This is a genomic window from Streptomyces sp. TAA040 (genome assembly GCF_000424845.1).
Genome location: NZ_AUKR01000006.1, coordinates 169,609 through 226,677, shown reverse-complemented (window position 1 = coordinate 226,677; position 57,069 = coordinate 169,609). Strand labels below are relative to the sequence as shown.

At 73.0% G+C, this 57,069-nt stretch carries 50 protein-coding genes and 2 pseudogenes (2 of these 52 cut by a window edge); 28 read left to right on the top strand and 24 right to left on the bottom strand.

What is annotated here, in order from left to right; translation table 11 throughout:
• Both H300_RS0106735 and H300_RS25355 read left to right on the top strand, forming a co-directional pair.
• Positions 1-135, top strand: partial view of an alanine racemase gene (locus H300_RS0106735; RefSeq protein WP_078515760.1) — the end only. The gene continues 1,260 nt to the left of window position 1, outside the view; the window shows 135 of its 1,395 coding nt (coding positions 1,261-1,395); its start codon lies beyond the left edge, outside the window; it ends in the stop codon at positions 133-135.
• A gap of 136 nt (positions 136-271) precedes the next feature.
• Positions 272-1,903: a D-aminoacylase gene (locus H300_RS25355; protein ID WP_051269595.1), complete on the top strand. Its 1,632-nt coding sequence runs from the start codon at positions 272-274 to the stop codon at positions 1,901-1,903.
• Here the strand turns inward: H300_RS25355 and trhA are convergent.
• The gene (trhA, locus tag H300_RS0106725; RefSeq protein WP_037979345.1) at positions 1,888-2,526 is read right to left on the bottom strand and encodes a PAQR family membrane homeostasis protein TrhA; all 639 of its coding nucleotides are present in this window, start codon (positions 2,524-2,526) and stop codon (positions 1,888-1,890) included. The two genes, H300_RS25355 and trhA, sit on opposite strands and share 16 nt — an antisense overlap.
• A gap of 476 nt (positions 2,527-3,002) precedes the next feature.
• On the opposite strand from trhA, the gene H300_RS0106720 reads away from it, so the two are divergent.
• Complete coding sequence (locus H300_RS0106720) at positions 3,003-4,850, top strand: phosphoenolpyruvate carboxykinase (GTP) (protein ID WP_028426826.1); 1,848 nt, start codon at positions 3,003-3,005, stop codon at positions 4,848-4,850.
• Positions 4,851-5,056: 206 nt separating this feature from the next.
• Here H300_RS0106720 and H300_RS0106715 read toward each other — a convergent pair whose 3' ends face one another.
• The 4 genes from H300_RS0106715 to H300_RS0106700 all read right to left on the bottom strand — a co-directional run bounded on the left by H300_RS0106715 (position 5,057) and on the right by H300_RS0106700 (position 10,018).
• A complete protein-coding gene (locus H300_RS0106715) occupies positions 5,057-5,479 on the bottom strand; it encodes an SCO4983 family protein (protein ID WP_028426825.1) in 423 nt (140 codons plus the stop codon).
• A gap of 166 nt (positions 5,480-5,645) precedes the next feature.
• On the bottom strand, positions 5,646-6,293 hold the full coding sequence (locus tag H300_RS0106710; protein WP_028426824.1) for a TetR/AcrR family transcriptional regulator: 648 nt from the start codon (positions 6,291-6,293) through the stop codon (positions 5,646-5,648).
• A gap of 246 nt (positions 6,294-6,539) precedes the next feature.
• Positions 6,540-7,751, bottom strand: coding sequence for a pyridoxal phosphate-dependent aminotransferase (locus H300_RS0106705; RefSeq protein ID WP_028426823.1), 1,212 nt, complete (start codon positions 7,749-7,751; stop codon positions 6,540-6,542).
• A 179-nt stretch (positions 7,752-7,930) separates the two neighbouring features.
• Entirely contained in the window at positions 7,931-10,018 is a 2,088-nt protein-coding gene (locus H300_RS0106700) for a thioredoxin domain-containing protein (protein WP_028426822.1), read from the bottom strand.
• Positions 10,019-10,164: 146 nt separating this feature from the next.
• On the opposite strand from H300_RS0106700, the gene H300_RS25350 reads away from it, so the two are divergent.
• The 5 genes from H300_RS25350 to H300_RS0106675 all read left to right on the top strand — a co-directional run bounded on the left by H300_RS25350 (position 10,165) and on the right by H300_RS0106675 (position 18,002).
• Complete coding sequence (locus H300_RS25350) at positions 10,165-10,620, top strand: helix-turn-helix transcriptional regulator (protein ID WP_037979288.1); 456 nt, start codon at positions 10,165-10,167, stop codon at positions 10,618-10,620.
• Between the two features lie 9 nt (positions 10,621-10,629).
• Positions 10,630-11,046, top strand: a complete 417-nt coding sequence (locus H300_RS0106690) for a VOC family protein (protein ID WP_028426821.1) — start codon at positions 10,630-10,632, stop codon at positions 11,044-11,046.
• Positions 11,047-11,203: 157 nt separating this feature from the next.
• Positions 11,204-12,004, top strand: a complete 801-nt coding sequence (locus H300_RS0106685) for a VOC family protein (RefSeq protein ID WP_028426820.1) — start codon at positions 11,204-11,206, stop codon at positions 12,002-12,004.
• A 130-nt stretch (positions 12,005-12,134) separates the two neighbouring features.
• Complete coding sequence (locus tag H300_RS0106680) at positions 12,135-14,522, top strand: excinuclease ABC subunit UvrA (RefSeq protein ID WP_028426819.1); 2,388 nt, start codon at positions 12,135-12,137, stop codon at positions 14,520-14,522.
• Positions 14,523-14,663: 141 nt separating this feature from the next.
• Positions 14,664-18,002, top strand: a complete 3,339-nt coding sequence (locus tag H300_RS0106675) for a tetratricopeptide repeat protein (RefSeq protein ID WP_028426818.1) — start codon at positions 14,664-14,666, stop codon at positions 18,000-18,002.
• Positions 18,003-18,145: 143 nt separating this feature from the next.
• On the opposite strand, the gene H300_RS25345 is transcribed toward H300_RS0106675, so the two are convergent.
• Together H300_RS25345 and mca are read right to left on the bottom strand one after the other, a co-directional pair.
• Positions 18,146-18,469 (bottom strand): hypothetical protein, encoded by a 324-nt coding sequence (locus H300_RS25345; RefSeq protein ID WP_078515759.1) that lies wholly within the window; start codon positions 18,467-18,469, stop codon positions 18,146-18,148.
• A 4-nt stretch (positions 18,470-18,473) separates the two neighbouring features.
• Complete coding sequence (mca, locus tag H300_RS0106665; RefSeq protein WP_028426817.1) at positions 18,474-19,346, bottom strand: mycothiol conjugate amidase Mca; 873 nt, start codon at positions 19,344-19,346, stop codon at positions 18,474-18,476.
• A 157-nt stretch (positions 19,347-19,503) separates the two neighbouring features.
• Here mca and H300_RS0106660 point away from each other — a divergent pair, with 157 nt between their 5' ends.
• Both H300_RS0106660 and greA read left to right on the top strand, forming a co-directional pair.
• Positions 19,504-19,923, top strand: a complete 420-nt coding sequence (locus tag H300_RS0106660) for a DUF4307 domain-containing protein (protein WP_028426816.1) — start codon at positions 19,504-19,506, stop codon at positions 19,921-19,923.
• 161 nt (positions 19,924-20,084) lie between these two features.
• The gene (gene greA / locus H300_RS0106655) at positions 20,085-20,582 is read left to right on the top strand and encodes a transcription elongation factor GreA (protein ID WP_028426815.1); all 498 of its coding nucleotides are present in this window, start codon (positions 20,085-20,087) and stop codon (positions 20,580-20,582) included.
• 106 nt (positions 20,583-20,688) lie between these two features.
• On the opposite strand, the gene H300_RS0106650 is transcribed toward greA, so the two are convergent.
• The 3 genes from H300_RS0106650 to ilvA form a co-directional block, all read right to left on the bottom strand.
• Positions 20,689-21,552: an ABC transporter permease gene (locus H300_RS0106650; protein ID WP_051269645.1), complete on the bottom strand. Its 864-nt coding sequence runs from the start codon at positions 21,550-21,552 to the stop codon at positions 20,689-20,691.
• A 2-nt stretch (positions 21,553-21,554) separates the two neighbouring features.
• Positions 21,555-22,646 carry a daunorubicin resistance protein DrrA family ABC transporter ATP-binding protein gene (locus tag H300_RS0106645; RefSeq protein ID WP_028426813.1) on the bottom strand — a complete coding sequence of 364 codons (1,092 nt, stop codon included), beginning with the start codon at positions 22,644-22,646 and terminating at the stop codon, positions 21,555-21,557.
• A 308-nt stretch (positions 22,647-22,954) separates the two neighbouring features.
• The gene (ilvA, locus tag H300_RS25340; protein ID WP_037979286.1) at positions 22,955-24,202 is read right to left on the bottom strand and encodes a threonine ammonia-lyase; all 1,248 of its coding nucleotides are present in this window, start codon (positions 24,200-24,202) and stop codon (positions 22,955-22,957) included.
• A gap of 288 nt (positions 24,203-24,490) precedes the next feature.
• Between ilvA and H300_RS0106635 the strand changes: the two genes are divergently transcribed.
• Positions 24,491-24,994 carry a MarR family transcriptional regulator gene (locus H300_RS0106635; protein WP_199779141.1) on the top strand — a complete coding sequence of 168 codons (504 nt, stop codon included), beginning with the start codon at positions 24,491-24,493 and terminating at the stop codon, positions 24,992-24,994.
• Positions 24,995-25,177: 183 nt separating this feature from the next.
• Here H300_RS0106635 and H300_RS0106630 read toward each other — a convergent pair whose 3' ends face one another.
• Positions 25,178-26,320 carry a cystathionine gamma-synthase gene (locus H300_RS0106630; protein ID WP_028426811.1) on the bottom strand — a complete coding sequence of 381 codons (1,143 nt, stop codon included), beginning with the start codon at positions 26,318-26,320 and terminating at the stop codon, positions 25,178-25,180.
• Between the two features lie 257 nt (positions 26,321-26,577).
• On the opposite strand from H300_RS0106630, the gene H300_RS0106625 reads away from it, so the two are divergent.
• A complete protein-coding gene (locus H300_RS0106625) occupies positions 26,578-27,801 on the top strand; it encodes a hypothetical protein (protein WP_028426810.1) in 1,224 nt (407 codons plus the stop codon).
• Positions 27,802-27,915: 114 nt separating this feature from the next.
• A complete protein-coding gene (gene msrA / locus H300_RS0106620) occupies positions 27,916-28,581 on the top strand; it encodes a peptide-methionine (S)-S-oxide reductase MsrA (RefSeq protein ID WP_028426809.1) in 666 nt (221 codons plus the stop codon).
• Positions 28,582-28,699: 118 nt separating this feature from the next.
• On the opposite strand, the gene H300_RS0106615 is transcribed toward msrA, so the two are convergent.
• Complete coding sequence (locus tag H300_RS0106615; protein ID WP_028426808.1) at positions 28,700-29,077, bottom strand: VOC family protein; 378 nt, start codon at positions 29,075-29,077, stop codon at positions 28,700-28,702.
• Between the two features lie 560 nt (positions 29,078-29,637).
• Between H300_RS0106615 and H300_RS32205 the strand changes: the two genes are divergently transcribed.
• From H300_RS32205 to H300_RS25325, 5 genes are read left to right on the top strand one after another with little or no spacing between them, the layout of a single operon-like run.
• Positions 29,638-29,817, top strand: coding sequence for a hypothetical protein (locus H300_RS32205; protein ID WP_037979284.1), 180 nt, complete (start codon positions 29,638-29,640; stop codon positions 29,815-29,817).
• A gap of 13 nt (positions 29,818-29,830) precedes the next feature.
• Positions 29,831-30,550, top strand: a complete 720-nt coding sequence (locus H300_RS30930) for a hypothetical protein (RefSeq protein WP_028426807.1) — start codon at positions 29,831-29,833, stop codon at positions 30,548-30,550.
• Positions 30,547-31,641, top strand: coding sequence for a DUF6895 family protein (locus tag H300_RS25330; protein WP_158678330.1), 1,095 nt, complete (start codon positions 30,547-30,549; stop codon positions 31,639-31,641). Before H300_RS30930 ends, H300_RS25330 begins: the two co-directional genes overlap by 4 nt.
• The gene (locus H300_RS0106595; RefSeq protein WP_028426806.1) at positions 31,638-32,660 is read left to right on the top strand and encodes a DUF6895 family protein; all 1,023 of its coding nucleotides are present in this window, start codon (positions 31,638-31,640) and stop codon (positions 32,658-32,660) included. Before H300_RS25330 ends, H300_RS0106595 begins: the two co-directional genes overlap by 4 nt.
• Positions 32,657-33,826 carry a serine hydrolase domain-containing protein gene (locus H300_RS25325; RefSeq protein ID WP_486583581.1) on the top strand — a complete coding sequence of 390 codons (1,170 nt, stop codon included), beginning with the start codon at positions 32,657-32,659 and terminating at the stop codon, positions 33,824-33,826. The genes H300_RS0106595 and H300_RS25325 overlap by 4 nt, the downstream gene beginning before the upstream one ends.
• Before the next feature lie 302 nt (positions 33,827-34,128).
• Here the strand turns inward: H300_RS25325 and H300_RS25320 are convergent.
• A pseudogene (locus tag H300_RS25320) lies at positions 34,129-35,775 on the bottom strand (MDR family MFS transporter).
• Positions 35,776-35,884: 109 nt separating this feature from the next.
• Entirely contained in the window at positions 35,885-36,673 is a 789-nt protein-coding gene (locus H300_RS0106580; RefSeq protein WP_028426805.1) for a TetR/AcrR family transcriptional regulator, read from the bottom strand.
• A gap of 170 nt (positions 36,674-36,843) precedes the next feature.
• On the opposite strand from H300_RS0106580, the gene H300_RS0106575 reads away from it, so the two are divergent.
• Positions 36,844-37,386 (top strand): type 1 glutamine amidotransferase domain-containing protein, encoded by a 543-nt coding sequence (locus H300_RS0106575; protein WP_028426804.1) that lies wholly within the window; start codon positions 36,844-36,846, stop codon positions 37,384-37,386.
• A 138-nt stretch (positions 37,387-37,524) separates the two neighbouring features.
• Here the strand turns inward: H300_RS0106575 and H300_RS0106570 are convergent, their stop codons facing one another.
• Positions 37,525-38,784: an Ig-like domain-containing protein gene (locus tag H300_RS0106570; protein ID WP_028426803.1), complete on the bottom strand. Its 1,260-nt coding sequence runs from the start codon at positions 38,782-38,784 to the stop codon at positions 37,525-37,527.
• Between the two features lie 207 nt (positions 38,785-38,991).
• A complete protein-coding gene (locus tag H300_RS0106565; RefSeq protein ID WP_028426802.1) occupies positions 38,992-39,324 on the bottom strand; it encodes a hypothetical protein in 333 nt (110 codons plus the stop codon).
• A 205-nt stretch (positions 39,325-39,529) separates the two neighbouring features.
• Between H300_RS0106565 and H300_RS0106560 the strand changes: the two genes are divergently transcribed.
• Positions 39,530-39,811: an LAETG motif-containing sortase-dependent surface protein gene (locus H300_RS0106560; RefSeq protein ID WP_028426801.1), complete on the top strand. Its 282-nt coding sequence runs from the start codon at positions 39,530-39,532 to the stop codon at positions 39,809-39,811.
• A 142-nt stretch (positions 39,812-39,953) separates the two neighbouring features.
• On the opposite strand, the pseudogene hutH reads toward H300_RS0106560, so the two are convergent.
• The 6 genes and pseudogenes from hutH to H300_RS0106530 form a co-directional block, all read right to left on the bottom strand.
• Positions 39,954-41,424, bottom strand: a pseudogene (gene hutH, locus H300_RS25315) (histidine ammonia-lyase); the annotation flags it as partial.
• Between the two features lie 161 nt (positions 41,425-41,585).
• A complete protein-coding gene (locus tag H300_RS0106550) occupies positions 41,586-42,320 on the bottom strand; it encodes a TniQ family protein (RefSeq protein WP_028426800.1) in 735 nt (244 codons plus the stop codon).
• Positions 42,321-42,561: 241 nt separating this feature from the next.
• A complete protein-coding gene (locus H300_RS0106545; RefSeq protein WP_028426799.1) occupies positions 42,562-43,680 on the bottom strand; it encodes a diguanylate cyclase domain-containing protein in 1,119 nt (372 codons plus the stop codon).
• Positions 43,681-43,836: 156 nt separating this feature from the next.
• Positions 43,837-44,631: an enoyl-CoA hydratase-related protein gene (locus H300_RS0106540; RefSeq protein WP_037979282.1), complete on the bottom strand. Its 795-nt coding sequence runs from the start codon at positions 44,629-44,631 to the stop codon at positions 43,837-43,839.
• Between the two features lie 109 nt (positions 44,632-44,740).
• Positions 44,741-45,817, bottom strand: a complete 1,077-nt coding sequence (locus H300_RS0106535; protein ID WP_028426797.1) for an adenylate/guanylate cyclase domain-containing protein — start codon at positions 45,815-45,817, stop codon at positions 44,741-44,743.
• A gap of 319 nt (positions 45,818-46,136) precedes the next feature.
• Positions 46,137-47,039 (bottom strand): biotin--[acetyl-CoA-carboxylase] ligase, encoded by a 903-nt coding sequence (locus tag H300_RS0106530; protein WP_028426796.1) that lies wholly within the window; start codon positions 47,037-47,039, stop codon positions 46,137-46,139.
• A gap of 359 nt (positions 47,040-47,398) precedes the next feature.
• Here H300_RS0106530 and H300_RS0106525 point away from each other — a divergent pair, with 359 nt between their 5' ends.
• The 5 genes from H300_RS0106525 to H300_RS0106505 all read left to right on the top strand — a co-directional run bounded on the left by H300_RS0106525 (position 47,399) and on the right by H300_RS0106505 (position 52,454).
• Positions 47,399-48,991 carry an acyl-CoA carboxylase subunit beta gene (locus H300_RS0106525; RefSeq protein ID WP_028426795.1) on the top strand — a complete coding sequence of 531 codons (1,593 nt, stop codon included), beginning with the start codon at positions 47,399-47,401 and terminating at the stop codon, positions 48,989-48,991.
• Between the two features lie 29 nt (positions 48,992-49,020).
• Positions 49,021-49,227: an acyl-CoA carboxylase epsilon subunit gene (locus H300_RS0106520; RefSeq protein WP_028426794.1), complete on the top strand. Its 207-nt coding sequence runs from the start codon at positions 49,021-49,023 to the stop codon at positions 49,225-49,227.
• Between the two features lie 162 nt (positions 49,228-49,389).
• The gene (mmpB, locus tag H300_RS32200) at positions 49,390-49,518 is read left to right on the top strand and encodes a morphogenic membrane protein MmpB (RefSeq protein WP_486583580.1); all 129 of its coding nucleotides are present in this window, start codon (positions 49,390-49,392) and stop codon (positions 49,516-49,518) included.
• Between the two features lie 127 nt (positions 49,519-49,645).
• Positions 49,646-50,263, top strand: coding sequence for a Maf family nucleotide pyrophosphatase (locus H300_RS0106510; RefSeq protein ID WP_028426793.1), 618 nt, complete (start codon positions 49,646-49,648; stop codon positions 50,261-50,263).
• 412 nt (positions 50,264-50,675) lie between these two features.
• Complete coding sequence (locus H300_RS0106505; RefSeq protein ID WP_028426792.1) at positions 50,676-52,454, top strand: ATP-binding protein; 1,779 nt, start codon at positions 50,676-50,678, stop codon at positions 52,452-52,454.
• 92 nt (positions 52,455-52,546) lie between these two features.
• Here the strand turns inward: H300_RS0106505 and H300_RS0106500 are convergent, their stop codons facing one another.
• Complete coding sequence (locus tag H300_RS0106500) at positions 52,547-53,482, bottom strand: DeoR/GlpR family DNA-binding transcription regulator (protein ID WP_078515754.1); 936 nt, start codon at positions 53,480-53,482, stop codon at positions 52,547-52,549.
• A 180-nt stretch (positions 53,483-53,662) separates the two neighbouring features.
• Positions 53,663-55,084 (bottom strand): NAD(P)H-quinone dehydrogenase, encoded by a 1,422-nt coding sequence (locus H300_RS0106490; protein WP_028426790.1) that lies wholly within the window; start codon positions 55,082-55,084, stop codon positions 53,663-53,665.
• 123 nt (positions 55,085-55,207) lie between these two features.
• Between H300_RS0106490 and H300_RS0106485 the strand changes: the two genes are divergently transcribed.
• The 3 genes from H300_RS0106485 to H300_RS25310 all read left to right on the top strand — a co-directional run.
• Positions 55,208-55,645: a gamma-glutamylcyclotransferase family protein gene (locus H300_RS0106485; protein ID WP_028426789.1), complete on the top strand. Its 438-nt coding sequence runs from the start codon at positions 55,208-55,210 to the stop codon at positions 55,643-55,645.
• A gap of 137 nt (positions 55,646-55,782) precedes the next feature.
• Entirely contained in the window at positions 55,783-56,595 is an 813-nt protein-coding gene (locus H300_RS0106480) for a purine-nucleoside phosphorylase (protein WP_028426788.1), read from the top strand.
• Positions 56,596-56,689: 94 nt separating this feature from the next.
• Positions 56,690-57,069: the beginning of a phospho-sugar mutase gene (locus H300_RS25310; RefSeq protein WP_051269588.1), read on the top strand. It continues 1,351 nt past the right edge of the window; 380 of the gene's 1,731 nt are visible here — the first part of the coding sequence; the start codon lies at positions 56,690-56,692; its stop codon lies beyond the right edge, outside the window.

Genomic DNA, 57,069 nt, shown 5'->3' with positions numbered 1-57,069 from the left:
GGCGGCGGGCCCGCGGTCGGCGACTGGATCGGGCTCGGCATGTCGCACCCGTGCACCATCTTCGACAAGTGGCAACTGATCCCGGTGACCACCGAGGACGGCAGCGCCGTCGAGTACGTCCGCACGTTCTTCTGACCGGACGGCCGGACGCGCCCGGCAGGGCCCGACGGCCCGGCAGGGCCCGTGCGCGTCCGGACGGGCCGTCCCCGCCCCGACGTCTCCACCCGCCCCCGCTCCCCCCGCGTCCGCACCCCCAGGAGGTTCAGGTTTCATGGACACCGTCATCCGCGGCGCGCTCGTCGTGGACGGGACCGGCGGCCCCTCCCGCCGGGCCGACGTCGCGCTGCACAAGGGCCGGATCGCCGCGATCGTCCCCGAGGGGAGCGGGCCGCGACCCGGCGGACGCGAGGTGCTGGACGCGACCGGACTCGCCCTCGCGCCCGGTTTCGTGGACATGCACGCGCACAGCGACCTGGCGCTGCTCCGCGACCCGGACCACTCGGCGAAGCTGGCCCAGGGGGTGACCCTGGAGGTGATCGGCCAGGACGGCCTCTCCTACGCGCCGGTCGACGACCGGACGCTGGACGAGGTCCGGCGGGCCGTGACCGGTTGGAACGGGGACGGCTCCGACGTCGACTTCGACTGGCGGACGGTGGGCGGGTACCTGGACCGGCTCGACCGGGGCATCGCGGTCAACGCGGCGTACCTGGTGCCGCAGGGCACCGTCCGGATGCTGGCGGTGGGCTGGGAGGACCGGCCCGCGACCGCATCGGAGCGGGAGCGGATGCGGCGCCTGGTCGCCGAGGGCCTCGCGCAGGGCGCGGTGGGCATGTCCTCGGGGCTCACCTACACCCCGGGGATGTACGCGCCGAATTCCGAGCTCACCGAGCTGTGCCGCGTGGTGGCCTCCTACAGCGGCTACTACTGCCCGCACCACCGCTCGTACGGGGCCGGTGCGCTGGAGGCCTACCGGGAGACGGTCGAGCTGTGCCGGGAGGCGGACTGTCCGCTGCACCTGGCGCACGCGACGATGAACTTCGGGGTGAACGCCGGGCGCGCCCCGGAACTGCTCGGGCTGCTGGACGAGGCGCTGGCCGCCGGTGCGGACATCACACTCGACACCTACCCGTACCTGCCGGGCTGCACGACGCTCGCCGCCCTGCTGCCGAGCTGGGCCTCCGCGGGCGGCCCGGAGCGCACCCTGGAGCGGTTGCGCGACCCGCGGGAGTGCGCCCGCATCCGGCACGACCTGGAGGTGGTGGGAGCCGACGGCTGCCACGGCGTACCGATGGACTGGCACACCATCGAGATCTCCGGCACGGGCGACCCGGCGCTCGGCGCCTTCGCCGGGCACCGACTGGAGAGCTTCGAGCAGGCCAGGAGGCTGCTCGTGGAGGACCGGCTGGGGACGACGATCCTCCAGCACGTCGGCCACGAGGAGAACGTGCGCGCCATCATGCGGCACCCGGTGCACACCGGGGGCAGCGACGGCATTCTCCAGGGCGCCAAGCCGCACCCCCGCGCCTACGGCACCTTCCCGCACTACCTGGGCCACTACGTGCGGGAGTCGCGGGTGCTGTCGCTGGAGGAGTGCGTGGCGCACCTGACCGGACGGGCCGCCGCGCGGCTGCGACTGCCGGACCGCGGGCTCGTCCGTGAGGGCCACCGCGCCGACCTGGTTCTGTTCGACCCCGCCACGGTCGCCGCGGGGGCCACCTTCGACCGTCCCAGGACACCGCCCACAGGGATCCCGCACGTCATGGTGGACGGCCGCTTCGCCCTCCGGGACGGTCGGCGCACGGACGTCCTCGCGGGGCGCTCCGTCCGGCGCCGACCCCGCCGGGGGCCGTCGGCGCGCGGCGGCACCTCTTGGGGCCGCCACCGGGGTCAGTCCACGCTGTAGGCGGCCAGCGAGATGCCGACGTAGTGCACGACGAAGGCGGCCAGCGTCAGCGAGTGGAAGACCTCGTGGAAGCCGAACCAGCGCGGCGAGGGGTTGGGGCGCTTGAGTCCGTAGATGACCCCGCCCGCGCTGTAGAGCAGGCCTCCGACGATCACGCAGATCAGGACCGCGAGCCCGCCGGTCCGGAGGAAGTCGGGCAGGAAGAAGACCGCCGCCCAGCCCATCGCGATGTAGCAGGGCGTGTAGAGCCAGCGCGGGGCGCCGACCCAGAACACCCGGAAGGCGATGCCGGCCGCCGCCGCGAGCCACACGCCCCAGAGCAGCGCCTGCCCGCGGGCGCCGTCGAGCAGCAGGATGGTCAGCGGGGTGTAACTGCCCGCGATGATCAGGAAGATGTTCGAGTGGTCCAGCCGCCGGAGGATCCGGTCGGCGCGCGGACCCCACTCGCCGCGGTGGTAGAGCGCGCTGACACCGAACAGCAGGCAGGCGGTGACCGCGTAGATCCCGCAGGCGACCCGGGCTTCCGGCGAACCCGCCAGCGCAGTGAGGGCGATCCCGGCGATGAGGACCGCCGGAAACATGCCCGCGTGCAGCCAGCCCCGCATCCGCGGCTTGCTCGGCATCACCGAGGCGAGCTTGTGGAGCGCGTCGTGGGTGTGCGGGTCACCGGCGGTGTGGGCGTCCGAGTGACCGGGGGCACCGGTCGCGGGTTCAGGCGCAGCGGCAGTCATGTTCACAGCGTACCTACGGCGGCGTAGGCGGAACGGCCGCGTTCCCCGTCGAACCCCCGAGGTGACGCAATCGACTCCGAGGAGGTGGCGATGCTCACCTGCGACCCTCTGGACACATCGGAGCGAAGACGACATGATCAGATGAGCACAGTCGATACCGGATGAGCGTCGCCGCAGCGTCCGGGTCGTGGCCCCCAAGGGGCGTGCTTGAGGCATCCCCAGCTTGATGACTGCTATGACGGACAGAACCGGAAAGCCGGATCTGCGACGATCCGTCGCTTGTGCGGAGAAGGCCTGTGCAGCCGAGTCCGCTCCCGTCCGTCCGGCTCGAACTCCCACGAACCCTCACGAAACCCTCTGGAGCGATTGTGGCGCGCAGTACTGCGGCTCCCACCAGCACGGCCCCGACCCGGCACCAGGAACTCCTCTCCTGGGTCGAGGAGATCACCGCCCTCACCCAACCCGACCGGGTCGTCTGGTGCGACGGCTCGGAGGCCGAGTACGAGCGCCTGTGCGCGGAGCTCGTGGCGAGCGGCACCTTCACCGCGCTCGACCCGGTCAAGCGGCCGAACTCCTACCTCGCCACCTCCGATCCCGGCGACGTCGCACGGGTGGAGACCAGGACCTTCATCTGCTCCGAGCGGGAGGAGGACGCGGGCCCGACGAACCACTGGAAGGCTCCCGCCGAGATGCGCGAGACCTTCACCGGCGAGCAGGGCGTCTTCCGCGGCTCGATGCGCGGCCGGACGATGTACGTGGTCCCGTTCTGCATGGGCCCGCTCGGGTCCCCGCTCTCCGCCCTCGGCGTCGAGATCACCGACTCCGCCTACGTCGCGGTGTCCATGCGGACCATGACACGGACGGGCAGCGCGGTGCTGGACGAGCTGGGCGAGGACGGCTTCTTCGTGAAGGCGGTCCACAGCGTGGGCGCCCCGCTGGAACCCGGCCGGCCGGACGTCCCGTGGCCCTGCAACGAGACCAAGTACATCTCGCACTTCCCGGAGAGCCGCGAGATCTGGTCGTACGGTTCCGGCTACGGCGGCAACGCCCTGCTGGGCAAGAAGTGCTACGCGCTGCGGATCGCCTCGGTGATGGCCAGGGACGAGGGCTGGCTCGCCGAGCACATGCTGATCCTCAAGCTCACCCCGCCGCGCGGCGACGCGGCGGACGTGAAGTACATCGCCGCCGCCTTCCCCTCGGCCTGCGGCAAGACCAACCTCGCCATGCTGGAGCCGACCACCGCGGGCTGGACGGTCGAGACCATCGGCGACGACATCGCGTGGATGCGGTTCGGCGAGGACGGCCGGCTGTACGCCATCAACCCCGAGGCGGGGTTCTTCGGCGTCGCCCCCGGCACCGGCGAGGACACCAACGCCAACGCCATGAAGACGCTGTGGGGCAACACCATCTTCACCAACGTCGCCCTCACCGACGACCGCGACGTGTGGTGGGAGGGCATGACCGAGGCGCCGCCCGCCCACCTCACGGACTGGAAGGGCAACGACTGGACCCCGGAGTCCGGCACCCCGGCCGCGCACCCCAACGCCCGGTTCGCGGTGCCCGCCGCCCAGTGCCCGACGATCGCTCCCGAGTGGGAGGACCCGCGCGGCGTGCCGATCTCGGCGATCCTCTTCGGCGGCCGCCGCGCCACGGCGGTGCCGCTGGTCACCGAGTCCTTCGACTGGCAGCACGGGGTCTTCCTCGGCGCGAACGTCGCCTCCGAGAAGACGGCCGCGGCCGAGGGCCGGGTCGGCGAGCTGCGCCGCGATCCATTCGCCATGCTGCCGTTCTGCGGCTACCACATGGGCGACTACATGGCTCACTGGCTGAAGATCGGCCGACAGGCGGTCGAGAACGGCCACGGCGGGAAACTGCCGCGGATCTACTACGTGAACTGGTTCCGCAAGGACGACCGGGGACACTTCGTCTGGCCCGGGTTCGGCGAGAACAGCCGGGTGCTGAAGTGGATCGTCGGCCGGTTGAACGGTGCGGCCGAGGGCGTGGAGACCCCGATCGGGGTGCTGCCGGCGAAGGGCGCCCTGGACACCGAGGGGCTGAAGCTGAGCGAGGAGGAGAGGGACCTCCTGCTCACCGTGGACCCGGAGGTCTGGCGCGAGGAGGCCGCCCTCATCCCGGAGCACCTCAACACCTTCGGCGACCGCGCCCCGCGGGAGCTGTGGGACGAGCACCGCGCCCTGGTCGAGCGCCTGGGCTGATCACCCCGGGGCCGGTCGCGCGCCCGGCCCCGGGCCCGACCCGACCCTCCCGGAAGCGCGCCGGGGGTCGGACGGCGCCCGACCCCCGGCCCTGCGCCCCTCCCCGGGTGCGGCGGCAGTACGACGGTTGCGGCCGGTGCGACGGCGGCCGACCGTGCGGATCCCCGCGGTCGGCGCGTTCCCCGGCGCACCGGCCGGGGAACGCGTCACAGGCCGAGCGCCTCGGCGTGGGCGGCCATCCGGGCGGCGGCGAGCGCCTTTCCCGACACGTCGCTCCGCGCGGTGGCGACCACGAGGGCGTTCCCCGCGAGGGTGTGCGCCCTGCGGCTCAGCACCTCCACGGCCTCTCGGCGCCCGTCGTCCCCGGTGCGGCCGGTGGGGTCCGCCCGCAGCGGCGAGCGGCCGCCGTTCAGGCGGGTGACCTGGTCGGCCAGTTGCTGGGCGGCGGAGTCGAGGGTGGCGTCCGGGGCGAGCGCGCGCAGCTCGTCGGTCACGGTGAGCAGCGCGGTCAGATGGCCGGCGAGCCGGATGTCCAGCTCCTCCTCCCGGGAACGATGCGGGAAGGAGTCGTCGGAGGCGGTCGACTCGGCCAGGCTGTGGACCGACTTGGTGCGGATCGGTTCGTACATGTGGGCCTCCTGGCGGATACGGGAGACCATCCTAACTTGGACTCTGTCTAAAGTTGTAGCGGGGACGAAACTGACGGGACCTCGACTGCCCGGGCCCGGTCGGCACCGCGCACCCCGAGCCCCCGCCGCACACACGCGGACGGGCGCCCCGCGCGCCGCGGGGCGGTCAGGAGGCCGAGAGGGCCTCCAGCTCGGCCGCGTAGAGCAGCGCGGGATCGAAGCCCATACCGGTGAAGTGACCGGCGAGCTCCAGAGACAGGATCCCGTGCAGCCGGGCCCAGAAGACGAGACCCCGGTGCAGCACGTCGGGTGGAGCGGGGTGACCGGGCGCCCACTGCCGGTGAGCGGCGAGATGCGCGGCGAACTCCGGCTCGGACCCGGCGGGCGGCAGCGTGGCGCAGGCGTCGAGCAGGGTCGCCATGATCTCGGAGGAGATCGCCCTGGTGTCCTCGGGTGCGTGGTAGCCGGGAACGGGCGTGCCGTAGAGGAGGAAGTAGCGGTGCGGGTCGCCCAGGGCCCACGCCCGCAGGGCGTGGGCCAGTCGGGCCGCGTCGGCACCACCCTCGACCGCCGCGCGGATGGCGTCGGCGAGGCTCCGGTACGCCTCCCTGATCAGCTCGGTGATCAGCTCGTCACGGCCGGCGAAATACCGGTAGAGGGCGGGCCCGCTCATGCCCATCTGCTTGGCGATCGCGTTGAGCGAGAGCGCAGACGCCCCGGCCGCGGCGATCTGCTCCCACGCCCGCTCCCTGACCTCCGCCCGCACCTGGTCGCGGTACCGCTCCCGCGGGGTCCGCGCGCCCGGCTCCGCCATGGCGCACCGCCTTTCCGCATCGAGCAGCTACAAGTACAAGATTCGGTGAGAAGGTATCACGCCCGCGGCGGTGGCCCGTCCGAGTACCCCGCGCCGGTGAAGGCGAGCGCTCCCGCACCCGGTGGGGCGGACCGCGAGGGGCGAGTATCGGCACGGACGTCCACCCGCGGGCCTTCGGGAAGGTCGCGGGTGGTCGCCGCGCTAAGGGCCGGGCGCCACCGGTCGGCGAGCGGACGGGCGGGTTGGTCAGGGCTGGCGGTAACCGTCCAGGAAGGTGCCGATCCGCTCGACCGCGTCGGTCAGCTCCTTCGCGGGGGGCAGGGTGACGATCCGGAAGTGGTCCGGCTCCGGCCAGTTGAACCCGGTGCCGTGCACGATCATGATCTGCTCGGCACGCAGCAGGTCCAGCACCATCTGCCGGTCGTCCTTGATCGGGTAGACCTTCGGGTCCAGCCGCGGGAAGGCGTACAGCGCCCCCTTGGGCTTGACGCAACTGACGCCGGGAATCCGGGTCAGCGCCTCGTGGACCGCGTCGCGCTGCTCCACCAGCCGGCCGCCGGGCAGCAGCAGGTCCTTCACCGACTGGTGGCCACCCAGCGCCGTCGCGACGGCGTACTGCGCGGGCATGTTGGCGCACAGCCGCATGTTCGCCAGGATCGTCAGACCCTCTATGTAGCTCGACGCGTGCGACTTCGGGCCGCAGACCGCCAGCCAGCCGCTGCGGTAGCCGGCGACCCGGTACGCCTTGGACAGCCCGTTGAAGGTGAGGACCAGCAGGTCCGGCGCGATCGCGGCGGTCGGGGTGTGCACCGCGTCGTCGTAGAGGATCTTGTCGTAGATCTCGTCCGAGCAGACGATCAGGTTGTGCCGGCGGGCGATCTCGGTCAGCCCGCGCAACATCTCCTCGCTGTACACCGCCCCGGTGGGGTTGTTGGGGTTGATGATGACCAGCGCCCTGGTGCGGTCGGTCACCTTCCGCTCGATGTCGGCGAGGTCGGGCATCCAGTCGGCCTGCTCGTCGCAGCGGTAGTGCACCGCGGTGCCGCCGGAGAGCGAGACGGAAGCCGTCCACAGCGGGAAGTCCGGCGCCGGAACCAGCACCTCGTCTCCGTCGTTGAGGAGCGCCTGCATCGACATCTGAATGACCTCGGAGGCGCCGTTGCCGAGGTAGACGTCCTCCACGGACAGCGGGACGTCCTGGGTCTGGTAGTGCTGCACCACCGCGCGCCGCGCGGCGAGCAGCCCCTTGGCGTCCCCGTAGCCATGGGCGTCGCCCACGTTCCGGAGCATGTCCTCAAGGATCTCCGGCGGGCACTCGAAGCCGAAGGCGGCGGGGTTGCCGGTGTTGAGCTTGAGGATGCGGTGTCCTGCCGCCTCCAGCCGCATTGCCTCCTCGAGCACCGGGCCACGGATCTCGTAGCAGACGTTTGCGAGCTTGGTCGATTGGATCACCTGCATGGCGGTCACGATACGGGCGCCGGGCCCGGAACGCCCGGTGTTTTTCGCCACGTGTCCCCCGGGAGCCGTCCCGGACCCGCGCAACGCCGCCTCCGGGGGCCCGTGCGCGGCAGGCGACATGCCCTGGAGGGAGCGGGGTGACCTCCCGGAGGGGCCCTGCTCGGGGGGGGCGAGGCCGGTCAGCCACCGAGCCGGGCGGCGAGGGCCTCCGGAGCGGTGGTGGGCGCGTCGCAGGTGAAGTGCCGGCAGACGTAGGCCGCCGGCCGGCCGTCCACCAGCGGACGTCCGGCGAGCAGCGGCACGCCCGCCCCGACCGGGTCCGCCGCGCCGACGGCGGGGTCCGCGCCCCCGTGCTCCCGTGGGTCGCCGACGGCGACGGCGGCTCCCGGCGCGGTGCCCAGCAGCGCCGCACGGTGCAGCGCGGCGGTGGCCGGGTCGCCGTCCGGCCCGACGACCGCGACCTCGCGCGGGCCGTCCAGCGACGCCTCGGCGACCGCTAGGCCCCAGCCGATGAACCGCGGCGCCCGGCCTCCGATCACCCGCACGACCCCCAGGGCGCGCTCGGCCGCCTCGCGGTGGCGGCTGCTCCCGGTGTACGACGCGTAGGTCAGCAGGGCTCCGGCCGCAGCCGTCCAGCCGGACGGGGTGGCACCGTCGGTCGGGTCCTGCGGGCGGCGGATCAACCGCTCGGAGTCGTCTGCGGTGTCCCACAGCGTGCCGTCCGAGGCGGTGAAGCGGGTCAGCACGGTGTCCAGCAGCAGGCCGGACATGTCGAGCCAGGGCGTCTCCCCCGTGACGGCGTACAGCGCGAGCAGCCCCTCGGCGGTGCTGGCGTAGTCCTCCAGCACTCCGGGGCCGCTGCCCACCAGGCCGCCGAGCGAGGTACGGGCGATCCGGCCGCCGTCGTCCACGTGCACCCGGAGCAGCAGGTCGGCCGCAGCCGTCGCGGCGTCGACCAGGTCCGGACGTTCGAAGTAGGCCCCGGCCTCGGCCAGCGCGGCAACGGCCAGCCCGTTCCAGGCGGCGACGACCTTGTCGTCCCGGCCCGGGCGCGGCCGCTCCCGGCGGGCCGCCAGCAGCCGGCGGCGCACCGACTCCAGCCGCTCGTCGTCCACAGCGACGTCCGGGTCGACGAGCCGGAGCACCGAGGCGCCCGCCTCGAAGGTGCCCTCCGCGGTCACGCCGTAGCAGTGCGCGGCCCACTCGGCGTCGTCCTCGCCCAGGACCGTCCACAGCTCCTCCGGGGTCCAGGCGTAGTAGGCACCCTCCCGGTGGGTGCCGGCCGTGTCACCGGGGGCGGGGCTGTCGGCGTCCAGGGAGGAGGCGAAGCCGCCCTGCTCCGTGCGCAGCTCGCCGACCATGAAGTCGGCGGTCCGCAGCGCCGTCCGGCGGGCGTCCTCGTCCCCGGTGGCCCGCCAGAGGTGGGCGTACACCCGGCACAGCAGCGCGTTGTCGTACAACATCTTCTCGAAGTGCGGGACCGTCCAGGAGGCGTCGACCGCGTACCGTGCGAAGCCGCCGCCGAGCTGGTCGTGGAGGCCGCCGCGGGCCATGGCCGCGCAGGTGGTCCGCACCATCTCCAGCCCACCCTCGGAGCCGGTGCGGGCGTGGTGGCGCAGCAGGAACTCCAGCGCCATCGGCGGCGGGAACTTCGGCGCCCCGCCGAAACCGCCGTGCACGGCGTCGAACTCCCGGGTCAGGCCGAGCAGCGCGTCCGCCTGGTCCCCGGCCGCCGGGGTCCCGGGGGCACCGTCCCCGCCGTAGTCGATCGAGCGGCCGGCCAGGTCCCGCGCGATCTGCCCGGCGACCTCGTCCACCTCGGTCCGCCGGTCGGCCCAGGCGGCGCGGACACCCTCCAGCACCTGCCGGAAGGACGGCATCCCGTGCCGCGGCTCGGGCGGGAAGTAGGTGCCGAAGTAGAACGGCTCTCCGCCGGGCGTGAGGAAGACCGTCATCGGCCAGCCGCCTTGACCGGTGGCCGCCTGGACCGCCTCCATGTAGACCGAGTCGATGTCGGGCCGCTCCTCGCGGTCCACCTTGACGCTCACGAAGTGCTCGTTGAGGAACGCCGCGGTCTCGTCGTCCTCGAACGACTCGTGCGCCATCACGTGGCACCAGTGGCACGAGCTGTAGCCGACGCTGAGCAGCACCGGCACGTCCCGCCGCCGGGCCTCCTCGAACGCCTCCGGCTCCCAGGGCCGCCAGTGGACCGGGTTGTCGGCGTGCTGGAGCAGGTACGGCGACTGCGAGCCGGCCAGTCGATTCATACCGGCATCGTCGCACGGGGGCAGCTCTTCACCAACACATGAGGAGGCGGGCACGCCCGCCTCCTCAGCCGACCCCTTCGGCCGCACGCGCCGGCGGCGTCGACGTTCCCCAGGAGCCGTCGTCAATGCTGTGGGAAGGTGGTGGCATGAGGCTGGAGGATCTCGTGCGGTTGCGTCGAGCGCGCGACACGATGGACCGTGAGTACGCGGAGCCGCTCGACGTGCCCGCGCTCGCCCGTGTCGCCCTCATGTCGACGGGCCACTTCCACCGCAGCTTTCGCGCCGCCTACGGAGAGACCCCGTACTGCTACCTCATGACGCGCCGGATCGAGCGGGCCAAGGCCCTGCTGCGGCGGGGAGACCTGTCGGTGACCGAGGTCTGCTTCGCGGTGGGCTGCACCTCTCTCGGATCGTTCAGCTCGCGTTTCACCGAGCTCGCCGGTGAGAGCCCGAGCGTCTACCGCGCGCGGCGGCACGACGACGGAGCCGCCATTCCCGCCTGCGTCGCCAGGATTCGCACCCGGCCGGTACGCGACAGAAAGGACGGGGCGCCCCCCGCGGACATCCGGAACGGGCGGGCCGAAACCGCCTCTCCTGCTTAGCATGGGGCCATGAGCATCAGCCTCTCGCAGTGCTTCATCGCCGTCGACGACCACGACACGGCCCTCGCCTTCTACCGCGACGTCCTGGGGTTGGAGGTGCGCAACGACGTCGGCTTCGAGGGCATGCGCTGGGTGACCGTCGGCTCGCCGGATCAGCCCCACGTGGACATCGTCCTGGAGCCGCCGCTGGCGGACCCCAACGGCTCTCCCGCAGACAAGCAGGCCATGGCGGAACTCCTCGCGAAGGGCCAGTTGCGCGGCGTCATCTTCAGCACCGACGACTGCGACGCGACCTTCGAGCGCATCCGCCGCGCAGGCGGCGAGGTCCTCCAGGAACCCGTCGACCAGCCCTACGGCGTCCGCGACTGCGCCTTTCGGGACCCCGCTGGCAACATGCTCCGCTTCAGCCAGTCACGCCCCTCCTGACCCGGGGCTCTCTCAGGCTCCCGTGAGCGCCGGTGAACCGATCAGGATCGGAGAAGCGGCCGCGCCCGGACCCTGTCAGCGTGGGTGTCAGCCGGGACGGCCGCCGGTCCCGGGTGCGCGTGCACGAGCACCCCCACCACCTGCCAGGAGACACCTCATGACGCTTTCCCTCGACGTGATGACCCTCGGTGTTCCCGAGGTGAGCAGCGCGCAGGACTTCTACGGCTCCACCTTCTCCCCGGCCGCCGACGACCACGGCGGCCACGCCGACCTCGACATGCACGGGACCGGCCACGTCGCCCTCTACAGCACGGAGGCGCTCGCCGCGGAGGCGGGCGCCGGCCCGGAACCGGCCGCTTCCGGCTTCCGCGGCTACGTGATGACCTTCATCGTCAGCCGGCCCTCCGAGGTCGAGAACGTGGTGGACGCCGCGGTCTCGGGCGGGGCGAAGGTGCTCAAGCCCGCGAAGAAGTCCCTGTTCGGCGCCTTCTCCGGGGTGTTCCAGGCTCCGGACGGCGCCATCTGGAAGGTGGCGGCGCCCACCAAGAAGGACAAGGGCCCCGTGGCCCGGCCCGCGGTGCCGACCGAGACCGCGGCTCTGCTCGGCGTCTCCGACATGAAGGCCGCCAAGGCCTTCTACGAGGCCCTGGGCATGAAGACCGACAAGGACTACAAGCACTACGTCGACTTCCATCCGAGCGCGGGCACCTGCCGGCTCGGCCTGATGCCCTGGCACACCCTGGCAAAGGACGTGGGCATCGAGGACGACAACGGCGAGGGCTTCCGCGCCGCGGTGCTGCACCACAGGGCCGGGTCGCGCGAGGAGGTCGACGCGACGCTGACGACGGCGGCCGCCAACGGCGGCCGGGTCGCCGTCCCCGCCCGGGAGTCCGAGAGCGGGTACACCGGGCACTTCGCCGACCCCGACGGCTTCCTGTGGAAGGTCACCGCCGGGTGACGTGCGAGCCCTCCGCGCCGGTAGCCCGGCCGGGTGCTCCGGCGGTACGGAGCACCCGGCCGCGGCGATCCGAGACGGCGCACCGACGGAAGAACCCGGGGGCGGGCCCCGCCCCCCAGAGGGAGTCACGATGAGCAAGGCCAAGAAGGCGGACACGCGCGCAACCGCCCCGCACGCCGCCGACAGCCACGACATGATCCGTGTGCAGGGGGCGCGCGAGAACAACCTGCGCGAGGTCGGCATCGAGATCCCGAAACGCCGGCTGACGGCGTTCACCGGGGTCTCGGGTTCGGGCAAGAGCTCGCTGGTGTTCGCGACGATCGCCGCCGAGTCGCAGCGGATGATCAACGAGACGTACAGTGCGTTCGTCCAGGGCTTCATGCCCACGATGGCGCGGCCGGACGTCGACGTCCTCGACGGCCTGACCACCGCGATCATCGTCGACCAGGAGCGGCTGGGCGCCAACCCGCGCTCCACCGTCGGCACTGTCACGGACGCGAACGCGCTGCTGCGCATCCTCTTCAGCCGGCTCGGGGAGCCGCGGATCGGCTCGCCCCAGTCCTTCTCCTTCAACGTCCCCTCGGTCCGGGCCGCCGGCGCGATCACCGTCGAGCGCGGCGGCAAGAAGGCCGAGAAGGTCTCGTACACCCTCACCGGCGGCATGTGCCCGCCCTGCGAGGGCCGGGGCACGGTCTCCGACATCGACCTCGGGCAGCTCTACGACGAGGACAAGTCGCTCACCGAGGGCGCGATCACCGTGCCCGGTTTCAAGGCCGACGGCTGGTCGGTGCGGTTCTACACCGAGTCGGGCTTCCTCGACCCGGACAAGCCGATCCGCAGGTACACCGAGAAGGAGCTCCACGACTTCCTGTACAAGGAGCCGACGAAGGTCAGGATCGCCGGCACCAACATGACCTACGAAGGCCTGGTGCTCCAGGTCAAGAGGTCGTTCCTGGCCAAGGACCGGGAGGCGATGCAGGCGCACATCCGGGCGTTCGTGGACCGGGCGGTCACCTTCACGACCTGCCCGGAGTGCGAGGGCACTCGGCTGAGCGAACCCGCCCGGTCCTCCAGGATCAGGGGAACCGGCATCGCCGACCTGTGCGCGATGCAGATCAGCGATCTCGCCGAGTGGGTGCGGAAGCTGGACGAGCCGTCGATGGGACCGCTGCTCGCCACGCTGCAGCACACCCTGGAGAAGTTCGTGGAGATCGGGCTGGGCTACCTCTCGCTCGACCGGCCGTCGGGCACGCTCTCCGGCGGCGAGGCGCAGCGCACCAAGATGATCCGCCACCTCGGGTCCTCCCTGACCGACGTCACCTACGTCTTCGACGAGCCCACGATCGGGTTGCACCCACACGACATCCAACGCATGAACAACCTGCTGCTGCAGCTGCGGGACAAGGGGAACACCGTGCTCGTCGTCGAGCACAAGCCGGAGGCGATCGCGATCGCCGACCACGTCGTCGATCTCGGCCCCGGCGCGGGCACCCACGGCGGCACCGTCTGCTTCGAGGGCACCGTCGACGGGCTGCGCGGCAGCGACACGCTCACCGGCCGCCATCTGGACGACGCCGCCCGGCTGAAGGACGAGGTGCGCGAGCCGACCGGGAAACTGGAGATCCGGGGGGCGGACACGCACAACCTCCGGGACGTCGACGTCGACATCCCGCTCGGGGTGCTCACCGTCGTGACCGGCGTCGCCGGCTCCGGAAAGAGCTCGCTCGTCCACAGCTCCCTCCCCTCGGGCACGGACGTGGTGTCGGTCGACCAGACGGCGATCCGCGGCTCGCGCCGGAGCAACCCGGCCACGTACACCGGGCTGCTGGAGCCGATCCGCAAGGCCTTCGCGAAGGCCAACGGCGTCAAGCCGGCCCTGTTCAGCTCCAACTCCGAGGGCGCCTGCCCCTCCTGTAAGGGCGCCGGCGTCCTCTACACCGACCTGGGCATGAGGGAAGGGGTCTCGACCACCTGCGAGGAGTGCGAAGGCAAGCGGTTCCAGGCTTCGGTGCTGGAGTACCGCTTCGGCGGCCGCGACATCAGCGAGGTGCTGGCCATGCCGGTCGCCGAGGCCGCGGAGTTCTTCGGCTCCGGCGAGACCCGTGTCCCGGCGGCGCACACCGTCCTGGGGCGGCTGGTGGACGTCGGCCTCGGCTACCTGAGCCTCGGTCAGCCGCTGACGACGCTGTCCGGCGGCGAACGCCAGCGGTTGAAGCTCGCCATGCACATGGGCGAGAAGGGCGGCGTCTACGTGCTCGACGAGCCGACGACCGGCCTGCATCTGGCCGACGTCGAGCAGCTGCTCGGCCTGCTCGACCGGTTGGTGGACGCGGGCAAGTCGGTCCTCGTGATCGCGCACCACCAGGCGGTCATGGCACACGCCGACTGGATCATCGATCTCGGTCCCGGCGCCGGCCACGACGGCGGACGGGTCGTGTTCGAGGGCACCCCCACCCAACTGGTCGCCGATCGCTCCACTCTGACCGCCGAGCACCTCGCGGCGTACATCGGCGCCTGAGCGGCGCTCCGTCACCGGAGGCTGCCGACGCCCCTGTCGCGTGCAGCGGCAGCCACCGGCGCGCGAGGGCCGGTGGCGGGGTGTCGCGGGGGGCGGAGAGCGGGGAGACTGGAGGGTCGAGGGAGCGACCGAGGGGTGTGCATGGCGGCGGGGATCGAACTGCGGGAAGACGACCGGGCCGAGGCCGAACGGCTGGTGGCCCGGGCCGTCGAGGAGGAGGTGCGCCGCTCCGGAGGCGCCACCGACGGCAGCGTGCTGTTCGCGAGGGCCCGGTCCGCCCTCGACGAGATGTCCGTACGAGCGGCGGAGGAGTACGCCGGCTACCGCAGCGCCCTGGACACCGCGGCCCCGGGCCGCCTCGGCGAGCGTTTCACCGCCCGGGCCGTCGGCCCGGCCGTCGGCGGCCTGGCGGCGGCGGTCGTGGCCGTCGCGCTGTTCGACCGGGGCCACGGTTTCGGGGACGCGATGGGCGCGGCCGCGGTGGTCCTGGTGGCCGGAGCCCTCGGAGTGCTCGGGCAGGCGGTCGTCGCGCACCTGTGGACGGCGCAGCGCGGGGCGGGCGTCCAGGAGCAGCCCGGCGGGGTGCAGGCGATGCGGCTGGCGTGGCTGACGGCGCTCGAGGTCCGCGGTATCCGCCCGTACCTGGAGCAGCAGCGGATGACGGCTCCGCGGGTGCCCCGGCCGGCTTCCGGCGGCCGGCGGTCGCAGCCCCGGCTGCGCGGCCGGGACCGCAGCGCTGCGGCCCGCCGACGCAACGTGATGGAGCGTTCGTTCGACCACCTGCCGGCGCCCGGGGACCCGTTCGCCGGCCGCTGCGGCGAGCTGTCCCGCATCTCGCAGTGGGTGCAGCAGGCCAGGGCGAGCACCGAGACGCGTCCGACGGTGGTGGTGCTGCACGGTGCCCCGGGGTCCGGGCGCTCCGCGCTGGCCCTGCACGCGGCCCACGAGCTGCGCGACCAGTTCCGGGGGGCCTGCCTCGTCGACCTGCGCGGCGACACGCAGGAGGGGGCCCCGCTGTCCACGCGGGACGCACTGCTGCACCTCCTCAACCGGCTGGGCGCGCCACGCGAGCAGTTGCTGTTCCGCGGCTCCGGACGGGACGAGGAGCCGCAGGCGCAGAACCAGCGGCGGCTCGTCGAGCTGTACCACCGCCACCTCACCGACCTGCCGGTGACGGTGGTGCTGGACGACGCCACCGATCCCGCCCAGGTGGCGGAGCTGGTTCCCGAGCGTTCGGACAGCCTGGTGCTCGTCACGGCCTCCGGGCCGATGCCGCTGCCCGAGGACCTGCCGGCCTGGGTGCACCAGTTGGAGCTGCGACCGCTGGATCCCTCCGACGCCGAGGAGTTGCTGCGGGCGGCGGCCCAGGACGGCGGGGGCCGGTACGACGCGACCGGCTACGAGCGGCTCGCCGACCTGTGCGGCGGGTTGCCGCTGCCGCTGCGGCTGGCCGGTTCGGCGCTGCGCACCGACCGGTCCGCGGAGGCCGTCGCCGGGCAACTGGCCGGCTACGGGCCGCCGGAGGCACTGGACCCGGTCACCCGGACGCTCTCACTGCGGTACGCCGACCAGGCCGAGCCGGCACGCCGGCTGCTGCGCCGGCTGGCGCTGGCGGGGCGCGCCAGCCTGGGCTCGGCCGCGGCGGCGGCACTGCTGGCCGACGACGAACGCGAGGCCGGGCGCCAGTTGACGGCGCTGGCGGAGGCGGGACTGATCCAGCACGTCCGCGGCGACCGCTACCGGCTGCACGGCCTGGTGCGGCACTTCGCCCGCTCCCGGCTGCTGGACGAGGAACCCGCGGCGGAACGCGGCGCCGCGCAGGAGCGGCTGCTGCGCAGCTACGCGGAGCTGGCCGACACGGTGATCAGGATGGTGGACGGCAAGACCTCCACACGGGCGGGCGGGTTCGGCAGCCACGGCTTCGACTCGCTGGAGGCGGCCCTGCGCTGGCTGGACGACGAGTCGAGCTTCATCACGGCGACGCTGCGGCACGCGGACGAGGGGGTGGACCAGTCCGCCGTCGTGCATCTGCTCGGCGCACTGTGCGACTACTGCCTGCTGCGCGGCGACCTCTACCGGCTGGGCGAGCTGAACGAGCTGACGCGGGCGGTGGACCACGGGCTGCTGAGCCGCTCGGTGCAGTGGCGCACCGGTGTCGCCGCCCGGCAGTTGGGTGAGCTGGACCGGTCGAACACCACCCTGGCCTCGGTCGTCGGGCTGTACCTGGAGGCGGACCAGCCCGCCGGAGCGGCCCGTACCCTGCGGGAGCTGGGCATCACCCTGCACCACCAGGGTCGGCTGCGGGAGGCCGCCGCCAAGCTCGACGAGGCGCTGCACCTCCAGGCGGGCGAGGGGCTCGGCGGCGACCGCGCCTGGACCCTGCACGCGCTGGCCGCCGTCCAGCGCGACCGCGGCCGGGTGGGAAGCGCCCTGGAGCTGCTGCACGAGTCGCTGGCGCTGCACCGGCAGAGCGAGAGCGTCCACGGGCAGGCGTGGGCGCACTACCAGCTCGGCCAGACCCTGCTGCGCACCGGGGACATCGGCGGCGCCGAGTCCGAGCTGCACCAGGCGCGGGAGGACTACCGGCTCACCCAGGACAGGCGGGGGCAGGCCTGGGCGGAGACGCAGCTCGCCCGGGCCCAGCTCTACGCCGGGGAGGCGGAGCCGGCGGTGGAGCGGCTGCTCGGCGCGCTGGCCCGGCACCGGGAGAGCGAGGACGCGCGCGGGGAGGCGTGGACGCTGTACTACCTGGGGCTGGCGCAGGAGGAGGCGGGCGACCGGGACGGCGCGGTGCAGGAGCTGGAGCGTGCCCGGTCCGGCTTCAGCCGGATGCGGGACGTGTACGGGCTGGCCTGCGCCCGGCACCACCTGGCGCGGGTGAGCCGGGACCAGCGCGCGGCCCGCACCGGCTCGCTGCACAACAGCGGCTTCGCGCGGCAGCTGCTCCAGGACGCACGGGCGGATTTCCGGCGCGTCGGCGTCGCGCACGGTGAGGCGTGGTCCTGCCTGGAGCTGGCGGTGATCGACGCGGGCAACGGCCGCGCCGTCTCGGCGCTGGACCTCTCCGACGAGGCGCTGCGGCTGTTCACCGCCGGTTACGCCGACGACGACGCGGGCCCCGGCACCGCGGGTGCGGACGGGCCGGCAGGGGGCGGCGCGGGTGGGAAGAGCACGGACCCGGCGGCCACGGGCCGGCCGGCGGACCGGCGGGGGGCGGACTGGGCGCGCTTCCTGCGCTGCACCCTGCTGCCGATGGCCTCGCCCGGGGGCAGCGTGGTGGGTGCGGCGGTGGCGCAGCAGGAACTGGCCGAGTTGCTGGCCGGGAGCCACGCCGACCGAGACCCGGCGGTGCGGGAGGCGGCCGAGACGTACGCGCTGATGCTGGACCGCGGGGTGGACCCGGAGTCCGGCTGGCAAGCCTGGCAGCTCGGCCTGGTCCCGACCAGGCAGGCGCGGGACGTCCTGGGCACGACTTTCTGACGGCCCCCTGACGGCCTTCCGACGGCTGCCGGGGCCGGGCGGGGCCGGAGTGCGGGGCGGCGGTCCCCTCGGGGCCCGCGGCTTCCGGGACGCGATCCGCCCCGCCCCGGGCCGGGCCCGTGTGGCCCGCCCGGGGCGCGGGTTCAGGCCTTCGGCGAGCCGCCACCCGGTGCCGCCCCCGCGGTGTCCCGGCCCGTGCCGCCGGGCGCGGGCCCGTCCTCCGGCCCGTCCGGCCCGCCCGTTCCGGCGGGCCCGGCGCCGGGCGAGGGCCGGGACGACGCGACGGACTCGTCGAAATCGACCCTGCCCAGCCGCCGGTTCAGCGACTTCATCAGGAACCAGATGACCAGGCCCATCGCGGCGAACACCAGGAATCCGAGGACCCCCGGCGTCACCTTGTTGGCGTCGAACTCGTCCGCGAGCTGGAGCAGCCCGGGGTTCTGCAGCAGGGTCTCCGTCGCACTCATGGCATCAATTGTCGCGGATGCCGGCGAACAGGTCGTCCTCGGGTAGCGAGGTCTCGACGAGCGACTTGGCCAGTTCGTACTCCTCCGTCGGCCAGACCTCCCGTTGGAGGTCCAGCGGGACGCGGAACCAGCCGCCCTCGGGGTCGATCTGGGTGGCGTGCGCGATCAGCGCCTTGTCCCGGATCTCGAAGAAGTCGCCGCAGGGGACGAAGGTGGTCAGGTCGCGGTCCTTGCGCATGAACTCGTCCCAGCGCTTGAGCCACTCCCCGTAGGGGGACTCGACGCCGCGGGAGAGCAGTGCCTCGTGGAGGGCGAGGGTGCGCTGCCGGTTGAAGCCCTGGTTGAAGTAGAGCTTCTGCGGCTGCCAGGCGGGCCCGGCCTCCGGGTAGCGTTCCGGATCCCCGGCGGCGTCGAAGGCGACCGCGCTGATCTTGTACGTCATGATGTGGTCCGGGTGCGGGTAGCCTCCGTTCTCGTCGTAGGTGGTGATCACCTGCGGTTTGAACTCGCGGATCAGCTTCACCAGCGCCCCGGCCGCCTCGTCCACGTCCTGGAGGGCGAAGCAGCCCTCCGGGAGCGGAGGCAGCGGGTCGCCCTCCGGGAGACCGGAGTCGACGAAGCCCAGCCAGGCCTGCTTCACGCCCAGGATCTCGCGGGCCTCGTCCATCTCCTTGCGGCGTACCTCGTGGATGTTCTCCTCGATGTACCTGTCGCCCTGGAGCTTGGGGTTCAGGATGGATCCGCGTTCGCCGCCGGTGCAGGTCGCGACGAGCACGTCCACCCCCTCGGACACGTACTTCGCCATGGTTGCCGCGCCCTTGCTCGACTCGTCGTCGGGGTGCGCGTGCACAGCCATCAGTCGGAGCTGCTCAGTCAAGACTCGATCCTCGTTAACTCGTCACGGCCCCGGTCAATGGGCTTCGCGGGCGGCTTCTATAGTGACCGAAGCGGCACCCGCTTGTATTCCCGGTCCGACGGGAGCCCTCCGCGGCAGCGCGGTGGCGTGGGCCGAGCCGATCCCGAGAGGCACCACGATGACGGACCGCAGTGACCAGCCCCCCGCCGGGCGGTACGGGCGCTCTGTCCGCGACGACGCCCGTACCGACCGGCGTCTGAAGATCCTCGGCGCGGTGCTCGGCGCCGGTTCTCTGGGCCTGATCGTCTGGTTCGGTGTCGCGCACGTCTCGTCCGGCAGCGACGTCAGCGCCGAACTGATCAAGTTTTGGAAGGTGTCCGGGGAAGAGGTCCGGGTCCACCTGGAGGTCCGCAAGGATCCGGACATCACCGGGGTGTGCGCACTGCGGGCGCTGTCGGAGGACAAGGCCGAGGTGGGCCGCGCCGACTACACCTTCCCCCCGGGCGAGAGCCGGATCGACGAGGTCGTCTCCCTGCGGACGACGGCCGAAGCGACCACCGCCGAACTGGTCCGGTGCAACCCGGCCGAGCGCGACTGACGGTCACGGCACCGGCACCGGCACCGGCACCGGCACCAGGAGGCGAATCCTTCTTCCGTTTTCCCGGGGAATTGTTATGGTCGATGTTTCGCCCACCCACACCGGCGCAAACCCTGTGGGTAGGGCGTTGCTTTATATCCGAGTACCTGCAAGGAGCACCTGTGACCCAGACCAGCGACAACGTCACCTGGCTGACCCAGGAGGCGTACGACCAGCTCACGTCGGAGCTGGAGTATCTGTCGGGTCCCGCACGCACCGAGATCGCGAAGAAGATCGAGGCGGCTCGGGAGGAGGGTGACCTGCGCGAGAACGGTGGATATCACGCGGCGAAGGAGGAGCAGGGCAAGCAGGAGCTGCGGATCCGGCAGCTCACCCAGCTCCTGCAACACGCCAAGGTCGGCGAGACCCCGGCGGACGACGGCGTGGTGGAACCGGGGATGGTCGTCACCATCGCCTTCGACGGCGACCCGGACGACACCCTCACCTTCCTGCTGGCGTCGCGGGAGTACGCGAGCTCCGACATCGAGACCTACTCCCCGCAGTCGCCGCTCGGCCAGGGCCTGAACGGCAAGCGGGTCGGGGACGAGGCGGAGTACGAGCTGCCGAACGGCAGCATGGCGGCCGTGAAGGTGCTGGAGGCGAAGCCGTACCAGAGCTGAGCGCCCCGGCCGAGCCGCACGACGGAGTCCCCGGACGATCGGAACGCGATCGTCCGGGGACTCCGTCGTGTCACCGGACGGCGAGCCGTCCGGGGCGGGCGCCCGTTCAGGCGGTCGCCGAGCGGTACTTGCGCACCGCGAGCGTCCGGAAGACGGCGATGATCACCACCGACCAGATCAGCGAGGCCAGCGCCGGGTGCTGCATCGGCAGGGCGTCCGGGAACACGTAGCCCTCCGGCAGGTTGCCGAACAGGTCGCGGGACGCGACCACCGTCGCACTGAACGGGTTCCACTCGGCGACGTGCTGGAGGAACGACGGCATGTTCTCCGAGGGCACGAAGGCCACCGAGATGAACGTCAGCGGGAACAGCCAGATCAGGCCGCCCGACGTGGCGGCCTCCGGGGTGCGGACAGTCAGGCCGATCAGCGCGCCGATCCAGGTGAACGCGTACCCCAGGAGCAGCAGCAGGCCGAACGCGGCCAGTGCCTTGGGGATGCCGTTGTGCGCCCGCCAGCCCACCAGAAGCGCCACCACCGCGAGCACCACCAGGGTCAGCGCGGTCTGCACCGCGTCGGCCAGGGTCCGCCCGGTGAGCACGGCCCCCCGGGACATCGGCAGTGAGCGGAACCGGTCGATGAGGCCCTTGTGCATGTCCTCCGCGATGCCGGCACCTGCGCCGGCGGTGGCGAAGGTGACGGTCTGGGCGAAGATGCCGGCCATCAGGAACTCCCGGTAGGCGGCCGGGTCGAGGCCCGCACCGGGAAGGTTGATCGAGCCGCCGAAGACGTAGCTGAACAACACCACGAACATGATCGGCTGGATCAGTCCGAAGATCACGACCTCGGGGATGCGCAGCATCCGGATGAGGTTGCGTTTCGCCATGACCAGGGAGTCGTTGACGGCCTGCGCCAGTCCGGCGCCCTTGGGGACGACGGCTCGGCGTCCGGCGTCCGGGTTCTCGGTGAGCACGCTCACTTGGTGGTCACCTCCGTGGAACCGGTCGCCTCGTCGGCGCCGTTGGTCGTGCCGTCCTCGGTGCGGCCGGCCTTCCTGCCGCTCTTCTTCGCGCTGTCGCCCGGGGTGCCGCCGTCCTCGGCACCCCGTGCGTCCGCCTCGGCCCGCGCCTCGGCCGCGTGGCCGGTGAGCGAGATGAACACGTCGTCCAGCGTGGGGCGGCGCAGACCGATGTCGTCGATCTCGATGCCCCGGTGGTCGAGGTCGCGGATGACCTCGGCCAGCAGCTTGGCGCCACCGGTCACCGGGACGGTGAGCCGGCGTGTGTGGTGGTCCACCGAGACGGTGCCCTTGCCCGTACTGCGCAGCACCTCCTCGGCGCCGGCGAGGTACTCGCGCTCGTGCACGACGAGTTCCACGCGTTCTCCGCCGGTGCGCTGCTTGAGCTGGTCGGAGGTGCCGCGGGCTATCACCCGGCCGTGGTCGACGACGGCGATGTCGTCGGCCAGCCTGTCGGCCTCCTCCAGGTACTGGGTGGTGAGCAGCAGCGTCGTGCCGCCGCTGACCAGTTCCTGGATGACCTCCCAGAGCGACTGCCGGTTGCGGGGGTCGAGCCCGGTGGTCGGCTCGTCCATGAACATCACCGGCGGGCTCACCACCAGGGCGGCGGCCAGGTCGAGACGTCGGCGCATACCGCCGGAGTAGGTCTTGGCGGCTCGGTCGGCGGCCTCGGTGAGATGGAACCGCTCCAGCAGCTCGCCCGCCCGGCGCTTCGCGTCCCGGGAGGACATCTGGTAGAGCTGCCCGACCATCTGGAGGTTCTCGCGGCCGGTCAGGTACTCGTCCACCGCGGCGAACTGGCCGGAGAGGCCGATGGAGCGGCGGACTTCGTTGGGGTGCTTGAGCACGTCGAGGCCGGCCACGACGGCTTGGCCGCTGTCCGGTTCCAGGAGCGTGGTGAGCACGCGGACGGCGGTCGTCTTGCCGGCCCCGTTGGGGCCGAGCAGTCCGAGCACGGTTCCTTCGGGGACGTCGAGATCGACGCCGTCCAGAGCCCTTACATCGCCGAAGGTCTTCACAAGACCTTCGGCGTAGATGGCGCCTGGCATGAGTGGTCTCCCGATGATGTGGGATGTTCAGGGAAATTCTGCAATGAATCGTATGTTCAACGGATACAACCGGCACCCGAGCCCGGGCACGCCTCGGCGGGAGCCCGGGGGACGGCGAGCGCCCGGTGCGGCGGGAACACCCTACGGTGACGCGATACATCGCGTCACCTGATTTTCCCCACCTCCCCGCGCGACCTCGGCACGCGAGCAGCCGGGCCGCGGCCGACTGCCGTCGGCACGGCCCCTCGTCCGGCCTCCCGGCCCGGCCGACGGAGCACCTCCCCGCGGGAGGCGTCCGCACCACGCGCTCAGCCCACCCTGCCGCCGACCGCTCCGGGGAACGGCTGCACGAGGTACCCCGCAGCCCGCAGGCCGTCGGCCACCTCGACGCAGTGCTCGGGCCCCTTCGTCTCCAGGTGCACCTCCACCTCCGCCTCCGTCAGCCCGAGCCGCGGATCGGTCCGTACGTGGCTGACGTCCAGGACGTTAGCGTCTGCCACCGACAACTCGCCCATGAGCGCCGCCAGGGCGCCCGGGCGGTCGGTCAGCCGGAGCCGCAGCGAGAGGTAGCGGCCGGCCGCCGCCATGCCGTGCCGCAGCGTCCGCTGCATCACCAGCGGATCGACGTTGCCGCCGGAGAGCACGGCCACCACCGGGCCCTCGAACGAGCCGGGGTCCGCCATCAGTGCCGCCACCGAGCTCGCCCCGGCCGGCTCCACCACGAGCTTCGCCCGTTCCAGGCAGAGCAGCAGCGCGCTGGAGAGCTGGTCCTCGGTGACCGTGCGCACCTCGTCCACCAGCTCGTCGACGATCCGGAACGGCACCTCCCCGGGGCACCCCACCTTGATCCCGTCCGCCATCGTCGACACCGAGTCCAGTGCCAGCGGACGTCCCGCGGCCAGCGAGGGCGGGTACGCGGCCGCGCCCTCGGCCTGCACGCCGACCACCCGGACGTCCGGCCGGAGCGCCTTCACCGCGAGGGCGATCCCGGCCACCAGCCCGCCCCCGCCCACGCCCACGACGACGGTGCGCACCTCCGGGCACTGCTCCAGGATCTCCAGGCCCACCGTGCCCTGGCCCGCGACGATGTCCGGATGGTCGAAGGGGTGGATGAAGACCGCACCGGTCTCCTGCGCGTACTCCACGGCCGCCCGCAGCGTCTCGTCCACCACCTGCCCGTGCAGCCGGACCTCCGCCCCGTACTCCCGGGTGGCCGCCAGTTTCGGCAGCGGGGCACCGACCGGCATGAAGACGGTGGACCGCACCCCCAGCAGCGAGGCCGCGAGCGCGACCCCCTGGGCGTGGTTCCCGGCGCTGGCCGCGACCACCCCGCGGGCCCGCTCCTCCGCGGACATCGCCGCGATGCGCACGTACGCCCCGCGGATCTTGAACGAACCGGTGCGCTGGAGGTTCTCGCACTTGAAATGGACCGGGGCGCCGACCAGCTCGGAGAGATGGCGGCTGCCCTCCATCGCCGTCACCCGCGCGACCCCGGCGAGCGCCTTGTGGGCGCCGGCGACGTCGTCGACCGTGAGGGCAGGGGCACTTTCAACCATGTCGCCAGTCTCGCAGCACGCCCCGGAACGCGCCGACCCGGCGCGTCCCCGGCCGCTCACCACGGGGTTTGCCGCCGCGGGCCGGAAGACCCGTCCGGCCGGGCCCGCGGCGTCGGGACAGCGACGGTACGGGACCGCGGCAAGCCGCGTACTCTGTCCTCCACCCTCACCCGCAGTACCCGGATCGCCGTCCCGCCCGTTCCCCGACCGGCCGCTCCGCGCGGCACCCAGGACCGCGTTCCGGACCAGACCCGACGTCGTACCTCCAACGAAGCGAGCACCCCGGCCATGCCCACGCAACCGGACATGACGACTGACATCCCACAGAACCGCCCCGACGCCCCTCTCCTCGACGCCCTGCAGCACCAGGTGGCCCTCTTCGCCCGCCGTGCCGAGCAGACCCGGCTCGGCGGCGTCGGCCAGGCCCGCAACTCCATGGACCGTGCCGCGTACCTCCTGCTCAACCGGCTCGACCAGGACGGCCCGACGGGTGTGAAGGCACTCGCCGCCGGCATGGGGATCGACTCCTCGACGGTGACCAGACAGGTCGCACCGCTCGTCGAGTCAGGCCTGGTGAGCAGGACTTCCCACCCGGAGGACGGCCGTGCGGTCGTCCTCCAACTGTCTGCCAGGGGCGCGAGCCGCCTGGCCCAGGTCCGCGGCTCCCGGCGCGAGTTGATGGCGCTGCTGACCTCCGACTGGTCGCCGGACGAGCGCGACACCTTCTGCGAGCTGCTCACCCGGTTCAACAGCGCGCTCTCCGAGCTGCACGCCCCCGCGCCGCCGCCGTAGCGGCGTCCGCGCGACCGCCCGCACTCCGCTCACGCGCCGCACGTGGGGACGGCGTCCGGTCGTCCGGCCGAGGGGAGCCGGGCCCGGAACGGCCGCGGCGCGGAGGCGGCCCGCCCAGGGCGGCGGCTGCCCACCGCCGGGCGGCGGGGCGCGGCCGGACCCGGCTCCCCGCCGCGCCGGCACTCAGCCCAAGGCCGCCGTGAGGTCCGCCAGCAGGTCGTCCGCGGACTCGATGCCGACCGACAGCCTGACCAGGTCCCCGGGCACCTCCAGGGCGGACCCGGCCACCGAGGCGTGCGTCATCCGGCCGGGGTGCTCGATGAGCGACTCCACACCGCCCAGGGACTCGCCCAGGATGAACAGCTCGGCCCGGTTGCAGACATCGACGGCCGCCTGCTCGCCGCCCGCCACCCGGAACGAGATCATCCCGCCGAAGGCACGCATCTGCTTCGCCGCCACCTCGTGGCCGGGGTGGGTGGAAAGACCCGGGTAGTAGACCTCGGTCACCCGGGGGTGGGCCGCCAGCGCCTCGGCGAGCCGCGTGGCGTTGGCACAGTGCCGGTCCATGCGTACCGCCAGCGTCTTGATGCCGCGCAGCACCAGCCAGGAGTCGAACGGCCCGGCCACGGCTCCCATCGCGTTCTGGTGGAAGGCCAGTTCCTCGCCCAGTGAGGCGTCCGCGGTCACCAGGGCGCCGCCTACCACGTCCGAGTGGCCGCCCATGTACTTGGTCGTCGAGTGCACCACCACGTCCGCGCCCAGTGCCAGCGGCTGCTGGAGGTAGGGGCTGGCGAAGGTGTTGTCGACGACGAGCCGCACCCCGGCCGTCCGCGCGACGTCGGCGAGCCGGGCGATGTCCGAGATGCCGAGCAGCGGATTGCTGGGCGTCTCCACCCAGATCGCCTTCGTCCGGTCCCGCAGCGCGGCGCGGACCGCGTCCGGGTCGGAGGTGTCGGCGACCGACCACTGCACGCCCCAGCGTTCGGCGACCTTGGCGAACAGCCGGAACGTCCCGCCGTACGCGTCGTTCGGGATCACCACGTGGTCGCCGGGGGTGAGCAGCGTGCGCAGCAGGCAGTCCTCCGCCGCGAGCCCCGAGGCGAACGCGATCCCGCGCCGGCCGTCCTCCAGCGCCGCGAGGTTCTCCTCCAGCGCCGTCCTGGTGGGGTTGCCGGAACGGCTGTACTCGTAGCCGCCGCGCAGGCCCCCGACGCCGTCCTGCTTGTAGGTGGAGACCTGGTGGATGGGCGGGACGACTGCGCCGGTGGCAGGGTCCGGCTCCTGCCCGGCGTGGATCGCGAGGGTTTCGAAGTGCTGGTGGCTCATGGGACGAGCCTAAGGGCTGCGCACGCGATCCCGAGTGGATGAGCACACGGCGTCGGATGCTCCGCCTCACGAGGCGGAGCGACGTCCGCACCCGAGTCGAACGGGGACGCTGCGACACCGCGGCGAGGTGCCCCGGCCGGCGCCGTGCGCCGCCGGGAACCGGCCGGACGGCCGGCCCCCGGGTGCCTGTGGACCACCGCCGCAGCGGTTGTCCACAGGGGGACGCAGCCGCCGTCGCCGCGCCGTACCGTGGACCCATGGAGTTCTTGCTGTCCCTCATTCTCGTCGGTGCCGTCCTCGGCTTCTTCGTGGTGCCGCTCGTGCGTCGGCGCAAGGCGATCAAGGACACCGGGTCCGCCATGGCCCGGGCGGACGAACCGCACACCTACGGCTTCGTTCCGGCCGCCGAGCTCGACGTCCGCCTCCCCGGCCCCGACGAGGAGCTGGTGGAGGCGCTCGACGAGACGCAGCGCACCCAGGACTGGCAGCCGGTCGCCCGGCTGCTCGCCCTGACCGGCGACGCCCCCGAGGCCGCCGAGCTGCGCTGGCAGCGGGTGCAGTCGCTGGCCGGTGCCGCCGCCGTCGAGCTGGCCGCCACCCGCAGCGCCGGGACACCGGAGGACACCGCCCCGGCCCGGGGGGACCGCCCGGGCGCCCCCGGGGGCGAGGCGGTCTCCTTCCGCAAGGAGACCGGCGAGCCCGGGAGCGCCGCCGTCCGCGACGCCCGCTGGCTCCGCGACTGGCGCAGCGCCCGCCCGCAGGACCACGGCGGCGCCCAGGTGTACGCCCAGTTCCTGGTCTGGCAGGCACTCGCCGAACCCGGTTCCGCCGACCACCGGATCATCCTGGAGGAGGCGCGGAACGTCGCCCGGGAGGCGGCGGCGCTCAACGAGTCCGACCCCGTCCCCTACATCACCGAACTCTTCATCGCTCGGGCCCTGGGCTACCGCAAGGCGGATTTCGAGGCGCTCTGGCAGGAGGTGACCCGCCGGGCCCGCTCGCACATGGGCGCCCACCTGGCGGCGCTGCCGTACTGGTCGGAGAAATGGCACGGCTCGCGCGCCGAGGCGTACGCCTTCGCCGAGCGGGCGGCGGCCGCCGCGCCGCCCGGCAGCCTGCTGCCGGCCCTCCCGCTCTTCGCGGTCTACGACCACCTGCCGGACGCCGAACTGGTGCGCGGGATGTACCGGAGCAAGGTCGTCGAGGACGCGATCGAGGCCGCCGAGTTCGCCGTCGACAGCGTCGCCGACGACCACCCGGTGCGGGCGCACGTCCTGCATCTGCTGGTCTGCTTCCTGGTGCGCGCCGAACGCTATCCGGAGGCCCTGGAAGCTTTGCAGGTCGTCGACGGTTACGTAGGAGCCGTCCCCTGGGTCGACAGCGGAGACCCGACAACCGAATACGCGGCGTACCGGGCACTCGCGGTGGCGGGCTACGAGAACCAGGGCGGCAACGCGGCGTCCACCGCCCCTCCGCAGTAGCCCGCGTCGGCCGGCGCCGTCGTGCCGCCCGGCGTGCCTCCCGGCGCGCCGGACGCGAGGATGCAGCAGGAGCGTAGTGCCCCGCACACGAACGACCGTCCCGAGGAGACCCGCATGCTGTTCAGCCACCACAAGAAGCAGATCCCCAGCCCCGAGGAAGCCCTCAGGGGACGCCCGGAGCCGCTGTTCGACCTGCCCGAGCGGCACACCGTGCTCGGCAACCCGCTCGCCGGCCCCTACCCCGACCACCTGGAGGCGGCCGACTTCGCGCTGGGCTGCTTCTGGGGCGCCGAGCGCACGTTCTGGGAGCAGGACGGCGTCTGGACCACCCTCGTCGGCTACCAGGGCGGCTACACCGAGAACCCCACCTACGAGGAGGTCTGCTCCGGCCGGACGGGGCACACCGAGGCCGTCCGCGTCGTCTTCGACCCGGAGAAGGTCGCCTACGGCCGTCTGCTGAAGCTCTTCTGGGAGTCCCACGATCCCACCCAGGGCTTCCGCCAGGGCAACGACGTCGGCACCCAGTACCGTTCAGCCGTCTACACCCACTCCCCCGCCCAGGCGAAGGAGGCCGAAACCTCCCGCGACGCCTACCAGCGGATGCTCGCCGCCTCCGGCTACGGGGACATCACCACCGAGATCCTCCCCGCCGAGGACAACCCCTTCCAGCCTGCCGAGGCCGACCACCAGCAGTACCTGGACAAGAACCCCGCGGGCTACTGCGGCATCGGCGGCACGGGCATCTCCTGCCCGGTCGGCGTGGTCCGCGCGGAGAGCTGAGGACGCGCCCGCGTCGGCGGTTCGCTCCGCGGGGGCGGGGCGGCCGCCGTCCGGGGCGAGGAGCGGCCAAGGTGCCCGGCGTCGGTCGGCGGCGCCGCCGACCGGATCCGGGCACCGCTCAGCTCTCGGCGAGGGCGAAGGCGTGGCCCTCGGGGTCGGCGAAGGTACGCAACTCCTGGGAGCCGTCGCCGCCTTCGATGTCGAGGGGCTGGCCGCCGAGGCTGACGATCTCCCGTTCCACCGCGTCCAGGTCCTCGGCGGGGACGTTGAGGCGCATCTCCGCCTGCTGGGCGAGTCCGGTCTGCGGCCAGACCGGGGGGACCATCCCCTCGTTCCGACGGATCATCAGAAGAACGCCGTGCGGACCGACGATGCTCAGGTGCGCGAGGTCCGGCTCCACCCGCGTCTCGCCGCCGAGGAGTTGGCCGTAGAAGTTCGCGAGCTTCTCCGGTTCGGCGGAGTCCAGCACCAGCACGAGCGCCCTGTCGTTGGCCATGTGTCTCTCTCACTTCCCTCACAGAGGGGCCGGCCGGCCCCTCTGTAGTGGTGTACCCGTGACCCCGCGGGACACACCGTGCCAACGGCACTGCCGGGCATGGACTTTGGAGCCCGCAGCGGCACCGGGGGACACCGCTGGGCTCCGCCGCCCCGTACGCGACCCGACACCCGGCAGCCTCCGTCGCGGCACGGTTGCACGGCGACGGGGCAGCGTGACGGTACGGACGCGCCGTCAGGCCCGCCGCGAACGACGGTGGTGGGGCGGCCCGAAGGGCCCGGCTGCCCGCCGTGCGTGCGGCGCGCCGGAGCGGGCGGACCGGCGTGCGCGCGGCGGCGCCGCAGCGAGCAGGCGCGGAGGGGAACCGGGCGAGGCCGGAGGCCCGATGCGTCCGGGCGGCGACCCGCGGGGCGGTTCTCCGCACCGGCCGCACGCCTCCTGGCCCGGACGGTTCAATATTGCAGGAATTCGCTTCCCCAGCGCCCGGTTGCGAGGCAACTGGATGTGCGTTGCACTGGGAAGGTAAGCGAAATCACACTTCCCAACGAGGGGATGGTGTCATGTCTGCTCTTGAGCCCGTGACCCGGGACCTGCGGTCCCTGGAAACCGATGTCGAGGCGGCACTGAATCCGACCGAGGCAGAGGGGACCTACCGCGACTCGCGTGAATGCGCGGCCCTTCTCCTGATCGGTGGCGCACTTCTGCTGTCGCCCCCGACGCCGCGACCGAAGAAGGGATAACGGGGCCCTAGAAATGGAGCAATTGTCGGGCGCAGTGTGCGACCTTGCTTCGGAGGTGGTCTCCGCCCTCACGGGCGGGGACCACCGCTCCGTTGCGACGGGAGCGGGACGGACCGATGGGCAGGACGCCGTGGGCGTCGCTGCCGTACGAGTGCTGGGAGCGGACGTGCTGCTGCCGAGCACCCTCCTGCGGCAGCGGCCGCAGGAGCCGGATCTCCGATTGTTCCGGGAGGCCGTGCGGGCCTTTCCGCCGGGCGAGGGCTCCTCCGTCGTGACGGTCTGGAGCCACTGGGCCATGGAACAGGCGCTGAGCCAGGTGGAACGGCTCGACCAGTCGGCCGGACCGGCCCGGACGGCGGGCGGCCGGGCAGCGGAGCCGGACGCCTCCTGGCTGGAGCGTACGGACTGGCAGGAGCTGACACACCAGCTCGCGGTGCTCGCGGCGCTCGCGGTGCCCACCACCCGGTCCGCGGTGGCCGAGACGGCCGCAGGGCGGCCCGTGGACCTGTCCCGCGGCTTCGTCCGCGCGGTCCGTCGCCGCGACTGGCTGCAGGCGGCCGGCGCGGGCCGCTGGCTGGCCCTCGGTGGTGGCGCGCCGCAGACGCTGGGACTCGACTCCGGGCTCGACTTCGTCGGGCACATGGGCGGCGGGGACCCGCGGGTGGCCCTGCACGTGCAGGCGGCGCGGTTTCTGAGATCACGGGCCCCGGCCCGTGCGGAGGCGGTGAAGTGACGGTGGAATTCCTCGACGCGATGTGCGTGCGTATTGCGGTCGATTCACTGGAATGGACGAGGGAACACCTTTCCCGATTCACCCTTCCCGCCGATGTGCTGGACCCGGGAACGGATCTGAACTGGACGATGAAACCGCTGGGGGAACTCGCGCAGTTGAGTGCGTCCATTCAGGAGAACACACCCGTGGACGATCCGCGCCACCGACTCTCGGCAGAGCTTCTCGAATTCGCCTGGATCCAGACGCGGGAAGGCGGGGTGCTGCTCGACCTCTTCCGGGGTGAGCCGCAGTCGACCTATCCACTGGAAATCTACGCCGCTTTCGCCGGGGCCGGACTCAGGAACGCCACGTTCGAACGGTTCGCGACGGCGCTCTCCCACACGCGCGGTTGGCAGTGGACCGAGCAGGAGCCCAACCGCCGGCTGGGCATCCTCAACGCCGAGCGGCGCTGCGGGATCACCCCGCACGCCGGTTTCGCGACGGCGCTCCACCGGACCTGGCTCGGCGGGATGCCGGAGCCATGGATGTTCGAGCGCACGGTGGGCTACCACCTCACCCACGCGGTCTTCCACGTGACCGACTGGGGCGGCGCGCCGCAGCGGATGCCCGCCGACCTGAGCGACTACCTGCACGCCTGGCTGCCGAGCTGGCTCGACACCTGCCTGGCCGACGAGCAGTGGGATCTGAGCTGCGAGCTGCTCGCGGTGGCGGCGAGCCTGCCGGTGCCGCTCTCAGGCGGGCACACGGGACCGGCGTGGCGGCGGATCGAGCGGGCCCGCGGCGCGGGCGGCTCGCTCTGCGAGGTGGGGGCGCCGCCCTCGGACGCCTCGGCCGACACGGTGTTCGCGGGGTGCTACCACTCCACCCTCGCCTCCGCGTTCGCCGCGACCCTGACGGCCCGCCGGTTGGAGGAGGCCCGCCCGGCCGGGGACGGCCCTCCGGAGACGGAACGGGAGCGGGCCCCCGGGTCCGGCCGGTCCCGGGCGCGCACGGGCGCGGCCCGTACCGAGGCGGGGACGGCGGCCCCCGAAGGCGGCCGTCGCTCCCGGACGGACGTGACGGCCGGAGCACGGACCGGAGGTGCGGTGTGACCGACGGGGACCTGGTGCGCGAGGTGCACGGCGTCGGGGTGCGGGCGGTGGAGTGGCTGCACGCGCGCCGGGAGGGGTTCAGGGCCCACCGGCCGGACGCGTCGGCCGCCCCGGGGGGCTCGCCCGGCGGTGTGCCGCCGACAGGCGGCCCCGGGTCCGTGGAGTGGGAGACCAAGGACCGGCTGAAGCCCATCGGGGAGCTCGCGCTGATCGGCAAGGTGCTGTTCCGCGAAGGCGTGGCGGGTTCGCAGCAGGCCGCGCTGGCCCGCAAGCTGATGGACCACGCCTGGCGGGAGCTGCTGGACGGCGGCCGGATGCTGGCGTGGATGCAGGAGCGCGAGCCGCTGTCGGCGATCCCGTTCGAGATCTACGTGCCGTTCCACGAGCTCGGCTACTCGGCCCCCGACGTGGAGCGGGCGGCGCGGCTGACCCACCGGTTGGGCAGTTGGTCGGCGCTGGAGGCGCTGCCGGTACGGCGGTTGGGGATCTCCGCGTTCGAGCGCCGCTTCGGGCTACCGCCCAGTGTCCCGGTCGAGGAGGCCGCGCGAGCCACCTGGCTCGGCAGGCTCCCGGAGCCGTGGACGGTGGAGCTGAACCTCGGGTACAGCATCACCCACACCGTCTTCCATCTGACGGACTGGGGCGAACGCCCGGAGGGTCTGCCCGCGGACATCGCGGAGTACCTCGCCGCCTGGCTGCCCGCCTGGACCGCGGACTGGCTGGAGATCGGCCACTGGGACCTGCTGGGCGAACTGCTGGTGGTCGACGCGTGCCTGCCGCGGCCCGCTCTGGACGAGCGGACCTGGCGGGCCTTCGCCGCCGCCCAGGCCCCGGACGGTTCCATGCCCGCCGCCTCGCCCGGCACCCGCGGCCCGGACGGGCGGGAGCCGGACGGGGGCGGGCTCGTGGACACCGACGAGGTCTTCGACGAGCGCTACCACCCGACGCTGGTTGCCGCCTTCGCCTCGGTACTGGCCACCTCGCGGGCGATGGGCGAGCTGACCGAGGCCCCGGCGTGAGCCCCTTCGCCGGCAGCGCCCGCCGTGCACCCGTCCGGACGCCTCCCGGCACGCGGGCGGCTGCCGGACGCTCCCGACCGCGCGCCGGTGGCGGTGGTGGTGGTGCGCCGGTCCACTCCGGTGACGCCCCTCGGCGCGAGCGGGAGCAGTTGGAGCGCGCCGTGTGCGCGGTGGACGCACCGGACGTGGTGTTCGGGGTGTCCCACGCGGGGCGCCGGGCGGTGTGCTCGGGCGGCTCGGCTCCGGAGCCGGCGGTGCCGAGGGAGCGCCTGCGCTTCGAGATCGGCTCGGCCACCAAGACGTTCACCGGATTGCTGCTGGCGGAGCTGGTGGCGAGCGGCCGGGTCCGGGCGGGCGATCCGGCCGCCCGGCTGCTGCTGGGCGGCCCGGCCGGGGGCCCGTCGGCGCGGACGACGCTGTTCCACCTGGCCACCCACACCGGTGGGCTCCCGCGGTTGCCCCCGGGTTTCTACCGGCAGGCGCTGCCGGCCTGGCGGACGAACCCGTACGCGGACCACCCGGCGCGGCGGGTGGTCGAGGCGTTCCTGGCGGCGGAGCCGCGGTGGGAGCCGGGCGCCCGCTGGCACTACTCGAACTTCGGGGCGGCCGTGCTCGGGCACGCGCTCGCGGCGGCCGAAGGCGTCCCGTGGGAGGAGGCGGTGCGCGCCCGGGTGCTGGAACCGTTGGACTCGGTGGACGTCCGACTCGCGCCGCAGGGCCCGGCGACGGATGCCGTCGGCCACCGGCGGGACGGGGTGACGCCGGTACCGCCGCTGCTGACGGCAGGTTTCGCCCCCGCGGGTGCCGTTCGGGCGGGGGTGCACGGGCTGCTGGGGTACCTGGAGGCCCATCTGCCGCCCGAGCGGACGGCTGGGGACGCGGTGGCACCGGCCACGGACTCGCTGGCGGCAGCGTTGCGGGAAGTACGACGGCCGGTGCTGCGGCGCGGGCGCGGAGGGTGCGAGGCGCACACCCTGACGTGGTTCCGGCACGACGGCGCCCAGGGACCGATGCTCTTCCACGCGGGCGCCACCTGCGGCCAGCAGGCGTTTCTGGGCTTCTGTCCGGAGGCCGGAACGGCGGTCGTCGCGCTGTCCTCCCGGCGGTTCCGGAGGGGGGACGGTCTGGCGGACGCGGCGTGCGCACTGCTCGGCGCCCTCCGCTGACCGGCGGCCGCGCGCACTGAGCCGGTGCCCGTCGGCTGTTCCGGGCCCGGCTCAGTGCACTGCAACGGCTCTGCGAACTGCGGTGGTTGGTTCGGCGCGGTGGAGTGGAGGCGTTCTGTCGGGGCGAGTGATGGTCCAGTGCTACCCACCTGGGCCGCACCTGCACCTCTGCCCGGTGCCGTTCACCCGAAGGGAGGAACGGCACCGGGCAGAGGTACCGCGCAGGAACCGCACCGGGCAGAGGCTCCGCACCGGACGGAGGCCGGAGCCCGCCCCGGATCGGGCGGCCCCGCCCCGGGCGGTCAGCAGACCGGAGGCGCGAGCTGCTCGGGCCGGTCGGAGCCGGGCCCCTGCGGGGACTCGGCACCGGCCGCCGGCCCCTCGTTCGGGTCCCGGTCCTGGCCGGTGGCCGGCACGTCGGCGACGCCCTCCTCGGCGGCCTCCCGGGCGAGACGCTCCTGGCCGCTGGTCGTCTTGAGCGGCTTCTCCTGGATGAAGAGCACCGTGAGCAGTGCCAGCGCCGCGAAGGGGACCGCGTAGAGGAAGAGGTCGGCGGTGGCGGCTCCGTACGGGTGCTCCACCAGTTCCCGGACCGGCCCGGGCAGACTGGTGACGTCCGGAACGGCGCCCCCGCCCCCGGACTCCGGCGCCGCACCGGCGGTGCCGAGGCCGTCCGCCAGTTCCGAGGTGACCCGGTTGGCCAGGATCGCGCCGAGCACGCTGACGCCGATCGTGCCGCCCATGCTGCGGAAGAAGGACAGCACCGAGGTCGCCGCGCCCAGCTCGGCGGCGGGCACGTCGTTCTGCGCGGCGAGAACCAGGTTCTGCATCAGCATGCCGACCCCGACTCCGAGCACGGCCATGTAGAAGCTGAGCAGGCCGAAGCCGGTGCCGGAGTCGAGGGTGGACAGCAGACCGAGGCCGATCGTCATGAGCAGCGCCCCGGCGACGAGGTACCGCTTCCACCTGCCGGTGGCACTGACGATCTGCCCGGCCACAGTGGAGGAGACGAGCAGCCCGAAGATCATCGGAAGGCTCATCAGCCCGGCGACGGTCGGCGACTTGCCCAGCACGAGCTGGAAGTACTGGGCGAGGAAGACCGTGCCGCCGAACATGGCGGCTCCGACCAGCAGGCTGGCCACAGTGGTCAGCGTGACGGTGCGGTTGCGGAAGATCGTGAGCGGGATGATCGGTTCCGGCACTCAGGTCTCCACGAACACCGCGGCAGCCAGCAGCACGGTGCCGCCGCCGGTCAGCGCGGCGGTCTGCCAGGAGGCCCAGTCGAACTCGTTGCCGGCCAGCGAGGTCCAGATCAGCAGGGCGGAGACGCCGGTGACGATCAGCAGCGCGCCGAGGAAGTCGATCCGCACCCCGCGCCGGACGGTGGGCAGGTGCAGGGTGCGCTGGAGCACCACGATCGCGGCCAGCGCGAACGGGACGCCGATGAAGAAGCACCAGCGCCAGCCGAGCCGGGAGGTGTCCACCAGCACGCCGCCGATCAGCGGCCCGGCGACGGTTCCGACGGCGAACACGGCACGGAAGATGCCCGCGTACTTGTCCAGGCGCCGCGGTGGGATCACCGCGGCCATCACGACCTGGACGAGCACGGTCAGTCCGCCGGCGCCGATGCCCTGCACCGCACGGCTGAAGATGAGCAGTTCGACGCCCTGGGAGAAGCCGGCCAGCAGGGAACCGATCACGAACATGCCCAGCGCCAGTTGGAGCAGCAGCTTCTTGTGGTAGAGGTCGGAGAGCTTCCCCCACAGCGGCACGGTGGCGGTCATCGCCAGCAGTTCGGAGGTGACGACCCAGGTGTAGGAGGACTGGCTGGCCTGGAGGTCCGCGACGATACGGGGCAGCGCGTTGGCCACGACCGTGCCGGTCAGGATGGCGACGGACATGCCTGCCATCAGCCCCGACATGGCCTGGAGTGTCTGCCGGCTGGTCATGGGTGCGGACGAGGGCGTCGGCGCCTCTTCGGGCGCCCGAGTCGTCGTCAAGGGGTCCGTCTTCGGGGCTTCGGACGTGCGGGGCTGGGACCGCGGGGGCCGGGTCGGGTCAGCGGGTGCCGGGGTCGGATCGGCGGCCGGTCGAGGGCGGTAGAAGCCCTGCGGCCAGGTGGTCGAAGGTGCGGTGGAAGATCTCCTGGAAGGGGGCCGCGTCCGGCTGGGCGCTCCAGTGCTCGATGGAGACCCGTACGGCTGTGCCCGCGACCGCGGACAGCAGCCGCGTGTAGAGGCCGGGCGCCGGACAGGGGGCGCCCTCCGTTCCGCTGCCGGTGCAGCCGGTGGAGCCGTCACCGGACGCGCCGGCCCCGCCGGGGTCGTGCGCGGCGAGGGCTTCGGGCGGCTCGGAGGCGCCGGAGGGGTCCGCCGCGGCGGACGGACCGGGGGGTGTGGAGTCGATCCGCTCGGCAAGCGCGGCGGCCAGGTCCAGTTCCTCAGCCATGTGCGCGCCCAGACCGCGGACGAGCAGGTGCGGCGACCGGCGAAGCACTTCGGCGCGCAGACTCCACACCTCGTGCCGTTCCTCGACGTCGGCCAGTTCGCCGGCCATCGCCTCCCGCAGCGCTTCCAGCGGCGGCAAGTGGACGGGGACTTCCCGCAGGGCCTGGCGGATCCGGGCGCCGACCCCGGCGTCGATCATCACGAAGGCGTCGTCGCGGCTGTCGAAGTAGTTGAAGAAGGTGCGCGCGGAGACCCCCGCGGCCTCGCTGATCGCCTCGACCGTGACGTGCTCCGCTCCGTCCCGCGCTGCCAGCCGGACCGCGGCCTCGGCCAGCGCCGTCCGGGTGGCCCGCTTCTTCCGCTCACGGAGCCCGGCGGGGTCGGCAGCCCTTCTCGTCATTCTTGCAGCTTATGAAGAAATGCAGATCATGCACAATTCACCGCGGTACGGCCGTGGAGCGTCCGAGGACCGGCCCCGGACGGAAAGGAGGGAGTGCGGCGGCATACGTCCTCGTTTGCGGGGAACCGGTGCACAGTCCCTGCCACCACAGCAGAAGGGAAGTGAGGGACGTGCGGATTGCCTTTCTCGTCGCCCACGAAGGCGTGGAGCAGATTGAACTGACCGATCCATGGGACGCGGTCAGGAACGCCGGGGGGACGCCGCACCTGCTGTCCACCACGGACCAGGAGGTGCAGGCGTTCGACCACCTGGACAAGGCGGACGTCTTCCCGGTGGACCGCAAGGTGTCCGAGGCCCGGATCGAGGACTACGACGGCCTGGTCCTGCCGGGCGGCGTCGCCAACCCGGACGCGCTGCGGCTGGACCGCGACGCGGTGTCCTTCGTCCGCGAGTTCTTCAAGGCGGGCAAGCCGGTGGCCGCGATCTGCCATGCGCCGTGGACGCTGATCGAGGCCGACATGCTGCACGGCCGGACGCTGACCTCCTGGCCGAGCCTGGAGACCGACATCCGCAACGCGGGCGGTATCTGGGTGGACCAGCAGGTGATGGTCTGCGACGCCGGACCCAACGTGCTGATCACGAGCCGGAAGCCGGACGACCTGAAGGCCTTCGACGAGGCGCTGCTGACGGAGTTCCGCACGGTGGCCGCCTGAGCGGACCGGAGCGGACCCCGCGACGGCGGCCGGTGACGGTCGCACGCAAGGGGCCCCGGCGGGATCACTTCGCGTCGATCCCGCCGGGGCCCTTCGCGGCTGCCCCCGGCCGTCCGGTCCGGACGGCCCCGGCGTCCGTCAGACCGCCGAACCGCCCTTCCAGTCGGCCCAGGACATGTTCCAGCCGTTCAGGCCGTTGTCCGGGTCGATGGAGCGGTCCGGGGAGTTCTTCACCACGACGAGGTCGCCGACCATCGAGTTGTCGAAGAACCAGGCGCCGTCCGTGGAGTTGTCGTCGGCCCCCTTGACGTCCTTGAGCCCGACGCAGCCGTGGCTGGTGTTGCCGGAGCCGAAGGGCGCGCCCCAGTAGTTGCCGTGGATGAAGGTGCCGGAGGTCGACAGGCGCATGGCGTGCGGCACGTCGGGGATGTCGTACTCGCCCTCGCCGTCGTCGTCGGTGAAGCCGACGGTGGCGCCGTTCATCCGGGTCTCCTCGTGCTTCTCGGAGATCACCATCTCACCGTTGTAGGTGGGGTTCTCCTCGCTGCCCGCGGAGATCGGGAAGGTCTTGATCTTCTCGCCGTCGCGCACGACGGTCATGGTGTGCGCCTTGGTGTCCACCGTGCTGACCTGCGAGCGGCCCACGGTGAAGCTGAAGCTCTTCTCCTGGACGCCGGTGACGCCCTCGGCTGCCTCGACGCCGTCCAGCGCCATGTTGACGTCGACCTCGGAGCCGGCCTTCCAGTACTCCTGCGGACGGAAGTCCAGCCGCTTGTCGTCGAACCAGTGCCCGACGATCTCCTGGCCGCTGGAGCTGTCGACCTCGATGGCCTGTTGCACGTCGGCCTTGTTCGAGACCGGCTTGTCGAAGTTGATCGAGACCGGCATCCCGACGCCGACCTCGGAACCGTCCTCCGGGGTGAAGTACCCGATGAAGCTGCTGTCCGGGGAGACGGTGGTGAAGGTGGAGTTCTGGGTGGTCTCCCGGCCGTCGCCGTCCGTCGCAACCGCCTCGACGCGGTACTCGGTAGCCCGCTCCAGCTGGATGCCGGGCTTCCAGGAGGTGCCGTCCTGTGCGAGCTCGCCCTCCACCGCCGCGCCGGACTCGACGGCGGTCATGACGACCTCGTCGAGTTCGCCGTCCTCGACCGAGACCTGCACGTCGGAGTTGATGCCCGCGTTGTCCGCGCCGTTCTTCGGCGTGATGGTTATTCGGGCCTCCGAGGACTGCGCGGCCGCCTTGTCGGCCCCGGAGGACTTCTCCCCCTTCTTCGTCCCCTCGGAGCTCTCCTCACCTCCGCCGCTGCAGGCGGTGAGCACGAGGGCGCCCCCCAGCAGGGCAGCCGTCACCGCAAGTGCCCTGCGATGGGTGCTGACCTTCTTCACTCGCTTGTCCATACGCGTTCCGAGCCCCTGACTCCCGATGGCCACCGCTGCCCGAAATCGGGCATGCCACGTCACAGTTCTACGTATGAGAACGCCGTTGGGCCCTCAGCCGTTCCACCCGGGAGGCAACTGTGTGACATCACACGTGGCGCGCGGGAAGCGGGCGCCGGGGGCGTGTGCCCCGGGGCGTCGGACCCGCCGGGGCACACGCAGGAGCGCTCAGCGCGGGTCGTCGGCGAGGTCGTCCAGCTGCCACGCGCCGGCGTCGGGGTCGTACTCGGCGGACCCGCTGCTCCAGGAGGCCTGGGCGAGCTCGACCCCCGGCACCCCGCGCACCAGGTCGATCGGGTCGACGAGGTAGGCGACCGCCTCGGCCGGGTCCCCGCCGACCGCGGCGGTGGCCTGCTCGCGCTCCCCGTCGGGCATCAACTCGTCGTCCCGGATGCGGGTGAGGGCCGCCCGACTCAGACCGGAGGGGTCGGCCACCTCCAGGACCAGCTCAACGTGGAGCCGTACGTGTCCGGAGGGGCGGGGGGTGTCTTCTGCGCTCATCCCACGGAGAGTAGGCCGCATCCGGGCCCGCACTTCCCCGCGACCCGCCGCCGTGGCTAACATCGGCCCCCGTACCGAGGTTTCGCCGCACGGAAACGACAGGGAGAGCCCGCGGATTCCGCAGCGACCCGTACGCGATCCGCAGAACCCAGGAAACCGCCGAACCGGGAAACCGGGAAACCGGGAAACCAGGAAAGGGGCCCCCGTGGCCGCACACCGCCGCCCGCTGGTGACCTCCGCTGTCGCGGGAGGACTGCTCTGCGCGTTGTGGTTCGTGCCGTCCGCCAACGCCACCGGCGAGGACGAGGCAGTGGCGGCCCCGCCGCCCGCCGCCGCCCGCGCGGAAGCCGCCCGCACCGGCACCCGGCTCGCCGACACCGGCGGCTTCGACACCACGCCCTACCTCGCGGGCGGAGTGGCCTTCCTCGCGGTGGGCGCCGGACTGGTGGCCCACTCCACCCGCCGCCCCCGCCCCGTCGACGTCTGACCCGGCCACCGGAGCGGGCGGCGGTCGCGGACGCACCGACGGGCCCCGGACACCGCCCCTCCCGGGGGCCAGGCGCCCCATTGCGGGGCCACAGAAAAGGTAACGGGGGAGGGCGTCAGCTCAGCGGGCTGGTGGCCGACCCGGCGGCGGCCAGGTCGGGGGCCAGGAACCGGTCCTCGCCCGCACCGCCGACCCCGGCCTCCCGGACGGCGGCGAGCACGGCACGCGAGGCGGCGGCCGGTTGCGAGCCGGGCCGGGCCCGCAGTTCCAGCGCGCGGGACGCGGCGAACAGCTCCACGGCGATCACCCGGCTCAGGTTGGCCACCGGGGTGCGGAGCTTGCGGGCCGCCGACCAGCCCATCGAGACGTGGTCCTCCTGCATCGCCGAGGACGGGATGGAGTCGACGGAGGCCGGTGCGGCCAGCCGTTTCAGCTCGGCGACCAGCGCGGCCTGGGTGTACTGCGCGATCATCAGGCCCGAGTCCACCCCCGGATCGTCGGCCAGGAACGGCGGTAGCCCGTGCGAGCGGTTCCTGTCCAGCAGCCGGTCGGTACGGCGCTCGGCGATGGAGGCGAGGTCCGCGGCCGCGATGGCGAGGAAGTCCAGCACGTAGGCGACGGGGGCGCCGTGGAAGTTGCCGTTGGACTCCACCCGGCCGTCGGGCAGCACCACCGGGTTGTCCACCGAGGCGGCGAGTTCGCGCCCGGCGACCAGCATGGCGTGGGCGCGGGTGTCCCGGCCGGCTCCGGCCACCTGCGGGGCGCAGCGCACCGAGTAGGCGTCCTGGACCCGCGGCGCGTCGTTGCTGTGGTGGCCGGTCAGCCCGGAGCCTTCGAGCACCCTGAGCATGTTGGCGGCACTGGCGGCCTGCCCCGGATGCGGTCGGACGGCCTGAAGCTCGGGCGCGAGCACCCGCTCGGTGCCCAGCAGCGCCTCCAGGGACAGTGCCGCGGTGATGTCGGCCGAGGTGAGGAGTCGGGCCAGGTCGGCCCCGGCCAGGACCAGCATGCCGAGCATGCCGTCGGTGCCGTTGAGGAGGGCCAGTCCTTCCTTCTCCCGCAGCGCGACCGGGGCGATGCCGTGCGCGGCGAGCAGTTCACCGGCCGGGCGGACGACGCCGTCCGGGCCCTCGGCGTCGCCCTCGCCCATCAGAGCGAGGGCGCAGTGCGAGAGCGGCGCGAGGTCGCCGGAGCAGCCCAGGGAGCCGTACTCGTGGACCACCGGGGTGATGCCCGCGTTGAGCACCTCGGCCATGGTGCGGAGCACCTCGGTCCGGACGCCGGTGCGGCCCGAGGCGACCGTCTTCAGGCGCAGGAACATGAGCGCGCGCACCACCTCGCGCTCAACGTGCGGCCCCATGCCCGCGGTGTGCGAGCGGACGATGTTGCGCTGCAGCCGGGCCCGCAGGTCGGGGCTGATGTGCCGCACCGCGAGCGCGCCGAAGCCGGTGGAGACGCCGTAGACGGGGTCCGGCTTCGCGGCCAGCTCGTCGATGTGCCGCCGCGCCGACCTCGGCCATCGCCTCGTCGGAGAGTTCCACCCGGGCCGCATGCCGGGCAAGCCGCCGCGACAACTCCCGCACGTCCTCCGCCGCCAGCAGGGGCGTCACCACCGTGAGAAACGCCGCCGCCGCGCCGGCCGATGCTGGACCCCACCCGAACCGGCCACCATGCGCCCCGCGCTCGCCGCGCTCCTCCAACAGAACCCGGGCACACCAGGCAGGCACATCCGGCAGACGCCCCAGAACCCTCGGCAGCCCCAGCCGCAACAAGATCACACACGCGCGAAACGCCGCGAACCACTCACCCGCCGCCACCTCCACGCCCCCAGCCCCGGGCGCACCCGCCCGTACGCGACGTCCAGCCACCGCCGTTGCGCCTCGACCGTCCCGCCATCCGCCCGGCTCACACGAACTGCGGGCAGCCACTGCGAGCACGGCCTCCCGCGAACGGAGTTCGCACAGCAGGTCGGCGGCCTGACCCACTGCGCCGGCACGACCCGAGGCCGCTCCCCACCCCACCGCAGCACCCAGCCGCACGAAGGACAACGATCCAGCAGCGCCACTCGGTGCTCGGGGCACACCGACGCACACGACAGCTTCCACCACAGCTGCCACACCCCACCCGACACCAGCAGACAGCACGGACATGCCCGGCTTCCATGCACCGCCGCCCACTCCTGCCCCGCAGACGGCCGCCGCGCCCGTCCCGCCTCGAGCACCGCCGACACACTCAACGGACCCCCCTCGAAGACGGACAGATGCATCGCGTCCACCCGCTCATCGGACACACCCGTCGCCGCGAACACCGTCCGCCGGACCACCTCGTCGGACCGCACCCCGAACAAGGGAGGCCGCACATCCGCGGAAGCCCCCCGCAGGCCAAGCCCCATCATGGTCGCGACCTCGGCCGGCGGGCACCGGTTCACGCGGGCCATCCGGTCCACCCACGACTCGAACGCCTCACCCGTCCCCGGAGCCGTGACCAGCGCTAATCGCCGTGGCGACACGTGAGCACCTCCCGATGCGACCCCATCGCTCTCATCTAGGGATTCACGCTAGCAAGTGCACTACCAGGTTGGGGTCCACACTCTCATTTCGAGCTTCGGCTCTCAGCGGTCACACCGGAGGGGCCCACCACGACCAAGCTCTGCATATCCATATTCACGAACCCTAGGCACTGAATCGTGATCTGTCACGAGGGGGACGGTGCCCCGCCTCTTGCCTCCGAGCGGCGCGGGCGGCAGCGCGTCAGCGGCCCCGGAAGATCCGGCGGTCTCCCGTCGGCGGCGGGGTCTCGTCCGCGAGGTGCACGATCTCCCGGCCGGCCACCACCGGCTTCACCGCCCCCGCCGCCTTCGCGCGGTACTGGGCGGCGTCGGCGAGCCGGAGCAGCCGACGGGCGGAGCGGACCGGGCCGATCGGGTCACCGGTGGACGCGACCCCGCAGGCGACCCCGTCGCCGAGTTCGGCGGCCCGGGCGCACAGGTCCTCGGCGACCCGGACCGCCTCGTCCGCGCCAGGGCCGACCGCCAGCAGGCAGAACTCGTCCCCGCCCAGGCGGGCGGCGAGGGCGCCGGGCAGTATCGCGCCGCACCGGGAGAGCAGCGAGCCGAAACGCTCCAGCAGCCGGTCGCCCGCGGCGTGGCCGTGCACGTCGTTGACCTTCTTCAAGCCGTTCACGTCGCACACCAGCAGGCTGACCACGCTGCCGTCGGCCCGGTGCGCCTCCAGCGCCTCGTCGAGGCGCATGTCCACCGCCCGCCGGTTGCCGAGACCGGTGAGCGGATCGGTGAACGCCAGTCGGCGGACCTCCTCCAGCCGCTCGGTCTGCGCCACCCCGGAGGCGAGCACCGCGGCCAGCACCGTCGCGAACTGCGCGTCCGCCGGACCGAAAGCGGCCCTGCCGGCGTCCCGGGCCAGGTACAACTCGCCCCAGGCGCGGCCGTGCAGCACGACCGGCGCGACCACGCAGCTCCCCCGGCCCCGCCGGCGCAGCGCCGCCATGCGCTGGTGGCAGTAGGCCGCCGCCCCGGCCGACCGCCCCTCCGCGCTCTCGGTCCACGCCCGCGGGACTCCCCCGCCGCCGGCCCAGCGCTCGTGCAGGAACTCGGTGATCTCCGGGAAGTCGTGCACCGGGTAGGACTCGTCCGGCGGCTCGGCCTCCTCGCCCGGGGCGAGCCGGCCGTCGTTGACGAGCACGCGCAGCCGACCGCGGTCCCGCTCCCACACCGAGACGGCCGCGAAGTCGCCCCCGACGGCTGCTCGCGCCCGCTCGGCCGCCGCTCGGACCACTTCCCGGGTGCCGGAGGCGGCGGCCATCGCCTGGGCCAGTCCCACCACCGCCTGCAACCGCGCGTCGTCTGCCATGCGAACCAGGTTATGAGCCTTTGTCGCACTCTGCGCTGTCGCGTGCGCCGAGGGCGCTCGGCGAACCGGATGCGCCCTCCGGGGGCGTCGTCCACGACGGCGCACGCCGTGGGAACGGCCGTCCGCGCCTCCACGGGCCGACTCGCCCTGCTCTCCCTACTCCCCCGGCCACTGCGGGGGGCGCTTCTCGTTGAACGCGGCCACCCCCTCCGCCCGGTCGCCGGAGAAGGCGACGGAACGCCAGGCCGCGTCCTCGATCTCCAGCCCGGCGGCGAGGTCCGTTCCCCAACCGGTGCGCAGCGCCCGCTTCGCGGCGCGCAGGCCGACCGGGGAGTGGGCCGCCATCCGGCGGGCCAGCTCCAGCGCCTCGGAGGTGTCCGCGCCCGCATCGGTGAGCACGTCGACCAGGCCGAGCTCCCGGGCCTCCTCGGCCGGGACACGCCGTGCGGTGAAGATCAGCTCGGCGGCCCGGGCGGCTCCGACCCTCCGCGGCAGCAACTGGGTCCCGCCGCCCCCGGGGATCACGCCGACCGAGACCTCCGGCAGTCCCAGTACCGCGGTGCGGTCGGCGACGATCACGTCGCAGGAGAGGGCGAGCTCGAAACCGCCGCCGAGCGCGAACCCGTGCACCGCCGCGATGGTGGGCATCGGCAGCCCGAGTACACCGCCGTACGCGGCCCTGGCCCTCGGTCGCTGCCGGCTCAGCTCGGCGTCGCCGAAGGTGTTGCGCTCCTTCAGGTCGGCGCCGACGCAGAAGGCCCGTTCGTGGGTGGACGTCAGCACCACCGCGCGGACCGAGGCGTCCTGCGCCAGCTCCGCACAGGCCCGGGCGATGCCCTCGGCCATCGCGGTGGAGACCGCGTTCATCGCCTTCGGACGGTCGAGCACCAGCTCGGCCACCCGCGTCTCGGGGTCCGTGCGGACCTCGACCCACTCGCCGTAACGCACCATCGCGACCTCCCGGGTTAACGATCGCTCACACTGTAGTGCGCGCCCGGAACCCGCGGAACCCGAAGAGGACCCGCGGGGAGGCAGGCGGCGGGAGGGCCGGGGCCGCGCCTCAGAGCCGGCGGTCCAGGAGCCAGGGCTCGACGACCCCCAGGCCGCGCACCGGCCGCTGGTGCAGGGGGCGCAGGGCGAACCGGTAGGCGCTGTCGGTGTCGCCGGAGTTCTGCGAGTCCTTCTCCGACTCCGGCGCGTCACCCATCGCGATCAGCTCGTCCCGCACCGAACTGTCGACCAGGACCTGGTCCTTCGGCGCTATCGAGGTGAGCCTGCTGGAGAGGTTGACCGTGTTGCCGAAGACGTCGCCCATCCTGGTGGTGACGGTGCCGAACGCGAGCCCCACCCGCAGCTCCGGCATCGTCTGGTCGTTGGAGAGGGTCTCGATCAGCCGCAGCCCGATCTCGCAGGCGGTACCGGCGTCGTCGGCCACGTAGAGCACCTCGTCACCCAGGGTCTTGACCAGCCGGCCGCCGTTGGCGACCACCAGATCGGCCGCCGTCGTCTCGAACGCCTCGACGAGTTCGCCGAGTTCGTCCTCCTCCAGCCGCCGGGTGAGCCGGGTGAACCCCACCAGGTCGGCGAAGCCGACCGCGAGTCTGCGGTCGACCATCTCCTCGTCGTCCTGCGCCTGCACCACGCGGCCGGTGGCCGCGGCCAACTGCCGGCGCCAGACGTACACCAGGAACTCCTGGAGCTCCGGCAGCAGCAGCTCCACCAACGGGTAGGTGACCTCCATCCGGCTCATGCCGGGCTCCGGGGAGACGGTCAGTCCGGCGAGGAAGGAGTCGATCTGCCACTCGGCGAGCCGCGCGGTGGTCTGCCCGGTGGAGCGGGCCACCTGAATGGAGGTCGCCTCGTCCAGCAGGCCGGCCTCGACCAGCCCGGCCAGCCGCCGCAGGGCCAGTACGTCCGACTCGGTGAGCGCCTTGGCCTGGCCGATGTCGGCGAAGCCCATGGCGCGCCAGAAGCGGGAGGCCAGCTCCATCGGGACACCGGCCTGACGGGCCGCCTGAAACGGGGTGTACTTGCGTTCGGAGCCGAGGATGAGCTGCTCGACCTTGAGCGCCATCGGATCGTCCTCGGCGCCCTCGGCGTCCTCGCGCGGCGGTTCCTCCGGATCGTTCGCGGTCACGTCCCGCCCCTTGCCAGATCCCTGCGCACTGCCCTTCCGATCACTTCCACCGCGCCTGCCGCGCACGCCACGGCCCCCACCATACGGCAGATGTGCCGTAGCTCACTTCCCCGGCGACACCCGGCGGACTCCCCGCGCGGGCACCCCGCCGGGCCGGGCGCGGGCCGCGGGGCGTCAACCCGACGCCCGACCCTCACCCTTCGTACGGTCACCCGCATCCCGGCACGCCCGCTGCCCGGAGTCCGGATCCGCCCCGCGGGTCCGGACCGCCCGGACCTGCCGGACCCGCGGGGACGTACGACGGGAGCCGCATCGGCGTTCAGCCGGCGGGCGAGGGCCGCAGATGGACCACGTCACCGGCCGCGACGGGCTGCTGGACCCCGTCCGCGGTGGCGAGCACCAGCCGTCCGTCTCCGTCGACCGCGACCGCCTCGCCTTCGAGGCCCTCCCCGCCGGGCAGCTCGGCGCGCACCGAGCGGCCGAGCGTGGCGCAGCCCGCGGCGTACGTCTCCTGGAGCCCGCAGGCCCCGGCGTCGCCCCCGGCGTCCCGCCACCTGCCGTACCAGTCGGCCACCGCGCGGAGCACCGCGCGCAGCAGCGGGTCCCGATCGGTGCCGGCGGCCCCCGCCAGCAGCAGCGAGCCCGCGCCGGGCACCGGGAGCTCGTCCGCGCGCAGCGAGATGTTCAGGCCGATCCCCACGACGACGGCGCCGTCCTCGGGGTCCCCGGTCAGTTCGGCGAGGATGCCGCCGATCTTGCGCTCCTCGCCCGCCACCTCGGCCAGGAGGTCGTTCGGCCACTTCAGCCCGGTGTCCACACCGGCCGTCCGGGCCAGGGCGGTGGCAGTGGCCACCCCCACGAGCAGCGGGAGCCAGCCCCACCGGGCCACCGGGACGTCCGGGCCGGGGCGGAGCACGAAGGAGAGGAAGAGTCCGCTGCGCGAGGGGGCCGACCAGGCACGGTCCAGTCTGCCCCGGCCGGTGCTCTGACGTTCCGCGACGAGCACGGTACCCTCGGCGACCGGTGCGCCGCGCAGCCGGGCGACCAGGTCGGAGTTGGTGGAACCGGTCTCGGCGACCACCTCCAGCGAGGACCACAGGGCGTCCGGACGCACCAGCGCCCGGCGCAGTGCGTGCGCGTTGAGCGGCGGGCGGTCCAGGTCGGACCAGCGGCCGCCCGCGCCCTCGGACCGCGGACCGTCAGGAGCCTCGTCGGACGTCATGCACCCAGGTTAGGGGGCCGACCGGTCCGCGCGAGCGCGGGCCGGGTCCGCTGACCTGCGCGCCGCGCCCCCGGTGCGGGCGCCGGCGGGCCCGCACCGGGGGCGCGGGTGTGGCCAACGCCGCACCACCGATCCGTACGCGCGCCGATACGCTACGAGTCGGTAGGTCCCGCCCCTGCCGGCCCTCCCGCCCGCCCGTTCGCGACGCCCCGCGCGACCGGGGCCCGCCGGAGGTCCGTCGTCGCGTGGCCGGCCGGGAAGGTCCGAGAACGCAGCGCAGTGGCGTGCCCGGCCCCCCGGACCCGCCCCCGCGGGCCCCGGGCAGCCGGACGCCTGAGGACGAGTAGGAGCCGCTCCCCGTGTCCGAGCAGGAAAAGCCCGACATCCACACCACCGCCGGCAAGATCGACGACTTCCGGCAGCGCACCACCGAGGCCGTCCACGCGGGTTCCGCCCGGGCGGTCGGGAAGCAGCACGCGAAGGGCAAGCTGACCGCCAGAGAGCGGGTGGAACTGCTGCTCGACGAGGGCTCCTTCACCGAGCTGGACGAGTTCGCCCGGCACCGGTCGACCGCGTTCGGGCTGGAGAGCAACCGCCCGTACGGTGACGGCGTGGTGACCGGCTACGGGACGGTCGACGGACGTCCGGTCTGCGTGTACTCGCAGGACTTCACCATCTTCGGCGGTTCGCTGGGCGAGGTCTACGGCGAGAAGATCGTCAAGGTGATGGACTTCGCGCTGAAGACGGGCTGCCCGGTGATCGGCATCAACGACGGCGGCGGCGCCCGCATCCAGGAGGGTGTGGTCGCGCTCGGGCTGTTCGCCGAGATCTTCCGGCGCAACGTGCACGCCTCCGGTGTGGTGCCGCAGATCTCACTGGTCATGGGACCGTGCGCGGGCGGCGCGGTCTACTCCCCGGCGATCACCGACTTCACCGTGATGGTGGACAAGACCTCGCACATGTTCATCACCGGTCCCGACGTGATCAAGACGGTGACGGGCGAGGACGTGGGCTTCGAGGAGCTGGGCGGCGCCCGCACCCACAACTCCACCTCCGGCGTCGCCCACCACATGGCGGGGGACGAGAAAGACGCCGTCGAGTACGTCAAGGCCCTGCTGTCCTACCTCCCGTCGAACAACCTCTCCGAGGCGCCGCTCTTCCCCGAGGAGGCGGACCTGGAGACCTCGGACCGCGACCGCGAGCTGGACGTCCTGATCCCGGACTCGGCGAACCAGCCGTACGACATGCACGCGGTCGTCGAACACGTCTTGGACGACGGCGAGTTTCTGGAGACGCAGGCCCTGTTCGCACCCAACGTCCTGACCGGGTTCGGCCGGGTGGAGGGGCAGTCGGTCGGTGTGGTGGCCAACCAGCCGATGCAGTTCGCCGGCTGCCTGGACATCGACGCGAGCGAGAAGGCCGCCCGCTTCGTGCGGACCTGCGACGCCTTCAACGTCCCGGTGCTGACCTTCGTCGACGTCCCCGGCTTCCTCCCGGGCACCGAGCAGGAGTTCCAGGGCATCATCCGGCGCGGCGCGAAGCTGATCTACGCCTACGCGGAGGCGACGGTGCCGCTGATCACGGTGATCACCCGCAAGGCCTTCGGCGGCGCCTACGACGTGATGGGCTCCAAGCACCTGGGTGCCGACCTCAACTTCGCCTGGCCGACGGCGCAGATCGCGGTGATGGGCGCGCAGGGCGCGGTCAACATCCTGCACCGCCGGGCGCTGGCGGGGGTCGCGGACCCGGAGGAGCGGGAGGAGCTGCGGGCCCGGTTGACCGGCGAGTACGAGGACGCGCTGCTCAACCCCTACGCGGCGGCCGAGCGCGGGTACGTGGACGCGGTGGTGATGCCCTCCGAGACGCGGCGGCACATCGTCCGCGGCCTGCGCACCCTGCGCTCCAAGCGGGAGCAGCTCCCGCCGAAGAAGCACGGCAACATCCCGCTCTGACCAGTCCGCCCGGCAACCGGAGGTTCGACATGATCAAGGTGGTGCGGGGCAACCCGACGCCCGAGGAGCTGGCCGCGGCACTGGCGGTGGTGCAGGCGAGGGCCGCCGCGGCCGCCGCGCACACCGCGGCCGGACCGGGGGGCGTCTCCGAGTGGTCCGACCCGGCCCGGCTGGTGCCGCAACGGCTGCCGCACCCGGGACCGAAGGCCTGGCGCACCACCTTCTGGCCTGTCTGACCCGGCCCCGCCCCGTCCCGGCAGCCCGGTTGGCGCCGCGTGCCGGGCGGACGGGTCGCGGGAGCGGGCCGGGGGCGGGGGCGGGGCGCGGCACCTCCCTCCGGTCGCGCCTGAGTACAGGTACTCAGGCGCGACCGGAGGGTTCGGCCGCACGCTGGGTCCATGCTGTGGTCCGACCCCGACGACCGTCCGCCCGAGTGGCTCCGCGCCGCGCAGTCACACTTGCGGCAGGCGGGCTGGGTCCTGGCGGTCGCGGTCTTCCTGCTCACCCTGGTGATCGCCGGGAAGTGAGCGCCGACGCATGCCCCGTCGGCGGGGCATGCGCCCCGTTCCGCGCCCCCGGCCCCACGGCCCTGCGCCGTGGAGCCTCGTCCACGGCGGGTGCCCGGGGTCGCAGAGCCCGGCCTACGATGGCCCGATGACCGAGCGACACGCCCCCGCACGCCGTCTGGTGCTCGCCTCCCGCTCCCCCGCCAGGCTCGGCCTGCTGCGGCAGGCGGGCATGGCTCCGGAGGTGATCGTCAGCGGAGTGGACGAGGACGCGCTCAGTGCCCCCACCCCCGGCGAACTCGCCCTGGTGCTGGCCCGCGCGAAGGCCGCCGCGGTCGCCTCCCGCCCGGAAGCGGCCGGTGCCCTCGTGGTCGGGTGCGACTCGGTGCTGGACATGGACGGGGAGGCGCTGGGCAAGCCCGCTGACGCCGAGGACGCGGTGTCCCGGTGGAAGCGGATGCGCGGCCGCTCCGGCGTGCTGCGCACCGGCCACTGCCTGGTGGACACCGCGGACGGGCGCCAGGTCGGCGCCACCGCCTCCACCACCGTCCGCTTCGGCACGCCCACCGACGCGGAGGTCGCCGCCTACGTCGCATCCGGTGAGCCGCTGCACGTGGCGGGCGCCTTCACCCTGGACGGCCGTTCGGCGCCCTTCGTGGACGGCGTCGACGGGGACCACGGCAACGTGATCGGGTTGTCGCTGCCGCTGCTGCGCCGCCTGCTGGGCGAACTCGGCGTCTCCGTCGCCGACCTGTGGACGGACTGACCGCAGCCGCTACCGCCCCGCCGGTGCGGTGGCGGGGTGCCGGCCCGCGCCCGTCGGGGGCGCCCGCCGGAGCCGTGCGTTCCCGACGGGCCGCTCCCCGGGCCGCGCCCGTGCCGGGAGCCCCTTCACCGGCCGTCCACCGAAATCGGCCGCCCGCAAAGAATCGCGCCACTCCTGGTGGGAATCCCACAAAGAACCCGGCGGCGCACGCGGCCGGCGAGCGGGAGACCCCGACCACACCAGGACACCCCGTTTCGCCCCGCAGAACCCGGCGTACCGTGGGAGAACAGGGAATCGAGGGGCACCGGGCACGCCCCGCTACAGTGCGTGTGGGCAAGCTCACCCCTCAGAACGGCTCGGCGCGGGGTGTGGCCGGTACCTAAACTCAGCTTGTTTCGAGGAGGGAGTCATCGTGCGCAAGGTGCTCATCGCCAACCGCGGCGAAATCGCCGTCCGCGTAGCCCGGGCCTGCCGGGACGCGGGCATCGCGAGCGTTGCCGTCTACGCCGAGCCGGACCGGGACGCACTGCACGTCCGGGCAGCCGACGAGGCATTCGCACTGGGTGGTGAGACGCCGGCCGCGAGCTACCTGGACGTGGCCAAGGTCCTGAAGGCCGCCGCCGACTCCGGTGCGGACGCGATCCACCCGGGTTACGGCTTTCTCTCCGAGAACGCCGAGTTCGCCCAGGCCGTCATGGACGCCGGGCTGACGTGGATCGGGCCGCCGCCGCAGGCCATCCGCGACCTCGGCGACAAGGTCGCCGCCCGGCACATCGCCCAGCGCGCCGGTGCGCCCCTGGTCGCGGGGACCAAGGACCCGGTGTCCGGGGCGGACGAGGTGGTCGCGTTCGCCGAGAAGCACGGCCTGCCGATCGCGATCAAGGCCGCCTTCGGCGGCGGCGGGCGCGGCCTGAAGGTCGCCCGCACCCTGGAGGAGGTCCCGGAGCTGTACGACTCCGCGGTGCGCGAGGCGGTCGCCGCCTTCGGCCGCGGCGAGTGCTTCGTCGAGCGCTATCTGGACCGCCCGCGGCACGTGGAGACCCAGTGCCTGGCCGACACCCACGGCAACGTGGTCGTCGTCTCCAGCCGGGACTGCTCGCTCCAGCGACGGCACCAGAAGCTCGTCGAGGAGGCTCCGGCGCCGTTCCTGACGCCGGAGCAGAACACCGAGCTGTACCGCGCGTCCAAGGCCATCCTGAAGGAGGCCGGCTACGTCGGTGCGGGAACCTGCGAGTTCCTCGTCGGCCAGGACGGCACGATCTCCTTCCTGGAGGTCAACACCCGCCTCCAGGTGGAGCACCCGGTCACCGAGGAGATCTCCGGAATCGACCTGGTCCGGGAGATGTTCCGGATCGCCGACGGCGAGGAGCTGGGCTACGACGACCCGCAGCTGCGCGGCCACTCCATCGAGTTCCGGATCAACGGCGAGGACCCGGGCCGCAACTTCCTGCCCGCGCCCGGCACCGTCACCGCCTTCGCGGCCCCGGCGGGCCCGGGCGTCCGGCTGGACGCCGGGGTCGAGGCCGGCTCGGTCATCGGCCCGGCCTGGGACTCGCTGCTGGCCAAGCTGATCGTCACCGGCGCCACCCGCAAGCAGGCGCTCCAGCGCGCGGGGCGCGCGCTGGCCGAGTTCCGGGTCGAGGGCATGGCGACTGCGATCCCGTTCCACCGCACAGTGGTCTCCGACCCGGCGTACGCACCGGAGGTGCACGGCCGCGAGGGTGAGCCGTTCACCGTCCACACCCGGTGGATCGAGACCGAGTTCGCCAACGAGATTCCCCCCTTCGCCGGGGCCGGGACGGACGAGGACGAGGAGGGCGGCAGCCGGGAGACGGTCGTCGTCGAGGTCGGCGGCAAGCGGCTGGAGGTGTCGCTGCCCGCCTCGCTGGGCATGCCGCTGGCCCGCGCGGCGGTCGCCGGCGGAGCCAAGCCGGCCCGGCGCAAGAACTCCCGCAAGTCCGCCTCGGCGGCCTCCGGCGACGCGCTGGCCTCCCCGATGCAGGGCACCGTGGTCAAGGTCGCGGTGGAGGAGGGGCAGCAGGTCGCCGAGGGCGAGCTGATCGTCGTCCTGGAGGCGATGAAGATGGAGCAGCCACTCAACGCGCACCGGGCCGGCACGGTCAAGGGGCTCACCATCGAGGTGGGCGGCTCGCTCTCCTCGGGCTCGGTGATCTGCGAGATCAAGGACTGACCCGCCGGAACGGGCGACGGCCCCGGACCCCGACCGCACGGTGCGAAGGGTCCGGGGCCGTCGCCCGTTCCGGGACCGGACGGGACGGCCGGTCAGCCCCGGCGCCGCGGCGCCAGGTCCGCCACCGGCGTCCCGGCGGCCCGCAGTTGCTGCGGCGGCCCGCCACCGGGGGCGTGGTTCCGGCGCTGGGAGGGGAGCGGCAGCTCGTGCCGGGCGGTTCCGGCGATCGGCGCCTCCGGCGCCGCCCCGCTGCCCGCGACGGTGATCTGCACCCCCTGGTCGGCGAGGGCCTGGAGCTCGGACGACGCGCGCTCGTCGGGCACCAGTGGCTCGTCCGTCACCAGACGGGTGATGATCTCGGTGGGCACCGTCTGGAACATGGTGTCGGTGCCCAGCTTGGTGTGGTCGGCGAGCACCACCACCTCCGACGCGGCCTGCACCAGCGCCCGGTCCACGCTCGCAGCCAGCATGTTGGAGGTGGACAGGCCACGTTCGGCGGTCAGCCCGCTGCCGGAGAGGAACGCCCGCGACACCCGCAGGCCCTGGAGGGACTGCTCGGCACCGCTGCCCACCAGCGCGTAGTTGGAACCGCGCAGGGTGCCACCGGTCATCACCACCTCCACCCGGTTGGCGTGCGCCAGCGCCTGGGCGACCAGCAGCGAGTTGGTGACGACGGTGAGCCCGGGGATGCGGGCGAGCCGGCGGGCCAGCTCCTGGGTGGTGGTGCCGGCACCGACCACCACCGCCTCGCCCTCCTGGACCAGGCCCGCGGCGAGGTCGGCGATGGCCGTCTTCTCCGCGGTGGCCAGGTGGGACTTGTGCGGGAACCCGGATTCCCGGGTGAACCCCCCGGGCAGCACGGCACCTCCGTGCCGGCGGTCGAGGAGTCCCTCTGACTCCAGAGCGCGCACGTCGCGGCGTACGGTCACTTCGGAGGTCTGGACGACGCGGGCGAGCTCACGGAGCGACACGGCCCCGTTGGCGCGCACCATTTCAAGGATCAGTTGGCGACGTTCTGCAGCGAACACGGAACTGACAGTAATGCCAATGACCGTCTGCTTTCAGCACTATGCGGGGGTTATTCGAAGTTGTTCACACGCACGTCACCCACGTGGTATGTGCGTGCGAACCGCTCCGGGAGCGGCCGGCCGCCTGCGAGGTCCGGCGGGGCCGCCGCCCGGCCGGACAACCGCCCCGCCGGGGGCCGTTCAGCCCTCCGCGGTCTTGCGGGTGTGCAACTGCCGCGCCACCTCGGCGATCGATCCGGAGAGCGACGGGTAGACGGTGAAGGTGTTGGCGATCTGCTCCACCGTCAAATTGTTGTCGACGGCGATCGCGATCGGGTGGATCAGCTCGCTGGCCCGCGGGGCGACCACCACCCCGCCGACCACGATGCCCGTCCCCGGGCGGCAGAAGAGCTTGACGAAGCCGTCCCTGATCCCCTGCATCTTGGCGCGCGGATTGCGCAGCAGCGGGAGCTTCACCGCGCGGGCGTCGATCCGACCCTCGTCCACGTCGGCCTGTGAGTAGCCCACCGTGGCGATCTCCGGGTCGGTGAAGATGTTCGCCGAGACGGTCTTGAGGTCCAGCGGCTGCACCGTCTCGCCGAGGTAGTGGTACATCGCGATCCGGCCCTGCATGGCGGCCACCGAGGCGAGCGCGAAGATCCCGGTGCAGTCACCCGCGGCGTACACCGAGGGTGCGGTGGTCCGGGAGACCTTGTCCGTCCAGATGTGACCCGATCCGGTGAGTTTCACCCCGGCTTTCTCCAGGCCCATGCTCGCGCTGTTCGGCACCGCGCCGACCGCCATCAGGCAGTGCGAGCCGGTGATCACCCGTCCGTCGGAGAGGGTGACCTCCACGTGGTCGCCGACCCGCTCCGCCGCCTGCGCCCGGGTCCGGGAGACCACGTTCATGCCGCGGCGCCGGAAGACGTCCTCCAGCACGGCAGCGGCGTCCGGGTCCTCGCCGGGCAGCACCCGCTCACGCGAGGAGACCAGCGTGACCCGCGAGCCCAGACCCAGGTAGGCGCCGGCGAACTCGGCGCCGGTGACGCCGGAGCCGACCACGATCAGGTCCTCCGGCAGCTCGTCCAACTCGTAGACCTGGGTCCAGTTCAGGATTCGCTCGCCGTCCGGCCGCGCCTCCGGGATCTCCCGGGGGTGCCCGCCGGTGGCGATCAGCACCACGTCCGCGGTGAGCGACTCCTCGGCGCCGTCCGCGGTCCGGACCACGACCAGGCGGGAGCCGTCCGCGCCCTGCTCGGGCTCCAGGCGGCCGCGGCCGCGCAGCACCCGGACACCCGCCCGGGTGACCGCGGCGGTGATGTCGTGCGACTGCGCGAGGGCGAGCCGCTTCACCCGGCGGTTGATCCTGCCGAGGTCGACGCCGATCCCGCTCTCCGTGCCCTGCTCACCGACGGTGATGCCCAGTTCCCGGTAGGAGGAGTCGAAGTTGGTCTTCACCTCCGCGGTCGCGATCAGCGTCTTGGAGGGCACGCAGTCGGTGAGCACCGACGCGCCGCCCAGTCCGTCGCTGTCGACGACCGTCACCTCACCACCGAGTTGCGCGGCCACCAGGGCCGCCTCGTATCCGCCGGGTCCGCCACCGATAATCACGATCCGAGTCACCCGTCCAGTGTCCCGCACCGCGCGCCCGGCCACCCGGCCGCCCCCGGTGAGTCGCCGCACGTCGCCGGTTCGGCCGTCCCGGCGCTCCCCGATCCCGTGGACGGCTCCCGTAGTCTCTACTCCATGTCGCTCTACGCCGCATACGCCGGAAACCTCGACGCCCGGCTGATGTCCCGCCGCGCACCGCACTCGCCGCTGCGCGGCACCGGTTGGATCACCGGATGGCGGCTGACGTTCGGTGGTGAGCACATGGGCTGGGAAGGTGCTCTGGCCACCCTCGTCGAGGCACCCCGCTCGGAGGTCTTCGTCGCGCTGTACGACATCGCCCCGATGGACGAGGAGTCGATGGACCGCTGGGAGGGGGTCGGCCTCGACATCTACCGCCGGATGCGGATCAAGGTCCACACCCTGGACGGCGAGGAGGCCGCCTGGGTGTACGTGCTGAACGGCTACGAGGGCGGGCTGCCCTCCGCACGCTACCTGGGCGAGCTGGCGGACGCGGCGGAGTCCGGCGGTGCCCCGCACGACTACGTGATGGAGCTGCGCAAGCGCCCCTGCTGAGCGGCGGTCCCCTCCCTCGCACCGGCGCGCCCGAACCCCGCGGTCCCGCCGTGCGGGGCCCTCCCGTGCAGGTCTCCCGCACGGGAGGGCGTGCCGCACGTCTACGCGCGTAGCCGAGAAACCGTTACCCTCATCGCGTGAACGCTTCCGATATCACCACTGACCCCTACGGCACCGCCGACGCCGCGGCCGCCCGGCTGCGCGAGCTGACGGGCGCGGAGAGCCACGACGTCGCCCTGGTGATGGGTTCGGGCTGGGTCCCCGCCGCCGAGGCCCTCGGCCGACCCGAGCACGAGTACCCGGTCACCGAGCTGCCCGGCTTCCCGCCGCCCGCGGTCGCCGGCCATGCCGGCAAAATCCGCTCGTACCGGCTCGGCGAGAAGCGGGCGCTGGTCTTCCTGGGCCGCACCCACTACTACGAGGGCCACGGCGTGGCCGCGGTCGCGCACGGCGTCCGCACCGCCGTGGCGGCGGGCTGCAAGACCATCGTGCTCACCAACGGGTGCGGCGGACTGCGCGCGGGCATGCGTCCGGGCCAGCCGGTCCTGATCAGCGACCACCTCAACCTCACGGCGACCTCGCCGATCGCGGGGGCGAACTTCGTCGACCTGACGGACCTGTACTCGCCGCGGCTGCGCAACCTGTGCCGCCGCGTCGACCCCTCCCTGGAGGAGGGCGTCTACGCCCAGTTGCCCGGCCCGCACTACGAGACGCCCGCCGAGATCGGCATGCTGCGCACCCTGGGCGGCGACCTGGTCGGGATGTCCACCGTGCTGGAGGCGATCGCCGCCCGCGAGGCCGGCGCCGAGGTGCTCGGCATCTCCCTGGTCACCAACCTGGCCGCGGGCATGACGGGCGAGCCGCTCAACCACGAGGAGGTGCTCCAGGCCGGCCGTGACTCCGCGTCCCGGATGGGCACCCTGCTGGCCCAGGTGCTCGACCGGCTCTGATCGACCGCGGCGCCCGGCGGGAACCGACGGAGCGCCGCCGCTGCCGGCCGGGCGCCGGCTCACGGGGACCCACTGGCGAGAGGCGAGGGACGCGATGGAGCAGCACGACAGCAGGAGCACACCGCACGGCGGCGCGGCGGACGGGCCGGACGCGCACCTCCTCGGGCAGGCGCGCGCCTGGCTCGCCGAGGACCCCGACCCGGGCACCCGGGAGGAACTCGCCGCACTGCTGGACGAGGCCGGCCGGCCGGAGTCCCCCGGCGCCGAGGCGGCCCTGGCCGAGCTGCGCGACCGGTTCGCCGGGACGCTGGAGTTCGGCACCGCGGGGCTGCGGGGCGAACTCGGCGCCGGGCCGATGCGGATGAACCGCGCCGTGGTGATCCGGGCGGCGGCCGGGCTCGCCGCGCACCTGCTGGCCGACGGCGTGCCGGAGGGACCGGTCGTCATCGGCTGGGACGCCCGGCACCGCAGCGA

Bases quoted from the DNA above. Each gene is read 5' to 3' on its own strand.
- H300_RS0106530 (WP_028426796.1), bottom strand. From the start codon at position 47,039: ATGACGTCCGACGAGGCTCCTGACGGTCCGCGGTCCGAGGGCGCGGGC.
- H300_RS0106690 (WP_028426821.1), top strand. From the start codon at position 10,630: ATGAGCATCAGCCTCTCGCAGTGCTTCATCGCCGTCGACGACCACGAC.
- msrA (WP_028426809.1), top strand. From the start codon at position 27,916: ATGCTGTTCAGCCACCACAAGAAGCAGATCCCCAGCCCCGAGGAAGCC.
- H300_RS0106675 (WP_028426818.1), top strand. From the start codon at position 14,664: ATGGCGGCGGGGATCGAACTGCGGGAAGACGACCGGGCCGAGGCCGAA.
- trhA (WP_037979345.1), bottom strand. From the start codon at position 2,526: ATGCCGAGCAAGCCGCGGATGCGGGGCTGGCTGCACGCGGGCATGTTT.
- H300_RS0106615 (WP_028426808.1), bottom strand. From the start codon at position 29,077: ATGGCCAACGACAGGGCGCTCGTGCTGGTGCTGGACTCCGCCGAACCG.
- H300_RS0106580 (WP_028426805.1), bottom strand. From the start codon at position 36,673: ATGACGAGAAGGGCTGCCGACCCCGCCGGGCTCCGTGAGCGGAAGAAG.
- H300_RS0106710 (WP_028426824.1), bottom strand. From the start codon at position 6,293: ATGGCGGAGCCGGGCGCGCGGACCCCGCGGGAGCGGTACCGCGACCAG.
- H300_RS25355 (WP_051269595.1), top strand. From the start codon at position 272: ATGGACACCGTCATCCGCGGCGCGCTCGTCGTGGACGGGACCGGCGGC.
- H300_RS32205 (WP_037979284.1), top strand. From the start codon at position 29,638: ATGTCTGCTCTTGAGCCCGTGACCCGGGACCTGCGGTCCCTGGAAACC.
- H300_RS0106685 (WP_028426820.1), top strand. From the start codon at position 11,204: ATGACGCTTTCCCTCGACGTGATGACCCTCGGTGTTCCCGAGGTGAGC.
- H300_RS25345 (WP_078515759.1), bottom strand. From the start codon at position 18,469: ATGAGTGCGACGGAGACCCTGCTGCAGAACCCCGGGCTGCTCCAGCTC.
- H300_RS0106570 (WP_028426803.1), bottom strand. From the start codon at position 38,784: ATGGACAAGCGAGTGAAGAAGGTCAGCACCCATCGCAGGGCACTTGCG.
- H300_RS0106520 (WP_028426794.1), top strand. From the start codon at position 49,021: ATGATCAAGGTGGTGCGGGGCAACCCGACGCCCGAGGAGCTGGCCGCG.
- H300_RS0106630 (WP_028426811.1), bottom strand. From the start codon at position 26,320: ATGAGCCACCAGCACTTCGAAACCCTCGCGATCCACGCCGGGCAGGAG.
- H300_RS25350 (WP_037979288.1), top strand. From the start codon at position 10,165: ATGAGGCTGGAGGATCTCGTGCGGTTGCGTCGAGCGCGCGACACGATG.
- ilvA (WP_037979286.1), bottom strand. From the start codon at position 24,202: ATGGTTGAAAGTGCCCCTGCCCTCACGGTCGACGACGTCGCCGGCGCC.
- H300_RS0106635 (WP_199779141.1), top strand. From the start codon at position 24,491: ATGCCCACGCAACCGGACATGACGACTGACATCCCACAGAACCGCCCC.
- H300_RS0106680 (WP_028426819.1), top strand. From the start codon at position 12,135: ATGAGCAAGGCCAAGAAGGCGGACACGCGCGCAACCGCCCCGCACGCC.
- H300_RS0106485 (WP_028426789.1), top strand. From the start codon at position 55,208: ATGTCGCTCTACGCCGCATACGCCGGAAACCTCGACGCCCGGCTGATG.
- H300_RS0106715 (WP_028426825.1), bottom strand. From the start codon at position 5,479: ATGTACGAACCGATCCGCACCAAGTCGGTCCACAGCCTGGCCGAGTCG.
- H300_RS0106545 (WP_028426799.1), bottom strand. From the start codon at position 43,680: ATGGCAGACGACGCGCGGTTGCAGGCGGTGGTGGGACTGGCCCAGGCG.
- H300_RS30930 (WP_028426807.1), top strand. From the start codon at position 29,831: ATGGAGCAATTGTCGGGCGCAGTGTGCGACCTTGCTTCGGAGGTGGTC.
- H300_RS0106705 (WP_028426823.1), bottom strand. From the start codon at position 7,751: ATGCAGGTGATCCAATCGACCAAGCTCGCAAACGTCTGCTACGAGATC.
- H300_RS0106540 (WP_037979282.1), bottom strand. From the start codon at position 44,631: ATGGTGCGTTACGGCGAGTGGGTCGAGGTCCGCACGGACCCCGAGACG.
- H300_RS0106645 (WP_028426813.1), bottom strand. From the start codon at position 22,646: ATGCCAGGCGCCATCTACGCCGAAGGTCTTGTGAAGACCTTCGGCGAT.
- H300_RS0106700 (WP_028426822.1), bottom strand. From the start codon at position 10,018: ATGAATCGACTGGCCGGCTCGCAGTCGCCGTACCTGCTCCAGCACGCC.
- H300_RS0106565 (WP_028426802.1), bottom strand. From the start codon at position 39,324: ATGAGCGCAGAAGACACCCCCCGCCCCTCCGGACACGTACGGCTCCAC.
- mmpB (WP_486583580.1), top strand. From the start codon at position 49,390: ATGCTGTGGTCCGACCCCGACGACCGTCCGCCCGAGTGGCTCCGCGCC.
- H300_RS0106660 (WP_028426816.1), top strand. From the start codon at position 19,504: ATGACGGACCGCAGTGACCAGCCCCCCGCCGGGCGGTACGGGCGCTCT.
- H300_RS0106625 (WP_028426810.1), top strand. From the start codon at position 26,578: ATGGAGTTCTTGCTGTCCCTCATTCTCGTCGGTGCCGTCCTCGGCTTC.
- H300_RS0106510 (WP_028426793.1), top strand. From the start codon at position 49,646: ATGACCGAGCGACACGCCCCCGCACGCCGTCTGGTGCTCGCCTCCCGC.